General features: G+C 72.4%; 51 protein-coding genes and 3 pseudogenes (1 of these 54 cut by a window edge). 24 read left to right on the top strand and 30 right to left on the bottom strand.

Features of this window, described 5'->3' with window-relative positions; all coding sequences use genetic code 11:
• Nucleotides 1-215 precede the first annotated feature (215 nt).
• Complete coding sequence (locus ACIGW4_RS29565) at nt 216-1538, bottom strand: mannosyltransferase family protein (protein ID WP_399583935.1); 1323 nt, start codon at nt 1536-1538, stop codon at nt 216-218.
• 513 nt (nt 1539-2051) lie between these two features.
• A pseudogene (locus ACIGW4_RS29560) lies at nt 2052-2540 on the bottom strand (SigE family RNA polymerase sigma factor); the annotation flags it as partial.
• A gap of 277 nt (nt 2541-2817) precedes the next feature.
• Here ACIGW4_RS29560 and ACIGW4_RS29555 point away from each other — a divergent pair.
• Nucleotides 2818-3750, top strand: a complete 933-nt coding sequence (locus tag ACIGW4_RS29555) for a hypothetical protein (RefSeq protein WP_399583933.1) — start codon at nt 2818-2820, stop codon at nt 3748-3750.
• 199 nt (nt 3751-3949) lie between these two features.
• On the opposite strand, the gene ACIGW4_RS29550 is transcribed toward ACIGW4_RS29555, so the two are convergent.
• Nucleotides 3950-6028: a M4 family metallopeptidase gene (locus tag ACIGW4_RS29550; RefSeq protein WP_359587296.1), complete on the bottom strand. Its 2079-nt coding sequence runs from the start codon at nt 6026-6028 to the stop codon at nt 3950-3952.
• A gap of 387 nt (nt 6029-6415) precedes the next feature.
• Here ACIGW4_RS29550 and ACIGW4_RS29545 point away from each other — a divergent pair, with 387 nt between their 5' ends.
• The gene (locus ACIGW4_RS29545) at nt 6416-7312 is read left to right on the top strand and encodes a hypothetical protein (RefSeq protein WP_123457865.1); all 897 of its coding nucleotides are present in this window, start codon (nt 6416-6418) and stop codon (nt 7310-7312) included.
• Nucleotides 7313-7424: 112 nt separating this feature from the next.
• Complete coding sequence (locus ACIGW4_RS29540; protein ID WP_399583928.1) at nt 7425-7868, top strand: hypothetical protein; 444 nt, start codon at nt 7425-7427, stop codon at nt 7866-7868.
• Nucleotides 7869-8036: 168 nt separating this feature from the next.
• Here the strand turns inward: ACIGW4_RS29540 and ACIGW4_RS29535 are convergent, their stop codons facing one another.
• Nucleotides 8037-8864 (bottom strand): hypothetical protein, encoded by an 828-nt coding sequence (locus tag ACIGW4_RS29535; protein WP_399583926.1) that lies wholly within the window; start codon nt 8862-8864, stop codon nt 8037-8039.
• A gap of 413 nt (nt 8865-9277) precedes the next feature.
• On the opposite strand from ACIGW4_RS29535, the gene ACIGW4_RS29530 reads away from it, so the two are divergent.
• Nucleotides 9278-9463: a hypothetical protein gene (locus ACIGW4_RS29530; RefSeq protein WP_123457861.1), complete on the top strand. Its 186-nt coding sequence runs from the start codon at nt 9278-9280 to the stop codon at nt 9461-9463.
• Between the two features lie 243 nt (nt 9464-9706).
• Here ACIGW4_RS29530 and ACIGW4_RS29525 read toward each other — a convergent pair whose 3' ends face one another.
• Complete coding sequence (locus ACIGW4_RS29525) at nt 9707-10810, bottom strand: glutamate--cysteine ligase (RefSeq protein WP_123458848.1); 1104 nt, start codon at nt 10808-10810, stop codon at nt 9707-9709.
• A 228-nt stretch (nt 10811-11038) separates the two neighbouring features.
• Nucleotides 11039-11917, bottom strand: a complete 879-nt coding sequence (locus ACIGW4_RS29520; protein ID WP_399583923.1) for an EamA family transporter — start codon at nt 11915-11917, stop codon at nt 11039-11041.
• Between the two features lie 51 nt (nt 11918-11968).
• Between ACIGW4_RS29520 and ACIGW4_RS29515 the strand changes: the two genes are divergently transcribed.
• Nucleotides 11969-12817: a MurR/RpiR family transcriptional regulator gene (locus ACIGW4_RS29515; RefSeq protein ID WP_123457860.1), complete on the top strand. Its 849-nt coding sequence runs from the start codon at nt 11969-11971 to the stop codon at nt 12815-12817.
• 124 nt (nt 12818-12941) lie between these two features.
• Here ACIGW4_RS29515 and ACIGW4_RS29510 read toward each other — a convergent pair whose 3' ends face one another.
• A complete protein-coding gene (locus tag ACIGW4_RS29510) occupies nt 12942-13175 on the bottom strand; it encodes a hypothetical protein (protein WP_399583920.1) in 234 nt (77 codons plus the stop codon).
• Between the two features lie 201 nt (nt 13176-13376).
• Here ACIGW4_RS29510 and ACIGW4_RS29505 point away from each other — a divergent pair, with 201 nt between their 5' ends.
• Nucleotides 13377-14072: a TetR/AcrR family transcriptional regulator gene (locus ACIGW4_RS29505; protein ID WP_399583918.1), complete on the top strand. Its 696-nt coding sequence runs from the start codon at nt 13377-13379 to the stop codon at nt 14070-14072.
• 214 nt (nt 14073-14286) lie between these two features.
• Nucleotides 14287-15423, top strand: a complete 1137-nt coding sequence (locus tag ACIGW4_RS29500; protein WP_399583915.1) for an FAD-dependent oxidoreductase — start codon at nt 14287-14289, stop codon at nt 15421-15423.
• Between the two features lie 89 nt (nt 15424-15512).
• On the opposite strand, the gene ACIGW4_RS29495 is transcribed toward ACIGW4_RS29500, so the two are convergent.
• Nucleotides 15513-16172 carry a rhomboid family intramembrane serine protease gene (locus ACIGW4_RS29495; protein WP_123457857.1) on the bottom strand — a complete coding sequence of 220 codons (660 nt, stop codon included), beginning with the start codon at nt 16170-16172 and terminating at the stop codon, nt 15513-15515.
• Between the two features lie 164 nt (nt 16173-16336).
• Nucleotides 16337-17464 (bottom strand): NADH:flavin oxidoreductase, encoded by a 1128-nt coding sequence (locus ACIGW4_RS29490; RefSeq protein WP_399583912.1) that lies wholly within the window; start codon nt 17462-17464, stop codon nt 16337-16339.
• A 118-nt stretch (nt 17465-17582) separates the two neighbouring features.
• On the opposite strand from ACIGW4_RS29490, the gene ACIGW4_RS29485 reads away from it, so the two are divergent.
• Complete coding sequence (locus tag ACIGW4_RS29485; RefSeq protein WP_260174734.1) at nt 17583-18017, top strand: MarR family winged helix-turn-helix transcriptional regulator; 435 nt, start codon at nt 17583-17585, stop codon at nt 18015-18017.
• Between the two features lie 100 nt (nt 18018-18117).
• Here ACIGW4_RS29485 and ACIGW4_RS29480 read toward each other — a convergent pair whose 3' ends face one another.
• Entirely contained in the window at nt 18118-19029 is a 912-nt protein-coding gene (locus ACIGW4_RS29480) for an ADP-ribosylglycohydrolase family protein (protein ID WP_398712020.1), read from the bottom strand.
• Nucleotides 19030-19352: 323 nt separating this feature from the next.
• On the opposite strand from ACIGW4_RS29480, the gene ACIGW4_RS29475 reads away from it, so the two are divergent.
• The 6 genes from ACIGW4_RS29475 (at nt 19353) to ACIGW4_RS29450 (ending at nt 24686) form a co-directional block, all read left to right on the top strand.
• Nucleotides 19353-20804, top strand: a complete 1452-nt coding sequence (locus ACIGW4_RS29475) for an RNB domain-containing ribonuclease (protein ID WP_399583908.1) — start codon at nt 19353-19355, stop codon at nt 20802-20804.
• A 130-nt stretch (nt 20805-20934) separates the two neighbouring features.
• Nucleotides 20935-21417: a hypothetical protein gene (locus tag ACIGW4_RS29470; protein ID WP_399583905.1), complete on the top strand. Its 483-nt coding sequence runs from the start codon at nt 20935-20937 to the stop codon at nt 21415-21417.
• Between the two features lie 209 nt (nt 21418-21626).
• The gene (locus tag ACIGW4_RS29465; RefSeq protein WP_399583902.1) at nt 21627-22613 is read left to right on the top strand and encodes a glutathione S-transferase family protein; all 987 of its coding nucleotides are present in this window, start codon (nt 21627-21629) and stop codon (nt 22611-22613) included.
• Nucleotides 22614-22821: 208 nt separating this feature from the next.
• Nucleotides 22822-23109 carry a WhiB family transcriptional regulator gene (locus tag ACIGW4_RS29460; protein WP_123457850.1) on the top strand — a complete coding sequence of 96 codons (288 nt, stop codon included), beginning with the start codon at nt 22822-22824 and terminating at the stop codon, nt 23107-23109.
• A 165-nt stretch (nt 23110-23274) separates the two neighbouring features.
• Nucleotides 23275-23898: a hypothetical protein gene (locus ACIGW4_RS29455; RefSeq protein WP_398712014.1), complete on the top strand. Its 624-nt coding sequence runs from the start codon at nt 23275-23277 to the stop codon at nt 23896-23898.
• Between the two features lie 500 nt (nt 23899-24398).
• Nucleotides 24399-24686 (top strand): hypothetical protein, encoded by a 288-nt coding sequence (locus ACIGW4_RS29450; RefSeq protein WP_398712012.1) that lies wholly within the window; start codon nt 24399-24401, stop codon nt 24684-24686.
• A gap of 438 nt (nt 24687-25124) precedes the next feature.
• Here the strand turns inward: ACIGW4_RS29450 and ACIGW4_RS29445 are convergent, their stop codons facing one another.
• Complete coding sequence (locus tag ACIGW4_RS29445) at nt 25125-25748, bottom strand: LysE/ArgO family amino acid transporter (protein ID WP_123457847.1); 624 nt, start codon at nt 25746-25748, stop codon at nt 25125-25127.
• Nucleotides 25749-25817: 69 nt separating this feature from the next.
• On the opposite strand from ACIGW4_RS29445, the gene ACIGW4_RS29440 reads away from it, so the two are divergent.
• The 3 genes and pseudogenes from ACIGW4_RS29440 to ACIGW4_RS29430 all read left to right on the top strand — a co-directional run.
• Entirely contained in the window at nt 25818-26756 is a 939-nt protein-coding gene (locus ACIGW4_RS29440) for a LysR family transcriptional regulator ArgP (protein WP_359587313.1), read from the top strand.
• Nucleotides 26729-27013, top strand: a complete 285-nt coding sequence (locus ACIGW4_RS29435) for a DUF5990 family protein (protein ID WP_399583896.1) — start codon at nt 26729-26731, stop codon at nt 27011-27013. The genes ACIGW4_RS29440 and ACIGW4_RS29435 overlap by 28 nt, the downstream gene beginning before the upstream one ends.
• 39 nt (nt 27014-27052) lie before the next feature.
• Nucleotides 27053-27367 (top strand): annotated as a pseudogene (locus tag ACIGW4_RS29430) (transposase); the annotation flags it as partial.
• A 14-nt stretch (nt 27368-27381) separates the two neighbouring features.
• Here ACIGW4_RS29430 and ACIGW4_RS29425 read toward each other — a convergent pair.
• A complete protein-coding gene (locus ACIGW4_RS29425; protein WP_359587315.1) occupies nt 27382-27675 on the bottom strand; it encodes a hypothetical protein in 294 nt (97 codons plus the stop codon).
• An 18-nt stretch (nt 27676-27693) separates the two neighbouring features.
• Nucleotides 27694-28287: a hypothetical protein gene (locus tag ACIGW4_RS29420; RefSeq protein WP_399583894.1), complete on the bottom strand. Its 594-nt coding sequence runs from the start codon at nt 28285-28287 to the stop codon at nt 27694-27696.
• 144 nt (nt 28288-28431) lie between these two features.
• On the opposite strand from ACIGW4_RS29420, the gene ACIGW4_RS29415 reads away from it, so the two are divergent.
• Nucleotides 28432-29097: a class I SAM-dependent methyltransferase gene (locus ACIGW4_RS29415; protein WP_399583891.1), complete on the top strand. Its 666-nt coding sequence runs from the start codon at nt 28432-28434 to the stop codon at nt 29095-29097.
• Between the two features lie 195 nt (nt 29098-29292).
• Here the strand turns inward: ACIGW4_RS29415 and ACIGW4_RS29410 are convergent.
• A pseudogene (locus ACIGW4_RS29410) lies at nt 29293-29712 on the bottom strand (putative RNA methyltransferase); the annotation flags it as partial.
• A gap of 434 nt (nt 29713-30146) precedes the next feature.
• Between ACIGW4_RS29410 and ACIGW4_RS29405 the strand changes: the two are divergent.
• Nucleotides 30147-31091, top strand: coding sequence for a MurR/RpiR family transcriptional regulator (locus tag ACIGW4_RS29405; protein ID WP_123457843.1), 945 nt, complete (start codon nt 30147-30149; stop codon nt 31089-31091).
• A gap of 519 nt (nt 31092-31610) precedes the next feature.
• Here ACIGW4_RS29405 and ACIGW4_RS29400 read toward each other — a convergent pair.
• The 3 genes from ACIGW4_RS29400 to ACIGW4_RS29390 all read right to left on the bottom strand — a co-directional run bounded on the left by ACIGW4_RS29400 (nt 31611) and on the right by ACIGW4_RS29390 (nt 34246).
• Nucleotides 31611-31733 carry a hypothetical protein gene (locus tag ACIGW4_RS29400; protein ID WP_399583888.1) on the bottom strand — a complete coding sequence of 41 codons (123 nt, stop codon included), beginning with the start codon at nt 31731-31733 and terminating at the stop codon, nt 31611-31613.
• Nucleotides 31734-32405: 672 nt separating this feature from the next.
• A complete protein-coding gene (locus ACIGW4_RS29395) occupies nt 32406-32801 on the bottom strand; it encodes a cupin domain-containing protein (RefSeq protein WP_359587321.1) in 396 nt (131 codons plus the stop codon).
• A complete protein-coding gene (locus tag ACIGW4_RS29390; RefSeq protein WP_399583883.1) occupies nt 32798-34246 on the bottom strand; it encodes an MFS transporter in 1449 nt (482 codons plus the stop codon). Before ACIGW4_RS29390 ends, ACIGW4_RS29395 begins: the two co-directional genes overlap by 4 nt.
• 72 nt (nt 34247-34318) lie before the next feature.
• Between ACIGW4_RS29390 and ACIGW4_RS29385 the strand changes: the two genes are divergently transcribed.
• Together ACIGW4_RS29385 and ACIGW4_RS29380 are read left to right on the top strand one after the other, a co-directional pair.
• Entirely contained in the window at nt 34319-34987 is a 669-nt protein-coding gene (locus ACIGW4_RS29385; RefSeq protein WP_399583881.1) for a TetR/AcrR family transcriptional regulator, read from the top strand.
• A 441-nt stretch (nt 34988-35428) separates the two neighbouring features.
• Nucleotides 35429-35782: a hypothetical protein gene (locus tag ACIGW4_RS29380; protein WP_399583878.1), complete on the top strand. Its 354-nt coding sequence runs from the start codon at nt 35429-35431 to the stop codon at nt 35780-35782.
• Nucleotides 35783-35949: 167 nt separating this feature from the next.
• Here ACIGW4_RS29380 and ACIGW4_RS29375 read toward each other — a convergent pair whose 3' ends face one another.
• Both ACIGW4_RS29375 and ACIGW4_RS29370 read right to left on the bottom strand, forming a co-directional pair.
• The gene (locus tag ACIGW4_RS29375) at nt 35950-36795 is read right to left on the bottom strand and encodes a methyltransferase domain-containing protein (RefSeq protein ID WP_399583959.1); all 846 of its coding nucleotides are present in this window, start codon (nt 36793-36795) and stop codon (nt 35950-35952) included.
• 193 nt (nt 36796-36988) lie between these two features.
• Nucleotides 36989-37864, bottom strand: a complete 876-nt coding sequence (locus ACIGW4_RS29370) for a LysR family transcriptional regulator (RefSeq protein ID WP_399583876.1) — start codon at nt 37862-37864, stop codon at nt 36989-36991.
• 57 nt (nt 37865-37921) lie between these two features.
• Here ACIGW4_RS29370 and ACIGW4_RS29365 point away from each other — a divergent pair, with 57 nt between their 5' ends.
• The gene (locus ACIGW4_RS29365; RefSeq protein ID WP_359587327.1) at nt 37922-38416 is read left to right on the top strand and encodes a cupin domain-containing protein; all 495 of its coding nucleotides are present in this window, start codon (nt 37922-37924) and stop codon (nt 38414-38416) included.
• 250 nt (nt 38417-38666) lie between these two features.
• On the opposite strand, the gene ACIGW4_RS29360 is transcribed toward ACIGW4_RS29365, so the two are convergent.
• The 11 genes from ACIGW4_RS29360 to ACIGW4_RS29310 all read right to left on the bottom strand — a co-directional run bounded on the left by ACIGW4_RS29360 (nt 38667) and on the right by ACIGW4_RS29310 (nt 52916).
• Nucleotides 38667-39485, bottom strand: a complete 819-nt coding sequence (locus ACIGW4_RS29360; protein ID WP_399583872.1) for a lipase family protein — start codon at nt 39483-39485, stop codon at nt 38667-38669.
• Between the two features lie 1118 nt (nt 39486-40603).
• Nucleotides 40604-41812: a cytochrome P450 gene (locus ACIGW4_RS29355; RefSeq protein ID WP_399583869.1), complete on the bottom strand. Its 1209-nt coding sequence runs from the start codon at nt 41810-41812 to the stop codon at nt 40604-40606.
• Between the two features lie 89 nt (nt 41813-41901).
• Nucleotides 41902-43305: a pitrilysin family protein gene (locus ACIGW4_RS29350; RefSeq protein ID WP_148086956.1), complete on the bottom strand. Its 1404-nt coding sequence runs from the start codon at nt 43303-43305 to the stop codon at nt 41902-41904.
• A gap of 165 nt (nt 43306-43470) precedes the next feature.
• Nucleotides 43471-44769 (bottom strand): pitrilysin family protein, encoded by a 1299-nt coding sequence (locus tag ACIGW4_RS29345; protein ID WP_123457834.1) that lies wholly within the window; start codon nt 44767-44769, stop codon nt 43471-43473.
• Nucleotides 44770-44776: 7 nt separating this feature from the next.
• On the bottom strand, nt 44777-46294 hold the full coding sequence (locus ACIGW4_RS29340; RefSeq protein ID WP_399583865.1) for an MFS transporter: 1518 nt from the start codon (nt 46292-46294) through the stop codon (nt 44777-44779).
• Nucleotides 46276-47067, bottom strand: a complete 792-nt coding sequence (locus ACIGW4_RS29335) for a HesA/MoeB/ThiF family protein (RefSeq protein ID WP_399583862.1) — start codon at nt 47065-47067, stop codon at nt 46276-46278. The genes ACIGW4_RS29340 and ACIGW4_RS29335 overlap by 19 nt, the downstream gene beginning before the upstream one ends.
• Nucleotides 47068-47303: 236 nt before the next feature.
• Nucleotides 47304-48062 (bottom strand): 2OG-Fe(II) oxygenase, encoded by a 759-nt coding sequence (locus ACIGW4_RS29330; protein WP_398711978.1) that lies wholly within the window; start codon nt 48060-48062, stop codon nt 47304-47306.
• A 106-nt stretch (nt 48063-48168) separates the two neighbouring features.
• Entirely contained in the window at nt 48169-50160 is a 1992-nt protein-coding gene (locus ACIGW4_RS29325) for a B12-binding domain-containing radical SAM protein (protein ID WP_399583859.1), read from the bottom strand.
• A 1-nt stretch (nt 50161) separates the two neighbouring features.
• Complete coding sequence (locus ACIGW4_RS29320) at nt 50162-50983, bottom strand: hypothetical protein (RefSeq protein ID WP_399583856.1); 822 nt, start codon at nt 50981-50983, stop codon at nt 50162-50164.
• A gap of 13 nt (nt 50984-50996) precedes the next feature.
• Complete coding sequence (locus tag ACIGW4_RS29315) at nt 50997-52487, bottom strand: ABC transporter substrate-binding protein (protein WP_399583853.1); 1491 nt, start codon at nt 52485-52487, stop codon at nt 50997-50999.
• 279 nt (nt 52488-52766) lie between these two features.
• The gene (locus tag ACIGW4_RS29310) at nt 52767-52916 is read right to left on the bottom strand and encodes a hypothetical protein (RefSeq protein WP_398711970.1); all 150 of its coding nucleotides are present in this window, start codon (nt 52914-52916) and stop codon (nt 52767-52769) included.
• Nucleotides 52917-53126: 210 nt separating this feature from the next.
• On the opposite strand from ACIGW4_RS29310, the gene ACIGW4_RS29305 reads away from it, so the two are divergent.
• Together ACIGW4_RS29305 and ACIGW4_RS29300 are read left to right on the top strand one after the other, a co-directional pair.
• Entirely contained in the window at nt 53127-54779 is a 1653-nt protein-coding gene (locus tag ACIGW4_RS29305; protein WP_399583851.1) for an ABC-F family ATP-binding cassette domain-containing protein, read from the top strand.
• A 609-nt stretch (nt 54780-55388) separates the two neighbouring features.
• Nucleotides 55389-55405: the 5' end (the start) of a winged helix-turn-helix domain-containing protein gene (locus tag ACIGW4_RS29300; RefSeq protein ID WP_399583847.1), read on the top strand. The gene runs 451 nt beyond the window's last position; the window shows 17 of its 468 coding nt (coding positions 1-17); the start codon lies at nt 55389-55391; its stop codon lies off the right edge, out of view.

The raw sequence follows: 55405 nt of genomic DNA, 5'->3' as shown, positions 1-55405 counted from the left end.
CTCCGAAGCCGGTAGCCCGGGAAGCGGGCGCACGGAGGCGTTCCGGGCGCGTCGCCGCGTGGGGCGCCGCACACTCCGGCGCACGCACTGAACGTGCCTCCGAGCGCTTTCCCCTGTCCGGGTGACTTCCTCCGAGGAGAGGGTTCAGCCGGGTGGACACCTGCGGCCGGCCGGAGACCCGGAGGCCGGCGTCCAGGAGCGGGCGGGACGAACGGTCAGCCCGCCCAGCGCCCCGAGAAGTAGGTGACGGCGAGGACGGCGGAGAGGGGTGCCGAGAGACAGAGCCAGGCGGCGAGCCGGCGGGGCCCGCGCAGCGTCCAGGAAGCCAGGCCGATCCACAGCGGCCACCACAGGAGGGTGGCGCGGGGTATGGACATGTACCAGTACGAGGTGCCCAGGGCCCACAGACTGAGGGCGATGTAGACGGCCTCGGGTCGGCGGCGGGCGCGCACGAGCAGCACCGTCGTGACGAGTCCGACGACCATGGCGACGAGTTCGGCCTGCCACACGAGGGCGTACGGGGTGGTGTAGCCGTGTCCGAAGGCGGCCTGCCAGGTGGTGCTCCAGGAATCCCAGGGAGAGTGGAACCGGCGGTACCAGCCGCGTTCCTGGGCGTGTTTCCAGGCCATCCAGTCGCCGGTGTGCGCGTGCAGGTACCAGGAGTAGAGCAGCGGCGGGAGCACGGGCAGGGCCAGCCAGGGCAGCCGGCGGAGCATTCCGTGGCGGCGGGCCGTCAGGGCGAAGTGGACGACGAGCGCGGCGACGAGGAAGAGACCGGTGACGCGCACGGTGGTGGCGCAGACCGCCAGCAGCGCGGCGGGCCGCCACTCGTGGTGCCGGGCGGCGAGCCAGGCCGGGAGGGCGAAGGCGAGGAAGAGGGACTCGCTGTAGCCGACGGCGAGGAAGACGGCGCACGGCGAGACCAGCAGCAGGAGGACGGCACGGCGGGCGCCGGCCGCCCCGGACAGGTGGAGCCGGGCGATGCGGCCGAGCGAGAGGACGGCGACGGCTCCGGCGACGAGGGAGATGAGGAGACCGGCGGCGGTCCAGTCGCCGACGAGGAGGTGCAGCGCCCGCAGGGCGAGGGGGAAGCCGGGGAAGAACGCCTCCCGGTTGTCCCACTCGTCGGGCCGGGCGGCGGGATCGTCGGGGAAGTAGCCGTCGCGGGCGATGTGCAGGAAGTGGTTCCAGTCCCACCGTCCGACGACCGAGGCGAAGGGTTCCGGCCGGTGGGCCTCCGAGTCAGGGGGGAAGAGCCAGGCGGCGCAGTAGGCGGTGAGGAGCAGGGCGACGCGGGTGAACAGATAGAGCGTCAGGACGTCACGGTCGGCGGCGTCGAGACGGAGGATGCGGGGGCGACGCGGCCGCGCCCCCGGGCCGGGACCCGGAAGGCCGAGCCCGGGAAGGCCGGGGCCGGGAAGGCCGGGACGGGGGAGTGCGGGGTCAGGAAGGGCGGCCGGGCCCGGGGTGGCCGGCGCGCCGTCCCGTACGCCTCGTACCTCTTGCGCGTCCGGTGCGTCTTGCTCGATCGGGCTCATCAGGGGTTCTGCTCTCTCGCCGGGCACGGCGGGGCGCGGGACGGCCGGGGTGCGGTGGCGGTCCCTGGAGGGCGGGGCGGGGCAGCCCTAGTCGGTGCGGCCGGGCGGGGCGGTGGTGGCAGCGGTGCTGGGGGGCGTGGGCGGCGGTGGCGAGGTGGTGACCCCGGAGGAGGAGGTGCCGGACGGGGGCGGGAGGGTGGCGGTCGTGCTCGCCGGGGCCGGGCCGCTCACCGAGGGACTGGTCGCGGGCGCGACCGGCTGGGAGGGGCCCGGCAGCAGGGTGACGAGCGCGGCGCCTCCACCGCCCACGACGAGGCAGGCGCCCACGGCGAGCACCGCGAGACGGCGCCGGTGGACGCGCCGGCCACGGGCGCTGATCTCACCGGCCGACGCATAGGAGGCCCGGGCCCGGCCTGCCGCGGCGGCTTCCTCGAAGAGCGACTTCAGCGGGTCGCGGGACGGATCGCGGGACTCATTCACCGGGTGCCTCCTCGCCGGACGGATGGTCGATGCCGGGGCGCGCGCGCCCCGCGGATCCTCGAGCCGATGGGCGAGCGCCGCCCGGCCACGGGACAGATGGGTCTTGACGGTGCCGGCCGACAGACCGGTCTCCGTGGCGACCTGGTCGACGCTCAGATCGCACAGATAGTGGAGGGCGAGGGTGCGCCGCTGCTGCGGCGGAAGCCCGCGCAGCGCCTCGACGAGCACGAGGTGGTCAGGCCCGGGGCCCTCGACCACCGGCGGTGCGCCACCCCGCCGCCACGCTTCCGTCGTGCGCCGCCGGAACCGCCACCGGCTCACGGCGAGCCGCCACGCGACCGTACGGATCCACGCCTCCGGCTGTCCGTCGCGGTCGAGTTGCCGACGGCGGTTCCAGCCCCTGACGAAGGCCTCCTGCACGACGTCCTGCGCCTCGTGCAGGTCGCCGAGCATCACGTACAGCTGGCCCGTGAGCCGCGCCACCGTATGGGCGTAGAACTCTTCGAACTCCTCGACGGTCAACGAACACTCCCGGATCTCCGACTACACCCCGCATACGCCTGCCGTCGGCCTCCCGGTTGACACGGGAACCCACGGAAAACAGTGAGGGTGATCACACGACCGAACCGGGAGGACGCGCGTCGGGGCCGCGTGTGTGGTGGTGGGGGAGGGAGCGGCGAGGACCGGGGCGGAACGACGGCCTCCGGCGCAAGGCGGGCGGCGCTGCGGTCTGCGAGGCCGCCTCCCCGCCGCACCGGGTTCCGCGAGCGTCCCCGGAGCAGCCGTCTACCCTCTCGGTATGCGGCGCGGCGATGTCACACGGGACGACGGCACGTGGACGGGCCTGTCCCTGGACGTACGGGACCGCCACCGGCCGGGGCTGTGCGTGTTCAGCGCCGGGCCGCGGCTGCTGCTCTCCCAGCAGGCGCGACCCGTACTGCTCGCCCTCGTCGACGAGCACCTCGACGGCGTGGACTTCTGGCGCACCGACGAGTACCGCTCCTGTGTCCCTCCGCTGCGCGCCGATACGGCCCGTGCTCTGGCGGGCAGCCCGGAGCGGTGGGCCCACCGCTTCGCGCAGTACCTCGCCGACTCGCCGGACGGCCCGCTGCACGAGGGCCGGTGGCTGCTCACGTGCGAGAGTCCGCTCCGGCTCCGGCGTCACGCCGACACTCCGCACGCCGAGTACTGGGGCTCGATGCTCGTCGACGGCCATCCGGACGGATACATCGACTGGTTCTTCCACTCCCATGCGTGGGAGATCCTTCCGCTGCGGCCGATGCCCGGCGCCGACGACAGCCGGGTCAAGGCGTACCGCAAGCAGGCCCGCGAAGGCACGCTCCCACCCGTCCTGGTGTGGCGGGTCAGCGGCCTGGACTGCCATCTGATCCTGGACGGTCACGCGCGGCTGGCCGCGGCGATCGCCGAGTCCGTCGAGCCCCCGCTGCTGCAGTTGCACCGCACGGTCCCGCGTGACGACCTGGCCGCGCGCATCGACGAGGCGGTGGGGTCCTACGAGGACGAACTGGCGCGCTTCGCCGAACTCCGCGCCGTCCACGGCCCCACCGTCCCGGACGGCGCCGCCACCGCCGGCCCCCGGCTCGCCCGCCTCGTCCACGACCTGAACACCGGGGAACGGCCGACCTGGGCCTGGCCCCTGCCCGGCGGTGAGGACCGGTGGCACCGCGTCGCCCGCGAGGTGACGGCCGGCCAGGACTGGCCCCGTACCTGATCCCCGCCGGACCCCTCGGCCGTCCGTCCGTCACGTCCGGGCCCACCGCCGTACCGCCAGGGGCGACCGCGACGAGGGCCGCCTCGCCCAGGACCGAGCCGGGGCGCCCACGGAGACGAACGGAGACGGAAAACGGCAGGCCCGGCCGGTTCTCACCGGCCGGGCCCACCGTACGCACCCGCGGAGCCCGTGGGGAGGCTCAGCCGGTGGTGACCGCGGTGTCGTCGATCAGGAAGCCGGTGGCCAGGGACGAGTCCTCGGTGCCGGTGAACTTGATCGTGACCGTCTTGCCCTTGAACGCCGACAGGTCGAGGGTCCGCTGGGCGTAGCCGCCCGGCGTGGCGTTGGAGTACGTCGCCAGGGTGGTGGTGCTGGTGCCGGAGACGACCTGGGCCTTCAGCGTGTCGTACGGCGTGGTGCCCGACTCCTTGGTGTCGATCGCCAGGAAGAAGCTGAGCTTGGGCGCCGCGGCGGTGGCCGGGATGGTCACCGACTGGGACAGGGTGTCGGTGTGCGCGCTGCCGTACCCGTCCAGCCAGGCGTAGTACGAGCCGGAGTGCGGGGCGGCGCCGGAGTCGTTGGTGATCACGCCGGAGCTGGCGGTCCAGTTGACCGCACCCGACTCGAAGCCCGGGTTGGAGAGCAGGTTGGAGCCGCTCGGCGGGGGCGTGGTGCCGCCACCGCAGGTGGTGGAGGTCGGGACGACGGCCACGCCGCTCCACGCCTTCTCCACCGCGGCGCACTGGCTGCTGCTCGCGCCGTACAGGTCGATCGCGGCCTTGATGCTCGCGGTGCGGGCCTCGGGGTAGGTGGTGCCCGAGGTCATGTACGTGGTGAGCGCGCGGTACCAGATCTTGCCCGCGGCGTCGTTGCCGATGCCGGCGACCGTGCCACCGTCACAGGTCGGGCTGTTGCCCCACTGCGAGGAGCCGGAGCCGACCGCGAGCAGGTAGAAGAAGTGGTTGCCCACCCCGGAGGAGTAGTGCGGGTCGAGGTTCTTGGTGCCGGTGGTCCAGCAGCTCTGCGAGACGCCGTCCTTCTTCGGGTCGTCCATGTACCGCAGCGGCGTGGAGCTGATCTTCTCGCCGATGAGGTAGTCGGGGGCGTCCGCCGGGCTGTTGGCGTTGAACTCGACCAGGGTGCCGAAGATGTCGCTGGTCGCCTCGTTCAGGCCGCCCGCGTCGCCGAAGTAGTTCAGGTTGGCGGTGGCGGAGGTGACGCCGTGGCTCATCTCGTGGCCCGCGACGTCGAGCTCGGTGAACGGCTTGTCGCCGGGGGCGCCGTCGCCGTAGATCATGCTGAAGCTGGTGTCGTCCCAGCCGGCGTTGGCGTAGTTGTTGCCGTAGTGCACGAACGAGCGGGCGCCGACGCCGTCGTTCTTGATGCCGCTGCGGCCGTGCACGTTCTTGTAGTAGTCCCAGGTCGCCTGGATGCCGAAGTGGGCGTCGGCCGCGACGGTGGCGCGATCGCTGAGCGTGCCGTTGCCCCACACGTTGTCGGTGTCGGTGAACGCCTTGCCCCAGCCGGCCGGCGGGCTGTCGTTGGTGGCGGTCAGGTTCTGCGCGTCCCGGGTCTCGCCGTTGCCGCGGGTGGGGTCCTTCAGCTGGTAGCCGCCGGAGATCGCGGTGGTGGCCAGCGGGACGTCGCCCACCTGGTAGCCGTGGCCGGTGCCGTCGACGGTGTGGAAGGAGTTCCACGTCTGCCCGACCTGGCCGGTCAGGGCGTCCACCAGCACGTTGAAGTGGCTCGGCGACTGGTCGGGGGCCGTGCCGTCGACGGTGACCTGCCACGCCAGCCGCGGGGTGCCGGAGAGCGCGTCCACCACCAGCTTGCTGGTCGTGGCGGAGCGCTTGCCCCGGAACTTCTTCTGCGCCAGGGCCTCCGCGCGCGCGGCGCCGACCTTGGGCGTCACCGGCAGGGAGAGGCTGTCCTTGAGGGTCAGCGTGCTCTCGCGGAACGCCCCGCTGGGCGTGGAGTGCACGATGACGTCACCGCCCAGCACGGGCAGACCGCGGTACTCGCGTGTCATGTGCACATGCCGGGTGCCGTCCTTGTCGACCAGCACGGACGCGGACGTGAAGGTGTCGTCCGAGCTCGCCCGAACCGCCTGGGGGTGGGCGGCGATCGAGTCGCGGGCGTCCTGGACGGCTTGGCTCTTGTCGACACGGGGCGGGTGGGGCCGAGCGGTGCCGGCAGCGGCGGCGGGGGATCCCGCGCCGGTTATCAGCAGACCGCCGACGGCCAGCGAGATCGATGCGGTAAGAACAGTTCTCCTCATGGGCCGGGATCGTGGCCGTTGCCGGGAGCCCCGGTCAACGAGCGCCAACTCTGTTTAATTGCGGGCACTGTGAAGAAGCCGGTGACCGGCTCCTTCCTCGGCCACGGCTCCGCCCCACCCTGAGCTTTGGTCAAAACTGTTCACAGAGTGTCTAACGTCTCGTCGATATCCGGCCGGGCCGTGGCTAGCCTGTGGCCGCGTTCCATCCCCCCACGAGAACGCCGTCACGGGCGGCGCCCGCGTTTTCAGGCGTGCCATGACGGTGCAGGAGGCGAGAGACTGGTGGACACCGGTGGCACCACACGGTCCGGGCGGACCGCCCAGATCCCACCGCTACTGGAGCCGAAGACCGTGCAACCGCGAGAACGAGCGACGGATCTTCTCGACGTGCTCCGCACCGGCCCGTTCGAGGCCGCCCTGGACTCCGCCGTGCGGGCCAGCGGGCTCAGCCTCGAGCGCATCCAGCACCGGCTCGCCGAGCGCGGCGTCGAGATCAGCGTCACCACCCTCAGCTACTGGCGGCGCGGCCGCAGCCGCCCCGAGCGGCCGCAGTCCCGGCAGGCGGTCCGCCTCCTGGAGGAGCTGCTGGGCATCCCCACCGACGGGCTGGTCTCCCTGCTCGGGCCGCGCCGACCCCGGGGCCGCTGGGTCAACCGGGACTCCGACGTGCTGGAGACCGAGCACCTGTGGCGGGAGTTCGAGAGCCTCCCCGAGCTGCTGGCCGAGCTGGACAGCACGGACGACGGCCTGCTCCGCGTCGCCGCCCACGACAGCTACGAGCTCGACGCGCGCGGCGCCGGGGCACGGCTGACCACCCGCCTGGCGCTGAAGGCGACCCGGGACCGGGTGGACCGCTGTGTGGTGGTCCTCCGCGGAGAGGACCCGGACACGGCGTTGCCGGAGTTCACCGACGTGCGCAACGCCCGCCTCGGGAGGCTGCGCTCGGACCGCAGCGTGCCGTTGATGGTCGTCGAACTGTTCCTGGACCGCACGCTGTCCGAGGGCGGGACCACTCTGATCGAGTACACCCTGCGGTTCCCCGGGAACGGACGCCGCGCCGAGGAGTGCGGGCGGGGGTTCAACGCTCCCGCACTCCTCTACACCCTGGAGGTCTCCTTCCACCCGGACGCCGTGCCGGTACGCTGCCGCCGCGGCTTCAGCGCCGCGATCGCCTGGGAACCGGTCTCCGCGGAACCGGTGTGGATCAGCGCCGCCGGCCGGGCGCACGCGGTCTTCGAGAACCCGGGCCCCGGCTACCAGGCCCTCTCCTGGGAGTGGCACTGAACACCGCCGTCACCCGAAGCGGGGCGGCGGCGATTGTCAGTGGCCGCTGTTAGCGTCCGGCCGTTCTGGAAGAGCCGTGTTCGGGAAGAGCTGTGGGGAGAGAGGCCGGCATATGGGCGCGTCGGGATGGGACTACTCGGTGCCGTATCAGGAGGATCTCGTCGGGGCGTTCGACGCGCTGCGACGGAGGGTCTTCGAGGAGCGGGACTACTACTGGGTCTCGGGCGCTGACTGGAGGCCGGAGGAGGAGCGGTTGCCGTGGCCCGAGACCGAGGAGGAGCTGTGGGCCGACGAGATCGTCCAGGAAACCGGGACGCACTCGATCCTCGACATCTTCCGGATCATCGGACCGGACGAGGAGCCGGACTGCTCCACGATGAAGCAGGTGACCGAGGAGGAGGCGCTGCGCGTCCTCGGCACGCGGAAGCCCACCCGGGCGCACGTGCCGAGGTTCGAGGAGTTCGACCACTGGCGCTGGTACGGGCGGTGCGCTGTGCTCCATGACGACCGGGGGGAACCGCAGGAGATCTACTTCTGGGGCTTCTCCGGCGACTGAGGCGACCCGGGTGCCGACCCGGGCACTGCCCCGGATGCCGGTCCGGTTGCGGTTTCCGGGGCCGGGCGGTCACGCAGCCGCAGGGCGGGCAGCGACCGATCGGCTTTCTGCCGCTGCCCGTCCACCTGCGGCGTTCACCCCTGCGGTAGTTCCCTGCGGCCGCGCTGCTCAGGCTCCGGCCAAGGCCGCCTCGGCGGGTTCCTCGCGCTTCGACCGCTCCGCGACGGCGGCGGAGGTCTGCGCCGCGGGCCAGGTGTAGAGGACGATGCCCTGCCGGGTGTCCTTCTCCAGCCCGTCCCTCGCCACCAGCCTCTCCAGGGTGTTGCGGACGACCTGGTCCGACGTGGCGCGCTCGGGGTGACCCGCCTTCAGCTCGGCGCTGATCTCGCTGACCTTCTTCGGCTCGCCGGGCTGCCGGACGAGGAGTTCCCTGAGGAGCTCACCGAGCGTGGGACCCGTCGGCTTCACGGCCTTGTCCGCCGCCGTGGTCTTCCTGGCGACCGTCTTCTTGGCGATCGTCTTCTTGGCTGCCGGCGCCTTCCTGGTCACAGCCTTCTCTGCCGCCACAGCCTTCTCTGCCGCCGGGGTCTTCTCGGCGGTCGAAGTCCTTCGGGCGGGAGCCTTCTTGGCGGCAGGCTTGGCCCGGGTGGTCTTCTTCGCCGGCGCCTTCTTCACCGAAGCGGCGCCTCCGGTCTTCTCCGCCCTCGGCTGTGGCACGACCGCTTCCTCCGCACCGGTGGCAGCCGCAACGGTGCCGCTCGCCGGCTCGGCAGCGGCCGCAACGGTGGCGCCCACCGGCTCGGCGGCAGCCGTCGGTTCACCCTCGGCGGACGTCGGCAGGGACTCCAGCGTCACGGCGAGCCACTTCTCCTCCTCCTTCAGCCGGCTCAGCCGAACGGTGAGGGTGGCCTGCTCTGCCTGGTTGGCTGCGAGATCAGCGGCGAGCTGTTCCGCGTACTTGGCCTGGATCGAGGTGTTGTCAGGCTCATCGGCCATGCAATCCACACTCCTTGTGGAGGACGGGTATTGCTGCCGGATGGTACTTGCTGCAGACCGCGCACGAGCGGTATAGCCCGAAACACCCTTCGGACGATGTTCCTGCACCCCACCGATGAGAAGGCCCCACGGAAAAGCCTGAAGGCCGAACTCCTCGGCGCTCTGGGGGCCCGCCGCCTTCCGGGGAACCATGGACTCCCAAGGCGTAACACCAGGGAAGCGTGATTCCGCCGATGTGCCGGTGGACGGCACAGACCGTGCGCCCGACCCGGTACGACCCGGATTCCGGGGCGCGTGACCACTGAACCCGCGACGGACCGGGTGAAGTCGGCGGCCGGGCCCCGGTGGTCCCCGTCGGCTTGCGGCGACGACGCGAGGGCATACGGACAGCACCCTTCGAAAGGAGCTCGCTCATGCTCGGCATGGTCGCGGCGGTGCTGTTCTTCTTCGCGTTCCTGATCAACGCGGCGGACATCGCCACCAACGATGTGTTCACCTCGACGAACGTGATGCTGCTCGGACTGACCGCCCTCGCCCTCCACATGGCGGGCGTCGGCGCCGGCCACGGCGCCAGACGCCGTCCCTGGTCCCGCTCGTGAGGCTCCACCGCCTCCCCTCTTCGTGCCCCCACAGGTAGATGTACCGGACGGACCTGGAGTGGGACGCAGGATCGGGGGCAGGCGATGGTCGAGCGCATGGGACCGCTCTGGTTGCCCCCGCACCTGCCGTTCCCCCTTCCGGCAGGTGCGGGGGCAATTGAACGGCCCGCACCAGGCAGGGGTGCGGGCCGTTTCACCTGTGGAGCCCCTGTGGAGGAGGGAACCAAAGGGGCGCCTTCGGAACTACCCCTCCGTGGCGCCGTCCTCCGTGGTGATCCGGGCGCACGCGCGGACGACCTCGCCGAGTTCCATCCCGCCTTCGAAGAGGTCGCGCTGGCGCCGGGCCCCTCCGCCGCGTACCAGGAGGTCCTTGAGGGCGGCGCGCGCCCGGTCGAGGTCGCCGGTCTCCCGCAGGGCGTCCTCGGTGTGCGCGACGAAGGCGTCGAAGGCCGCCTCCGGCGGGATCGGTCGCAGCGTCCGGGGATCGAGCAGGGGGCCCTCCGGTCCCGAGCGGGCGGCCTGCCAGGCCGCGAGGCGGAGCAGCTCGACCGGAACGCGGGGCACGGGCTCTCCCGACCGCCAGGCCCGTGCCTCGGTCTCGACCAGGGCCCGGGCGAGGGCGGCCACCAGCACCGTGGTGTCGGGTTCGAGGCAGACGTCGGCGACGCGGATCTCGACGGTGGGGAAGTTGTGGGAGAGACGGGCGTCGAAGTAGATCATGCCCTGGTCGCGCAGGACCCCGGTGCTCAGCATGTCGCGCACGCGGGCGTGGTAACCGGCGGCGGTGCCGAACGGCTCGTACGGGCCTGCGGAAGGGAGGCGGTACCAGACCCGGCTGCGGTAGCTGGCGTATCCCGTGTCCTTCCCCTGCCAGTAGGGCGAGTTGGCGCTGATCGCGGTCAGGAGCGGCAGCCACGTACGGATCCGGTCGAGAACGGCGACGCCCTCCTCGTCCGACTCGACGGAGACGTGCACGTGGCATCCGCCGGTGAGCTGCTCCTCCGCGGTCAGGGCGAACTGGTCGGCCAGCCAGCGGTACCGCCGCCCGAGGTTCCGGGAGGGCTGCACGGCGAGCGGCGAGGTCGCCAGGGCGGCGATCTGGGCGCCCACGCCTTCGGCGTACCGCCCGGCCTCTCCGCGCCATCGGACGATCTCCTCGCGGAGGGCGCCCATGTCGCTGACGGGGCGGGTGGCGAACTCCAGCTGCTCCTGATGCAGCTCCTTCTCGAAGACGTCCCCCGCCTCGTCCCCGGCGGCCGCGGCGAGGACGGCGGACGACAGGGCGAGCGGCTCGCCGGTCCGGGCGCTGACGAGCAGCAGCTCCTCCTCCACACCTACCGTGCGGATCCTGTGCTGCGTCGGGTTCTGGGCCACGAGGTTCTTCCTTCCGGGTGGAACGTCGCTGATCTGCGGTGCGTCTCAGGCGCTTACCCCGGATCGGACGGATCAGCCGGGCCGACACGGGCCGAGTACGTACCCGCCGGAGGCGAGCGGTCACACCCGTGGCCCGGGCGGTGCACCGGTAAGGAGGAAGGCGCATACCGCCGGAAGCGGGCGGGCGGCTCCGTGCTGCCCTCAGGAGACGCCGGTGAACTGGAGCACCGCTATGCCCGCCAGGACGGCGACGCTGGCCGTGATGCGGCGGTGGCCGAGGCGTTCGCGGAAGACGATCGCGCCGATCAGGGCGCCGAAGACGATGCTGGTCTCCCGCAGGGCGGCGATGGTGGAGAGGTCGCCCCGGGACTGGGCCCACACGACGAGCCCGTACGCGAGGAGGGAGAGCACCCCGCCGGCCAGGCCGCGGCCGTACAGCGGGCGCAGCGCGGTGAGCAGGGCGGGGCCCCGGCGCGCCAGGGCGACGACGGGGAGGACGAGCCCCTGGCAGAGGAAGAGCCAGGCGATGTACCCGAAGACGCTGCCCGAGACGCGGACGCCGCTGCCGTCGACGAGGGTGTAGGACGCGATCATCACGCCGGTGCCGAGCGCGGCGGCCAGCGCGGGCAGTTGGGCGCGGCCGGGGATCCCGTCGGCGAGGGCGAGTCCGGCCAGGCCGCAGGCGACCACCGCGATGCCGAGGGCCTGCCCGGCGGGCAGGGAGTGACCGAGGAGGGTCGTGGAGACCAGGGCCACCACGACGGGTGAGGTGCCCCGGGCGGTGGGGTACATCTGCCCGAAGTCGCCGAGCTGGTAGGCGCGCAGGAGCAGGAGCTGGTACGCGGCCTGCAGGGCGGCGGAGGCGGCGATGTACGGCCAGGCCGCGGGGCCGGGCGGCGGGGCGAGGCAGACGAGGACGGCTCCGCACGCGGCGGAGGCGAGGCTGATGAGGGTGAAGCCGGCCAGTTTGTCGCGCAGGCCGTGGGTGAGGCCGTTCCAGACGGCGTGCAGCACCGCCGAGGCGAGGACGGCGGCGGGCACGGCGGCCGTGCCGGGCAGGGACGGCAGGTTTGCGGACACGGTCACTCCCACGGCCGGTTCTGGAATGGATTTCCTTGGTAGGGTAGATGCATGGAAATTCATTCCGCGACCGGGGGCGAGCTCGCCGCTCACATCCGAGCCCACCTGCCCGAGCTGCGCGACACCGAGGCGAGGGTGGCGCGGGTCGTGCTGGACAAGGGCGCACAGGTGGTACACCTCAGCGTCAGCGACGTCGCGGCGCTGGCCGGCACGGCGCCTTCCTCCGTCGTACGGGCCTGCCAGCGGCTGGGGTTCCGCGGCTACCAGGAGCTGAAGATCGCCGCCGCCCGGCAGGCACCCGCCCAGGAGCCCTCCCGGGATCAGGATCCGGCCGCCCGTGCGCTGGCCGACACGGTCCGCGCCGCCCGAGAGGCGCTGGACGGGGTGGCCGCGACGGTGCCCCCCGAGCGGCTGCGCACGGCCGCGGAACTGCTCGACGCGGCCCCCCGGGTGCTGGTGGTGGGGGCCGGGCTGTCCGGCGCGGTCGCGCTGGACACGGCCTACCGACTGCGCGCCCTGGGCTGCGCGGTCGACGCCCCGGCCGACCCGCTGACGGCCCAGTTGGCCGCCTCCCAGCTGGCCTCCGCGGACGTCTGCCTGGCCATCAGCCACACGGGGGCGACGCGGAGCACGGTGGACGCGGCCCGTGGCGCGCGGCGGGCCGGGGCCCGGGTCGTCGCCCTCACCAGTTACGCCCGCTCGCCGCTCAGCGAGTCCAGCGACTGCACGCTGGTCGCGGGCGGCCAGGACCTGGTCTTCGGGCTCGAGACCGTCGCCAGCCGACTGGCCCACCTGACCGTGATCGACGCCCTCGCCCTCACCCTGCTGGGACTGCGCGGGGCGCCGGCCGAAGCCGCACTGCGTCTTTCGGCCGACGTCACGGTCGACCACTCGTACTGACTCCGCTGCCACGGGGCGAAGGACGGAGCCGGAAGCAGTCGCCTCCCGAACCGGTGAACACCTGCTGTTCGTTCTCGGGTCCTGGCACCACTTCTGTGGAAGGGCGTGTGACAGGCCCGCCGGCTCATTGGGTCAGGTCGGTGTGCGGATGCCCGGGGGAGGCCGGGTAGGCGTGGATCTGCATGTTGTCCGTGCTGCCCACTTCCACCCCCGTCGGCTGCGAGGGGGCCTGGCCCGCGTGGTGGGAGGCGGCGAGGGCCGCGGCCCGGTCTTCCTGCGGTGCCCGGCTGTGACCTTCACCGCCGTCCCACTCCCAGGAAGCGATCGTCAGGAGCGGGACCATCTGCGCCTCGCACACGGCGCGGTACCGGAGGCTCGGGTCGGTGCGGCCCCAGGGGGGGCGACCGCCGGCCTTCCAGCCGGATGCGTTGCCCAGATGAACGCGCCCAGATGAACGGAAGGGAAGTCGCGCGGATACTCCGCGTGGGAGCCGTCCACGTCGGCGCCGGCCCGGCCCAGGGCGCCCATCGGGCGCGAACGTGTTCGTTACGATCGCGGTATGACTGCGAAGCGAGAACCGATCAGCCGCCGCGAGCGCCCCGCCAAACCCGCTCTGACCAGGCGTGGAATCGTCGACGCGGCGGTGCGGGTCATGCGGTCCGAAGGACTGGAGAAGGTGACCATGCGGCGCCTGGCGCAGGAACTGGACACCGGCCCGGCCTCGCTGTACGTGTACGTCGCCAACACCGCCGAACTGCACGCGGCGGTGCTGGACGCACTCCTGGGAGAAGTGGACCTGCCCGCCGAGAACGCCGTGAGCGGCTGGCGCGACCAGCTCGTCGCCGTGCTGACCTCGTACACGCACCTGCTCTTCGAGCACCCGCAGCTGGCCCGCTCCGCGCTGGTCGCGCGCCCCGGCGGCGCGAACTACCTGGACCTGGTCGAACGCCTCCTGCTGCTGCTCTCCCGCAGCGGCGCCCCGCGCGAGCAGGTCGCCTGGGGCGTGGACAACCTCCTGCAGTACGCGACCGCCACCGCGGCGGAGCACGGCACCCAGGAGCGCGACCCCCTGAGCCAGGACGACTGGGACGCCCTCGCCCATGCCGTGCACGGGGTGGACGACGCCGAGCACCCGATGATCAAGGCGCACCTGCCGGCGCTCCTGGCCGGGACGCAGGACGCCCGGCTGTCCTGGGGCTTCGACGTCGTGATCAACGGCATCATCCACACGCCCCTCCCGGAGCCGGCCGCCTGAGCCGCGCGGAGCCCTGAGGGCCGCGGATTCCCGCTCCGCGGACCGCACCCGTGCCGCGTCCCGCGCGGATGTCGTGCGGGACGGAGGCGCATCACACTTATGGACGAACTTGTTCGCTACGAACATGTTCGTTACGGTGGAAAAGCAGGCCGGCGGTGACGGGCGCGGCTTCCCGTACCCCCCCGCTTCACGTACCCCACCCCAGGGAGCACCCATGAGCGCTCATCACCCCGTCGCGATCGTCGGCGGAGGTCTCGGCGGCCTCACCGCCGCCCGCGTACTCCACGTCAACGGCATCGAGGCGACCGTCTTCGAACGGGAAGCCTCGCCGGAGGCCCGTACCCAGGGCGGCATGCTCGACATCCATGAGGAGAGCGGCCAGTGGGCCCTGCGCGCCGCAGACCTCCACGACGACTTCCTCGGGATCATCCACGAGGGAGGTCAGGCCCTGCGCCTGCTCGGGCCCGACGGCACCGTCCACGTCTCGGAAGAGGACGACGGTACCGGCGGCCGACCCGAGGTCGACCGAGGCGACCTGCGCGACCTGCTCCTCGGTTCGCTGTCGGACGGCACGATCCGCTGGGGCGAGAAGGTCATTGCCGCCCGCGCGCTGGACGGCGGACGCCACGAGGTGGTCTTCGCCGACGGAACGGCCGTCACCACCGACCTGCTGATCGGCGCCGACGGAGCCTGGTCCCGCGTGCGCCCCCTGGTCTCCGACGCCGTGCCCTCCTACACCGGGATCTCCTTCGTGGAGGCGGACCTGCTGGAGGCCGAGAGCCGTCACCCGCGCAGCGCGGCCGTCATCGGCGGCGGGTTCTTCCTCTGCCTGGGCGACGAACGAGGCTTCCTCGCCCACAGGGAGACCGACGGCAGCCTCCACGTCTACGCCGCTCTCAAGGCGGGCGAGGGCTGGCTGGACACGGTCGACTTCACCGATCCGGAAGAGGCCAAGAGGGTGGTACTGGCCCGCTTCGAGGGGTGGGACGAGACCTTGCGGGGGTTGATCGCGGACGCCGACACCATGACTCCGCGCCGCATCCACGCCCTGCCGGTGGGCCATCGCTGGGACCGTGTGCCGGGCGTGACGCTGCTCGGCGACGCCGCCCACGTCATGTCGCCCTTCGCCGGCGAAGGCGCGAACCTCGCCATGCTCGACGGGGCCGAACTCGCCTTGGCGATCGCCGCCCGCCCCGGTGACCGCGAGGGTGCCCTGGCCGCCTACGAGGAAGCGCTCTTCCCCCGCAGCCGGGCCTCTGCCGCCGACTCCGCCCAGAGCCTCGACACGATGTTCGGCCCGCAGGGGCTGGAACGGATGGTGGAGTTCTTCGCCGGTGGAACCGCGGCGTGACAGTGCCATCGGACCCGCGGCGTAGCGGCGCCACCGGACCCGCGGCGTAGCAGCGCCCGGTCGGCCTCGTGCGGTCGAGCCGATTTGTGTCAGGCCGTCAGGTGCCGGCGAGCGGGAATCGCCGGCCCGGCTCCGAGTGCGCAGCCGACGAGGAGTCCCACGCCGTGGTTGTTGGTGAGCAGGCACAGGACGAGGCCTGCGAGGGGGATGAGGAGAGCCGTCCGCCGCAGGGCGACGACGCTGCCGCGCGCCGCGTACCAGGTGCCGAGTGCGCCCACGAGACCGCAGATCGCCACCGAGTCGCCCCCTCCTTGGGGGCTCCAGCCGGCCATGCTCACCGCCTGCGCCGTCACGCCGCTCGTGACGAAGATCAGCACCGTCCGCCAGGCGCCGAAGTGCCGCTCGGCGACCGGGGCGACGACGGCCAGCGAGGCGAGGTTGAAGAGGAGTTGGAACCATCCCGAGGACTGCACCGTCAAGGCGGTCACGGCTCGCCACCACGCGCCATCGGGGTGGCGCTCCAGCGCGTCGATCATGGCGGGGGCGACTGTCTGGGCCACGCCGAGCACCACCATGACGCCCACCAGTGCCGCGGCGGCTCTCGGGACCGGTCGCCGCCACGACCGCAGCAGGGCCGGCGGAGGAGCGACCTCGTCGCCGTCCTCCACGGCGAGCGCCGCCAGGAGTTGGCTGCCCGACACGATGACAGCCGCAGCGCACCCGTAGAGCAACACACTATGCATGTTCATGACCGAAGCCTGTCAGACGGTGCGGTTGCTCCGGTACTTCCGGCCCGGCGGCGACGCGCCGGCGAACCGGCCGTCGCCCAGCCGGAACGCGAAACGGTTCGCCGACTTCATCGACTTCATCGACTTCATCGACGAAGTCGGAGAACCGTCACGGGAGTTCGGGGCTAGCTCAGCGTCTTGACCGCAGCCGCGTCGTACGGCTTCAGCTCGTCGGTCCGCCCCGCCAGGACCTTCGCCGCCCACTCCGGGTCCTGGAGCAGCGCGCGGCCGACGGCGACCATGTCGAACTCGTCGCGCTCCAGTCGGTCGAGGAGGTCGTCGATGCCCTGCACCGGGGCGCCCTCGCCCGCGAAGGCGTGGATGAAGTCGCCGTCGAGGCCGACCGAGCCGACGGTGATGGTGGGCCTGCCGGTGAGCTTCTTGGTCCAGCCCGCCAGGTTCAGGTCCGAGCCTTCGAACTCGGGGACCCAGTGGCGGCGGGTGGAGGCGTGGAACACGTCGACGCCGGCCGCGGTGAGCGGGGCCAGGATCGCCTTCAGCTCCTCCGGGGTCTCGGCGAGCCGCGCGTCGTAGGCGTCCTGCTTCCACTGCGAGAAGCGGAAGATCACCGGGAAGTCGGGCGAGACGGCCTCGCGGACCGCGGCCACGATCTCGGCCGCGAACTTCGTACGGGCCACGGGGTCGCCGCCGTAGGCGTCGGTACGGCGGTTCGTCCCCGCCCACAGGAACTGGTCGAGGAGGTAGCCGTGGGCACCGTGCAGCTCGACGCCGTCGAAGCCGATGCGCTCGGCGGCCGCGGCGGCCTCGGCGAAGGCGCCGATGACGTCGTCCAGGTCCTTCTGGGTCATCGCCTTGCCGGTGCCCTCCGTGCCGTCGGGGCGGATGCCGGAGGGGCCCATGGCCGGGGCGTCGGCGTAGGGCGCCTGGCCCTGCTTGCGCACCATGCCGATGTGCCACAGCTGCGGCACGATCGTGCCGCCCGCCGTGTGCACGGCCTCTGCGACCTTCGCCCATCCCGCCAGCTGCTCCTCGCCGTGGAACCGCGGTACGCGGTCGCTCTGCCCGGCCGACTCGTGGCCGACGTAGGTCCCCTCGGTGACGATCAGGCCCACGCCGGCGGCGGCGCGGCGGGCGTAGTACGACCGCACGTCCTCGCCGGGGACTCCGCCGGGGGAGAACATGCGCGTCATGGGCGCCATCGCGATGCGGTTCGGGACGGTCAGGCCGTTCAGGGTGACGGGCCGGGACAGGATCTCGGCCGCGCGGGAGGCGGGGGAAGCGGTGACGGTCACGGGGACGCTCCTCATGGCTACTACTTGACAACCTTGATGCTTGAGAACCTCATGCAATGAGGAGACGGTAGGGGCAAATGCTTGAGATGGTCAAGCATCTCCGGATAGAGTGACCCCCATGACACAAGGCCCCCGCGTCGACACGGCCCGGCTCATGGAGCTGCTCTCCGTGTCGCTCGGCGTCTACTACGGCGATTTCACCGTCGCGGCGGCGAGTGAGAACCTCACGGCGAGCCAGGGCAAGGCCCTGACCGTGCTGCGCAGGGGCCCCGCCGCGATGCGCGCCCTGGCCGAGACCATGGCCTGCGACGCCTCCAACATGACCGGGATCATCGACCGGCTGGAGCAGCGCGGCCTGGTGCGCCGCGAGGCCGACGCAGCCGACCGGCGCGTCAAGAACGTCATCCTCACGGCCGAGGGCGAACGCGTCACCGACGCGATCCGCGCGAAGATGCATACCACGCGGGAAGGCCTGGAGAGCCTCGACGACGAGGACAGGGACGCCCTGCACACCCTGCTGGAACGGGTCTTCGTCTCCCGCCCCGCCACCTGACCCCGGCCACCAGGCGTCCCCTCCGCGTGGGGGAGCCGCGGTTGCCGTCGTTCCGAGCCCCGCCGTCCGTTCGAACGGACCCCCGGCCCTTCACGCGTCTCTACTGCGACATGAGCGAGGGCAGGGGTTCGCGAGTGGTGTGCCAGAGGGGCGGGAGCGCGGTGGTGCCTGTGCGAGCGGCGATGACTCCGCCCACGACGGCGCAGGTGGTGTCGATGTCGCCGCGCCCGGCGACGGTGGTCCACAGGCCTTCGTGCAGGTCGTCGAGATGCCCTGCCGCGCACCACAGGGCGTAGGGGACGGTGTCGGGGCCGGACATCCGGTAGCCGGAGCCCAGGACCTTCGCGGCGTGCTGGACCGAGGTGCGCGCCGGCATCCGGGCCGCGATCCGCAGTCCTGACCGGACGTCGCTGTCGGGGAGACGCGCGGCGACGGCGTGGAGGAAGTCCGGCCGCGCCGGAGCGGGCCCGCCGCGGCTACGGGTCGCCAGCGCCGCGGCGAGGGCCACGGCCACCGCCCCGGCGACCGCTTCCGGATGGTGATGCGATACGGCGCTCTGGCGGGCGGCCTGCTCGGCGACGGCGTCGAGGTCGGCGGAGCGCCAGGCTCCGAGCGGAGCGACGCGCATGGCGGCGCCGTTGCCCCAGGATCCCTGGCCGCCGAACTGCCCGGCGACCACCTCCCGCCAGGACTCACCCGCACCGATCCGGCGGAGCACGTCGTGCATGGAGGCCCCGTAGCCGCGGTGCGTGTCGTCGGCGTAGGCCTCGGCGAGTCGCAGGGCGAGACGGTCCTGGTCGACCTCGCCACCGCCCTGGACGAGTTCCCGGACGAGGACGAGCGCCTGGGCGGTGTCGTCGCTCCACCGCCACACCGGCCCTGGGGGAGGGGTCCGCGCTTCCAGGGCCGCGGTGCCCTCACGACGCAGGATGCCGAACCAGCAGTCGCCGAAGGCGTCGCCGAAGGCGAGACCGGACAGCGAATCCAGGACGGCGGTCGGCAGTTTGATCATCGGACGAGTATCGCAAGACGACGACGCCCCCGGCGCTCCTATTCCTGTCGCGCCGCTGGGCAGGGCGACCCGCCGCGCAGCGCCCACATACGCGGCACCCTCGTCACACGCGGCACCCTCTTCAGGCCTGTCGTCCCGCTGGACGGACGGCGGTGGAAGGATCACGACCGCTGGCCGTCCCGGACGTCACCGCCCGGAGGCAGGCCGCCCCGAGGGCCCTGCTGCCCGTACCCGCGGAGGAGAGCTCCCTCGAACGGCCGCTCCTTCCCCTGCCCGGACCCGCTCGCTGCGCCGCTCCGTGACCGCCGCCCTACGCTCGGGACATGCGACGCCGCCAGACGCACATGTCCCCGGAGGCCCAGGACGCCCTGCTCCAAGCACTGCAGCGGCTTCGGGCGGAGCTGAAGGCCACTGCGGAATTCCCCGCGCACGTGCTCGAAGCGGCGGAGGACGCCAAAGCCGCGCTCCGGCTGCCCGACAAGGACGCCACCCACCTGCCGTTGTTCACGATCGACCCGCCGACCTCCAAGGACCTCGACCAGGCCATGCACCTGGAACGGCGCCCCGGCGGCAAGTACCGCGTGCACTACGCCATCGCCGACGTGGCGGCCTTCGTCAAGCCCGGCGGTCCGCTGGACGCCGAGGCCCACGACCGGATCGAGACGCTGTACTTCCCCGACCTCAAGGTGCCCCTGCACCCGCCCTCTCTCTCCGAGGGGCCGGCCAGTCTGCTTCCGAACCAGATCGTCCCCGCCCTGCTGTGGCAGCACGACCTCGACGCCGACGGCAACGTGACCGACTCGACCGTGAGCCGGGCCAGGGTCCGCAGCCAGGCCAAGCTCGACTATCGGCGAGTCCAACAGGACATCGAGGCGGGCACGGCCGAGGAGCCCGTCGCCCTGCTGCGCGAGATCGGCAAGCTGCGAGAAGCTCTCGAGGCCGCGCGCGGCGGGGTCTCGGTGAACCTGCCGGACCAGGAGGTCACCCTGGAGGACGGATCGTTCCGGCTGGGCTACGCGGCCGCGCTGCCCGTGGAGGGCTGGAACGAGCAGATCTCCCTCATGACCGGAATGGCAGCGGCCCGGATCATGCTGGACAGCGGCACCGGAATCCTGCGGACCCAGAAGGAGCAGGACGACCAGGAAGTGATCCGGCGCGTGCAGGACATCGCGAAGCTCCTGGGCATCGACTGGAAGCCCGGCGTCCCGTACGCCGCGCTGGCCAACTCCCTCGATCCGGCAGACCGCAAGCACATGGCCTTCCTCAGCGAGGCCACCGCCATGTTGCTGAAGGCGGAGTACACCACCTTCCGCGACCACCACATCCCGAAGTACACGCTCCACGCGGCGATCGCGGCCCCGTACACCTCCTGCACGGCCCCGCTGCGGCGCCTGATCGACCGGTACGCCGGCGAGCTGTGCGTGGCCGCGTGCGCCGGTCAGGCCCCGCCGAACTGGGTGCTCGACGCCCTGCACTGTCTGCCGTGCGACATGGCACGGGGGAAGGGGAAAGCGGCGGACCGCCGTGCGGTGGACCTGGTGGAGGCCGCGGTGCTCAAGGACCGGCTGAACGAGGTTTTCGACGGCACGGTCATCAACACCGACGCGGAGGACGGCAAACCGAAGGAGGGCACGGTGCACCTGGCGGACCCCGCGGTGATGGGCAGGATCACGTCCGGCACCGACCTCGTCCTGGGCGCGAGCGTCCACGCCAAGCTCACACGGGCCGACCCCCTCTTCTCCGGCAAGCACAAGATCCTCTTCAACACGGTGTGACGACCCCCCGCTTCCGGAGGACCCGCCGCGCGGCCCGCACCGCTCAAGGGAGGGCCATACGGCCGGGCCTCCATGCCAAGGGCAGTCTCCTGACCTGGGGTTATCGGGCTGGATATGACATCCTGCGGTCGTGCTTCTGAGTGATCACGCGAGCAGCGTCGAGCTTTGGCCCCTGCGCTACCAGTTCCCCGCCGCCCGGGGGGACTCGTACGACGACAACTGGCTGGTCATCGGTGGAAAGGTGACGACTCCCGAAGGCAGTTGGTCGTTCGCCGACCCGTGTCTGCTGACCCACGAGGCCCGTGAGGTGACCGCCTGGCTGCGCGGGGTGGCCGCTGAGACGGTGCCCGCGACCGGTCGGGACGCCGAAGGCGAGTTGTCTCCGGACACCTGGTTCGTCGAACCGGTCCTGGCCTTCAGCCTCGCGGATCGGAACGAAGGCGTGGCGATGATTCGCGTGCACCTGTCCTTGGAGGCTGCACCCCCATGGCAGCAGGGTGCTGAGAGCCCGGACGTTTACCAGTACGCCGTGGAGGTACGGGCGGATACGGGTGCTCTGCTCCACGCCGCTGAGCAGTGGGATCTTGCTCTGGCGTCCTTCCCGCCCCGCTGACCGGCGTCGTGTGACAGCGGGCATCACGACATGTCCGCCACAGCTTTGAATTCGGCCAGGGCTGCTGGTCGCCCTACTCGGTCGGCGTCCTGTGGTCGTCGGCCCGCCCCATGCCGTCGTCGACACGGACCCGCCCGGACATGCTCGACACGGCCCCGGCGCCCCACGCACGTTCCCCGTGGCGCCGCAGGCGCCGTTAGGCTCGGAGTATGGCTGGTGACGGGGAATTCCATCGGGACCAGAAGTACCTTGCGACACGGATCACGGCCGACGGCCGTGACGGCTGGCCCGTGGAGCCCGGGCGCTACCGACTGGTGATCGCCCGGGCCTGCCCGTGGGCGAACCGAGCGGCGATCGTCCGGCGGCTGATGGGGCTCGAAGGCGTGCTCTCCCTGGGCATCGCGGGGCCGATCCACGATGATCGGAGCTGGTCCTTCCACCTGGACCCCGGCGGCAAGGACCCGGTACTGGGGATCGAGCTGCTGCAGGAGGCGTTCTTCCGGCGTGACCCCGGCTACTCGCGCGGCATCACCGTGCCCGCCCTCGTCGACGTCCCCACCGGCCAGGTGGTGACCAACGACTTCGCCCGGATCACGCTCGACCTCGGCCAGGAGTGGGCGGCGCACCAACGGGACGGCGCGCCCGACCTCTATCCCGAGCGCCTGCGCGACGAGATCGACGACGTGGCCGAGAAGGTCTTCCAGGACGTGAACGACGGCGTCTACAAGTGCGGCTTCGCCAGTACGCAGGAGGCGTACGACAAGGCGTACCGGCGATTGTGGGAGCGGCTCGACTGGCTCGAGGACCGGCTCGGCCGCCGACGCTACCTGGTGGGCGACACCATCACCGAGGCCGACGTCAGGCTCTTCACGACGCTGGCACGGTTCGACGCCGTCTACCACGGCCACTTCAAGTGCAACCGGCAGAAGCTGACCGAGCTGCCCGCTCTCTGGGCCTACGCCCGAGACCTCTTCCAGACGCCCGGTTTCGGCGACACGATCGACTTCGCGCAGATCAAAGCGCACTACTACGTGGTCCACCACGCCATCAACCCGACCGGCATCGTTCCCCGGGGCCCGGACCCCCGCGGCTGGCTCACTCCGCACGCCCGCGAGGACCTCGGCGGACGGCCGTTCGGCGACGGCACCCCGCCCGGCCCGCCACCGGAGTCCGAGCGAGTGCCCCCGCCGGCCTGAGCCCGAGCAGCCCGTCACCGACGACCGGGAGCGCGCCCCTGTCGGCGGACGCCTCCCTCGCCCCCTCGGACGCACGTGCCCGGCGTTCCTTCCTCACGCTGACGTGCCGGGCTCTTCCGCATGTGAATCGGGGCGTTTCGTACGGGATTCAGCGGCCAGACGAATGAGAGGAGACGTACGGCCGACCGGAGTGAAGGAGAGGCCTGACATGTCGAAGGTGTCCCATCTGCCCGGACGGGCGGAGCATCAGTGGGCCTGGCAGAGGGCGGCCGCGTGCCGCGGTCTGGGTACCGAGGTGTTCTTCCATCCCGAGGGCGAGCGCGGCCAGGACCGGGTGGTGCGGGAGGAGGCCGCCAAGGCGGTGTGCGACCGATGCCCCGTGCAGGCCCGGTGCCTGCAACACGCCGTCAGCGTGGCCGAGCCGTACGGGGTCTGGGGCGGCCTGACGGTGAGCGAGCGCCAGCGGTCCGGGGGAGCCGACGCGGCAGCGGCGTAGCCGGGGTCCGGCGGTGGCCGACGCGAGGCCCGGGAAACCCGCCCGCTCGCCGCCCGCCCCCGATGCCGGTTCGACCGCCGGAAAAACGGCGGGGCGAACCCACGGGCGCCCGGCACACAGTGACGAACAGCCAACCAGGAGTCCTCACCGTCCAGGAAGGCAGCCATGTCGACCCAGAACGCAGTTCTCTTCCTCGCCGCCACGGTCGCCGTCCTCTTGGCGGCCGGTTTCCTGGTCCGGGCCCTCACGGGTACGGACAGGGGAGCGAGATCGCTCAAGCGACGCTTCGGCCCCGAGTACGACCGCACGCTCGAACGGCACCACGGCGACAGCGAGTCCGCGCACCGAGACCTGCGCGAGCGCCTCGACGGATACGGCGGCATCCGCCCCCTGCCACTGGAGCCGGCGGTCCGCGAGCACTACACCGCTCAGTGGACCACGCTCCAGGAGCGCTTCGTCGACGCACCGCGGCAGTCGCTCGTCGACGCGGACGAACTCCTCACACGGGCCGCGGAGACCGAGGGCTTCCCGGACGCGGGCCGGCGCGAGGAGCAGCTCGCCGCCCTGTCGGTGCACCATCCGCGCCACGTGGAGGGCATGCGCGCGATACGCCGTGCGATGCGCTCTCCATCGGCTTCGACGGAGGAGTTGAGGGAGGCACTGGTCCACGCGCGTGCGCTGTTCGAGGACCTGATGGCGACCGGTAGGTCGAACGGCACCGGCGCCGTCCGTCCCCGCTCGGGACGACACCGCAGGCACCTGCTCGACCCGAAGGGAAGTGGAGCGTGATGGCACCCGAGAAGCGGAACGACGAGACGACCGGCGGGAACGACCGAGCCGCGCGGCCCCGGCCCGCACCCCCGACGCCCTCGGGCGCGCCGGGCACTGCCGACGGCCGGGCGCCTGCCGCCAACAGCGGCGTGCCAGCGTCCGTGCCCGCCCAGCGAGCCGGCCGTCCCACAGGACCGTCCCCCACGGCGCCACCCCCCGCGCCGCCGTCGGGCGCGGCCCCACCGCCACCGCCACCGCTCGACCCGCCCCGGGCGGCGCCGCAGGCGCCGCTGCCCGCCGTCCCGCCCGACGACCCCAGCGCCACGGGCCGGAGCGGTGGGAGCCGCACGAAGGCTCCCGCCGTGCCCCCCGCCGCGCCGCGCGGACGGGACACGACGGACAGGCCGAACGACGGCCGAGGGCCGGGGCACGGCGACGACCGTGGGCGCGAAGTCCGCGCGAGCGGCAGCTCTGTCTCCGGCAGCGGCCGCGAGCCCGCGGTCGTCGACGGAGGGGGCGTGGCCGGACGGTTGCTGGACGATGCCGAGCGGGACCGTCTCGGGCAGCGCCTGCACCACGCGCTCGCAACGTTCGTCGACACACCGCGCGCCTCGGTCGCCGAGGCGGCCGAGGTCCTCACCGAGGTGGAGCAGCAGCTCATCGCCTCCCTGCGGGACCGCCGGGCCGCGTTGCGGGCGGGCTGGCAGGAGAACGGCGATCCGAACGGGCCGGGTCCCGACACCGAGCAGCTCCGACTCACCCTGCGGACCTACCGCGAGGTGACGGAACGACTGCTCAGGATGTGATCCGGTACCACGCGGCAGCGCACCGAAGCCCCCTGAATCCAGGGGGCTTCACCCTTGCTCGGCCGCCTCGGGCGGCCGAGCCGCGCGGACTGCGGGCGCCCGTCGACGGGCGTGGCGCGGAACTGTCGGCACGCCCGTCGGCAGCCGTTCGGAACCGTCGGCGCGGTGTCGGTGGGGCCTGACACCGTGAGGGAGTCCACTTCCCCGGCGACTCCGAGGAGCGCATACGACGATCACCCTCCGACCGGGAAGCACCGTCATGTTCACCGACGAGCGGAAGCAGTGGCGCACCGACCTGGACCCGAAGATCCAGGCCGTGCGCGACCTCGCACGCGGGTACGGCGCGCCTCTGATCGCCGCCGACGCCGTGTTCGCCGAGCTCGGTGCGGCGACCGGGCCGGAGTACTGGGCCGCGGACAGTGGTCCGGCAGAGGCGGTCTACGCCCCGGCGACCAGCATCGCGCCCATCGCCAGCATGGTCACCGCGACCAGGCCGTCCAGTACCCGCCAGGCCCTTGGACGGGAGAGCACGCCCGACAGCAGGCGGGCACCGAAGCCCAGGGCGAAGAACCAGCCCAGGCTGGCCAGGGCCGCGCCCGCGCCGAAGGCCCAGCGCAGGTCGCCGCGGTCGGAGGCGAGCGAGCCCAGCAGGAGAACGGTGTCCAGGTACACGTGCGGGTTCAGCCACGTCATGGCCAGGCAGGTCAGGACCGCCCGTCGGGCGGAACCCGCGTCCGGACCGCCGCCGGTGAGCGCGGCCGCCGGGTCCGGCCGCAGCACCCTCCGGGCGGCCAGGAACCCGTAGCAGAGCAGGAACGCCCCGCCCGCGAGACCGACCGCGGTCAGCATCGCCGGCCAGGCCGTGACCACCGCGCCCACCCCGGCGACTCCGAGCGCGATCAGCACCGCGTCAGAGACGGCGCAGATGGCCACCACCGCGAGGACGGCATGGCGACGGACGCCCTGGCGCAGGACGAAGGCGTTCTGGGCCCCGATGGCCACGATGAGGGAGAGGCCCGTACCGAACCCGGCGAGTACGGCGGCGGCGATGGTGCTGTTCATGACCTCGACCGTACGAACCGCCGAAGGATGAGTACAGCTAAGGATTCTTACGTACCCTTAGCATTACTTATGGACGAGCTTCCCCTGGACCAGGTCAGAACCCTGCTGGCGGTGGTCGACGAAGGCACCTTCGACGCCGCGGCCGCCGCCCTGCACGTGACTCCCTCCGCCGTCAGCCAGCGTGTCAAGGCCCTGGAGCAGCGCACCGGACGGGTCCTGCTGCTGCGCACCAAACCGGTGCGGGCCACCGAGTCCGGCGAGGTGGTGATCAGGTTCGCCCGGCAGCTGGCCCGGCTGGAGCGGGACGCCCGCGCCGAACTGGGGCTGGAGGCGGAGCAGGGCCCCGCCCGGATCCCGGTGGCGGTCAACGCGGACTCCCTCGCCACCTGGTTCCTGCCCGCGCTCACCCGGGTGCCGCAGGACCCCCCGGTCTGCTTCGAGCTCTACCGGGAGGACGAGTCCCACACCACCGCCCTGCTGCGCGAGGGGCAGGTGATGGCGGCCGTCACCTCCTCGCCCGACCCGGTGGCCGGCTGCACCGTACGCCTCCTGGGACTGGCCCGCTACCTGGCCGCGGCCACCCCGGAATTCGCGGCCCGGCACCTGACCGGCACCCTGGCCGAGGACCTGTGCGAGGCGCCCACCGTGGTGTTCGACCGGCGTGACGAACTGCAGGACACCTTCGTCCGGGCGCTGACCCGGGGACGGTCGGGGGCCGGGAAGATCCGGCACATGGTGCCGGCCTCGGACGGGTTCCGGGACGCGGTGGCCGCCGGCCTCGGCTGGGGCCTGGTACCCGAACCGCAGGCCGCGCCGCTCCTGCGGACCGGCCGACTGGTGGAGCTTGCCCCGGGCCGGCCCATGGACGTCCCGCTCTACTGGCAGCAGTGGAAGCTGGACTCGCCCGCCCTGTCCGCGGTCGCCGAGGCGGTCGCGGCGGTGGCCGCCGAGACGCTGCTGCCCCAAGGCGCCGGCCGACCATGGACAGCCCGGCCGGTACGGACGTGAAAGGCCCCTACATCCAGGGACGTCCCGGCAACCGATTCATCTATCCGTCGTGGGGCGCGGTCGGCCAGGAGGGCTCCTTCTCCGTGTTTCGACGGGCCAGGCCGATGCCCGACGCCGTCCCCGCCCCCGCACTGGAAGCCGCCGTCAGCGGCGGTCTTCTCGTCGGACGCCTGGGCCTGACGGACGCGTGCGGCGAACCCCTGTGCGCTCGGGTCGTGCCGCCGCGTGTCACATGGACCGCCGAGCCCCGCGACTGAGACAGCGCACAGTCCACGGCTATGCCTCGGTTCGAGCGGCGCACCCGGCCCGGCCACCTCGGCGGCGACAAGGCATACAGCTCACGCCGCAACCGCCGCTACCTGCGCAGACACCAGATCAAGCACACCATCCCCGAGCCGAAGGACCAGCGGGCCAACCGCAAACACCGCGGCAGTGACGGCGGCCGGCCCACCGGCTTCAACTCAGAGCTCCACAAGCGCCGCAACGAAGTCGAGCGGACGATCAACCGGCTCAAGAATCACCGGGCCGTCGCCACTCGCTACGGCAAACGCGCCTACGTCTTCCACGGCGCCGTCACCACCGCCGCGATCCGGCTCTGGCTCCGGGGCTGAGCAGACCCACTGTCTCAGTCCCCGAGGAACCACAGGTAGAGGTGCTGTCCGTCGAGAACTGTCCGGCCCAAGTCCAGAAGCTCACGCGCGAGCGCCTCGGTGACTACGCCTGGAGGCAGGCGCGGTACTTCCGCCAGCAGGGTGACCACCTGACGGCTGTTGAAAACAGTGTCCGCATACGGCAGCAGATGCCCCAGCATCGGAAACTCCGACTGGTCGAGAGCGGCCAGCTGCGGCCCCCACACCAGACCATGCTTGGCGCGAGCTTCGACCGTGCCGCTCTCGCCACGGACCTGCACGTTAATCATGGTCAGATCCTATGGACCTCATGATCCGCCGGACAGTGCCCAGCGCTGTTGCCTGCTCTCGAGCCAAACGCTGACTTCACGTCGGAACTCCCGGTCTTCGTCCTTCCTGGCGAGCCACTCCAACTCCCACTTCAACTCGCGCAGGACCCCTGGAGAGCCGGCGGGATCGCGTACCGCGTACACGGCCGCACCCCTTTCGTACGTGTCGGCCAGGAGCCAGACGCTGTTGTCCAGGGCCAGCATGGCGAAACCGGGGCGGCCAGGCCGGATGCCGAGGAACGTCGCCGCGCCGGCCCCCATGAGGTCCCACCGTTCCAGCAGGCGGACCCGGTGCCAGACGCGCATCGTGCGTCGTCGGCGGTCTTCCGCGGCGGTCCAGGTCCCCCTGGGCAGCATGAGGAGGAACTCGCGGTTCCCGTCGATCAGGCCGGAGGACGTGGCGAGATCGTACCAGGCCTCGTTGAGCCGCTCCACGCATCGCGGATCGTCGTACTCGACCAGGTGGAAACCGAAAACCCGCTCTCGTTCGTACCCCAGGACATGCGGTATCGCCGAGCTCGGGACCGCGTCGGGTATCACCTCGAGCCCGGCCCGCAGCAGCGGCCTGATCACCTTGCGGTACCTCTCCTGCCGACCCAACCCGTCCCCCTGCCCCACGACCTGCTTGGCTTGATCCTGGCGCACTCAGCCTATGGCCGAGATCGCCCGGGCAAGTCCTGGGCTTTCCGACAGTTCCGCCGAAGGAAACGAGCAGACATGAGCGACGACGCCGAGGATCTGGCCGAAAAGCAGCGGCAGCACTGGCAGAGCACCTACACCGCCCACCCGGGCATGTACGGCGCGAAGCCCTCCGCACCCGCCGTTCACGCCGCGCAGGCCTTCCGCGCAGCCGGAGTGACCGACGTACTGGAACTGGGTGCCGGACACGGCCGCGACGCGCTCCACTTCGCCCGTGAGGGCTTCACGGTCCACGCCACCGACTTCAGCCCCACCGGCCTGGACCAGCTCAGGCGGGCCGCCCGGGACCAGGGCGTCGCCGGACGGGTGACCACCACGGTCCACGACGTGCGCGAGCCGCTGCCCCTGCCGGACTCCTCCGTCGGCGCCGTCTTCGCGCACATGCTCCTGTGCATGGCCCTGTCGTCCCAGGAGATCCACGCCCTCGTGGGCGAGATCCGCCGCGTCCTGCGCCCCGGCGGAGTCCTCGTCTACACCGTCCGCCACACGGGTGACGCCCACTACGGCGCCGGAACCCCCCACGGCGACGACATCTACGAACACGGCGGCTTCGCCGTGCACTTCTTCCCCCGTCACCTCGTCGACTCCCTCGCCGACGGCTGGGCCCTCGACGAGGTCCACGCCTTCGAGGAGGGCGACCTGCCCCGCCGTCTGTGGCGAGTCACCCAGACCCTGCCCCGATGACCACCGACCCGACGCCCGCTCCCGACCGCCGGGACGAGCGCGGTCTCGCCACAGGAAGCAGGAACAAGCCCCGTCAGCTCCTCCCGGGCTTGCGGGCCGGCGGGCGCGTGAGCCCGCCCGTGGTCACCGGCGTCGAAGAAGGGGGCCGGCGTCCGGTGCGGGCGCTGTTCCTTGGCCGGGCCGATCGTGACCGTCCCGGGTGTGGCTACGGGCTGCCGAGCGCAGCGCGCACCGAGGTGGCCGGCCCCGGACCGCGGGCGCCGGGCAACCGGTCGAGTACGCCGGCCAGGTAGGAGCCGGTTCCGCACCCCACGTCCACGACCGTGGTCCGCTCGGACCCGGCGTCGGCGGCCAGACGGGCCCGACTTCGCGGACGGGCGCGTAGGTGCCGGTGGACAAGAACCGGCCCCGGGCCTGGGGCATGACCGCGTCGTCGCCGCTGGTGGCGCGGGTGCCCGTCAACAGGCCGGCATAGCCGTGGCGGGCGATGTCGAAGGTGTGACCTGCCGGGCGGCGCAAAGCGCCATGGTCGGGATGCAGGCGGCGCGTGCGGCACGTCGGGCAGCGCAGCAGGCCGAGGGACGGATCGAGGGCAGGGGGAAGCGACACGGGCACGAAGCACTCCTGGCAAGGACGAAGGGAGGAGACCGTGCCCGCAAGCGCGCTCAGAGCGTCACTGCCCCAGGAAGAGACGGGCAGGGCCGGAACCGTGGTCACACGGCAGGCACACCGAGAAGGGCGATGCCGTCCAGCCTCGCCCTCAGCGCCTTCCGATCACAGGAAGCAGCAGCGCGGGGTACTCGTGAACGCCACACCATGAGGCCACGGGCATCGGAGAAGTCCTTCATCTCTCCGTGACGTCACAGGAGTTGGGAGGACACGACCCGGTGTCCTGAGCCGACGTCGAACGCGACGGAAACGGCGTTCGGCATGCGGTTCAGCGGCGGTGATGAAAAGAGGGAACCCCCTGGTGCCGGCGGTTCGGGCTGGTGGGGGGCCGGACGCGGGTGAACTATCTTGGGCGGCAGTGACGTGAGAAGGAGACAACCGTGGCATCCGGGCAGCAGGCGCGTGCACAGGCGGCCGCGATCACGCCGGGCAGGCGTGCGTCCGAGACGGAGGCGGAGGCCGGGGCGGTGGCGGCCTCTCCCGCCGAGCGGGTGCGGGCGCTGTTCGGCGGGCACCGGCTGTCTCCCGCGCAGCGGCGGATCGCCCAGTTCCTGACCGATCACCTCACCGAGGCGGCGTTTCTGTCCATCACCGAGCTCGCGGAGCGCGTGGGAGTCAGCCAGCCGTCCGTGACCCGGTTCGCCTCCTCGCTGGGATTCAGCGGGTACCCCGCGCTCCGGGAGGCGCTCCAGCCCATCGCGCTCAGCGCGGTCGCCGGTGCGCCCGGCGAGGGGCAGGAGCGGCACCGCAACGAGCTCCAGTCGGCGATCGACGCCGAGATCGAGAACCTGACGTCCCTACGGCGTGCCCTGGCCGACCCCGACCGGATCGTCGGCATCGGCCGCGAGCTGGCCCGGTCCGTCCCCCTGACGGTCGTGGGCCTGCGCATCTCGGTCTCCCTCGCCGAGTACTTCGCGTACGCCGCGCGACGCATCCACCCCGATGTCCGGGTGGTCACGCGGGGCGGCAGCGTCGCCTACGACGGACTGCTCCAGGCGCGCGAGGCGGGCGGCACGTGGGCGCTGGCCTTCGCGATGCCCCGCCACGCCAAGGAGACCCTCGCCGTCGTGCGTGCCGCCCGCGGTGTCGGGCTGCGCGTCGCGCTGATCACGGACCTCGCCCTCGGGCCGCTGGCCGACGAGGCCGACGAGGTGTTCACCGCGGGCACGGGCTCGCGGCTCGTCTTCGACTCGTACGCGGCGCCGGGGGTGCTGTCCGCGGGCATCCTCCAGGCCATGGCGGACGCGGACCCGGAACGTACGCAGACTCGGCTCGAGAAGTACGAGCACGCGGCGGAGCAGCACGATTTCTTCCTGGACGACTGAGACCGGCTGAGACCTCCTGGAACCGACCGGGACGGCCGGGCCGGCCAGGCCCGCTCGTGGTCTCCGCAAGATCGTTTGACATGAAAATTTTCATGCTCTTGATTACTTGGCGGTATATATATTTACTTAAAGAGCCCCACGGGCCCGAACGGAACATCGAAGGTCACCCCCTCCTCCTCGGATGGCCTCGATGTTCTCGGCGGCCCGCACCGCGTCATCGCGGGTGCTCTACGCGGCGGCTCCGATCAACCCCTGGGTCGGGGCCGCCGCACAGAGCCGCACCGGACGGCCCGGCTCTCGTGGCGGGCGCTGGATCCCTGCCAGAGGGCCGCGACGGCCGGAGGGGGATCTGCTTGCTGGTTGCACCGGGCCCGCGCACGCGGAACCGCGAACCCGAGAGGAAACCGGACGACCCCGGCGACGTACGGGCCAAGGGGCCCTGGGCTCCGGTGAGTCCCTCCCGTCGAGGGCGGCGGCCCTCGACGGGAGGGCTCTGCGGACGGGACGAGGACTGCGCGACTACGCCTCGAACTCCTGCGAGTCGCCCGACTCGTCCGGCCGACTCGGCACGTCCACGGGGCCGACGCCGGTCTCGCTCTCGTCGATCGGCGCGACACGGTCTCCCGGGCGGGCTCCGTCCATGCCGTCCTCCTGTTGTGACCGCGCGTGAGTACGCTCGGTGGTCGCCGCTGGAACCGGAGGGTTCCCGGCGGTCTCATGAGGGGCGGCGCAGCTGCTCAGCCGACATCCTGAACAGCAGGACGCCGGCGTGGGCGCCACGCCGCTTCAGGTACTGCTTCTCCCGCCTCCGTTGTGCGAAGCCCACTCGCCGGAGGAGCTTCGCGGATGTCCTCAAGACCGGAGCCGCAGCCGCGGGCCGTCAGAAACAGCCCATAGGACTGGCACCACAGGCCTTGGGAGCCACCAGACCGACCGCCTCCACCCCGGTGGGGCCTCCGTGGACCGGAGTGACCGCGACGCCGAGCATCAAAGCCGCCACACCCACCACCACTCGAACTGCCCGCCTGAACACGATGGTCCTCCAAGGCCGTGAACTGAACACCGACTTGTAGGAGGCCGGCCGCCGATGGACGGTTGATCGACAACCGGTCAACGACCCTTGCTCGTAGCCCCCTCGGTTCGAGCGGCTGTGACGGAGGCCGGAAGGGGGGGCATCCACTCCCCGTCCGCCGTCACGCTTACTGCCCGGACGCGGAGCCGGTCCCTTACCGGAGCTGCTCCCTGCTCGCGGGATGGTCTCGGCCTCGGGAAACATCGATATGCCGGAGGCGCGGCCGAGACGCGGCCGTCCGCTCAGTGGGTCTCGGTGCGCTTCTCGAGGCGGGTGCCGTCGCGCCGGGTGATCGACATCAGGTCGCTGGGGGCGTCCAGTTCCAGGCGGTGCCAGCGACCGCGGGGGACGACCACGGCGGAGCCCGCTTGCAAGCGCACCATGTCCTCGGCGCCGCCGGGCCTGTCGGGACGGAAGTAGAGGCGGGCGCCGCCGGTCAGGCAGCACACCGCTTCCTCGGCCGCCGGGTGCATCTCCCAGTGGTCGGCGTGCACGTCGGCGTCGGTCTCCACGTGGAACACGGCGATCTGCCAGGCGCCGGAGCCGCTGCTCGTCATCTGTCGTGCGACGGCTCGGACGTCACCGTCGGGGTGGAAGTGCAGCGCCGAGGCGAACAGGTCGACGGTGGTGGTCGTCATGACGGGGTTCCTTCCAGCTGGTTCTCTGCGGGGGCGGTGGACCGGGGCACAGGCGTGACGGCCCGGCGGCGCGGCAGTACGACGATTGCCACGACCGCCGCGAGCACGAAAACGGCGGCGGCGATGGTCAGGCCCAGCGCGTAGCCGGCGCTCAGCGCGGCGGGGTCGGTGGCCGTGCCGGTGTGGTGCGCGGCGGCGGTGGCCAGTGCGGCCAGGCCGATGGAGCCGCCGAGTTGGCGGGAGCTGTTCATCAGGCCGGACGCCGTACCGGCCTCGCGCGGGGCGACGCCGGTGGTCGCGGCGGCGGTGACCGGAGCCAGGACCAGTCCGGCGCCGACACTGGTGACGAGGGACGGCCCGAGGACGTCGGTGAGGAAGCTGCCTTCGGGGCTGATGAGGGCGAACCAGGCCAGGCCCGCGGCGGCCAGCAGGGCGCCGGGCACCAGGGACGCGCGGGGTGTGCGTGCCGCGGTGACGCGGGTCGCGACGACGGTTCCCGCGACCAGGCCCAGGGAGAAGGGCAGGAATGCGGTGCCGGTCGCTGCCGCGCCCAGGCCCAGGACCTGCTGCATGTACAGGGACACGAAGTAGAACGCGGTGAACTGCCCGGCCGCGGCCAGGAACACGAGCACGTTCGCGTCGGCGACCCAACGGCTGCGCAGCAGGCCGAGGCGCAGCAGAGGTGCGGTGGCCCTCGACTCGGCGACGACGAAGCCGGCCAGCAGCACGGCCGCGGCGGCGAGGGTCGTCCACGTGACCGGAGAGCCCCAGCCGAGGGCCTCGGTACGGACGACGCCGAGCACCAGCAGCCCGACTCCGCCGGTCGCCAGGACGGCGCCCAGCGCGTCCAGCCTCTCGCGCCGGGCGGGTGACGCTTCGGCGGGAACCCCCGCCGGGACGAGCACGAGGGCCGTCGCCACGAGGGGCAGGTTGATCAGCATGATCCAGCGCCAGCCCGCGTACTCGGTCAGCAGCCCACCCGCCAGCACGCCCAGGGCGCCGCCCGCGGCGTTCACCGCGCTCCACACCCCCAGCGCGCGGACACGCCGGGGGCCCTCGGCGAAGGTGGTGGTGAGCAGCGCCAGCGCGGCCGGCGCGGCCGCGGCGGCGCCCAGACCCTGCCCTGCGCGGGCGGCGATCAGGTGCCAGGGGGTCTGGGCCAGCCCGCCCGCCAGCGAACACAGCCCGAAGACGGTCAGTCCCAGCACGAACATCCGACGTCGGCCGTACAGGTCACAGGCACGGCCCCCCAGGAGCAGGAATCCGCCGAAAGCGAGCGCGTACACGTGCACGACCCATGACAGGTCGAGCGGTGCGAACCCCAGTGCCGTACGGATCGCGGGTAACGCGACGTTGACCACGGACATGTCCAGGGCGAACACGAACTGGGCGACGGCGGCTGCCGCCAGCACCGTGCCAGGTCTCCCTCGAGAGTTTCTATACATGTAAGAAAAGTTAGCGCCCGGGGATCGTCCCTGTCGACACCGGGGAGGTGACACCTGGGGGAAGATGGGGCCATGCCGCAACCGTCCGCACCCCGCAAGGCCCTGGGCCGACCTTCCCGTATCTCACGTGAGGAGATCATCGAGACAGCCCGCCGGATCGTGGACGAGGGAGGCGTGGACCGGCTGACCATGCGGCGGCTGGCCACAGAGGTCGGCAGTACGCCGATGGCGCTCTACCACCACGTCCGCGACAAGGAAGAACTGCTCGTCCTCCTGCTGGACGACTACGCCGCCCGGACCCTGCGCCGACCCGAACTGCCCGCCGACCCCCGCGAGCGGGTCGTCGTCGCTGCCGCCGCCATCCACGAGGCGCTCGTCGCCTGCCCCTGGATCGTGGAGGTACTGACCGCCGACAACCTGATGTCCACGACCGCGCTGTGGTTCGTCGAGCAGATCGTCGACGGCCTGGCCGCCTGCGGTCTCTCCCCCGACCGGGCCGTGCACGGGTATCGCGCGATCTGGTACTACACCGCCGGGGAGATCGTGGTCAGGGCGACAGCGGCCCGGCGACGCGCGGGCGACGACCGTACGACGTACCGGGAGCGGGCCTTCGCCGAGCTCGACCCGCACGAGCTGCCCCGCTTGGCACAGGTGGCGGACCGGTGGGCGCCGCTGACCGCCGAGGACACCTACCTGGACGGGCTCCGGTCCCTGGTGGACGGCCTTCTCCTGAGCCGCTGACGCCTCGGCCGCCGACGATGTACGCCCGGCCGCCGACCGGGCACCGCAGTGCTCAGGTGCCGGCAACCGACGGCGACAGACCGGGCGGGTGCCCGATGAAGCCGGGTTTCCAGGGGCCTGACGGAAGCACAGCTTTCATGAGAACCGATGACGGACGCCCCGGCCGCCTCCGCCGTGCATGGTGACGCGCGACGGCGCGCACACCGAACAGGACCCGACGCCCTCCGACGAACCCCCCGTCATCGGCCGGTTCACGGTCTGACGCGATGCGAGTCGGTCCCGCGCACGTGCGGGGACGCGGGACCGACTCCGGGGGATCCCGTCCTGTGGGGTCCGTGTCGACCGTACGGGCGGCCAAGGGGGCACGCACGTTCTGGTGCGCCGCCAGGGGTCGGTGGAGGGGCAGCCGGACCCGGACTTCTTCAGGACCGCTGCCAGTTCGTGGAGGACCGCGTCGAGGAACACGGCCGGGGGACGTCGTTCATGGTGAACGTCGTCGTACAGGGCGGTGTTGTTGGTGACGATCTCGCAGGTCTTCTCGACGCAGTCCTCGACCGTCTCGACATGGCGAGTGCCTCGGCCAGGATCCGGGAGTCTGCGGAGTGGGGGAGGCAGCCCCCGTCCGTGTCCGTCACCGGTATCGAGCGCGCCATGAAGGACGGGCGTCCGCTCGTCGTCGACGGGTACCGTCGGCAGCGCCGGTTCGAGCAGTTCCAGGGGCCCGAACAGCCCCTTCGGCTCTACCGCTCCTTCTCGCGCTCCTTCTCGGACAACGCCGCCGACTTCTCGGCCTGATCAAGCCGGAGACCGCACCCGGAGCGATCCGGGCCAGTGGGGCTTCGCCGTCCACGCCCGCGCGGGCCGGCCCGGCTCCGGTGACGCGCGGCGCGCACCCGCGCGAGCCGCCCGGCTTCCCCGACGAACAGTGCTGTGGACAGGTCGGACGAAGCCTGGATCCCTACCTAACCGAGTGCCGGAGGGTGCTCGGCCGGACGGCGTCCCCAGGCCGAGATCAGCGGCGCGAGCGTCAGGTCGAGTTCGCCCGCCTGGACGGCGGCCAGGTGCGCGTCGATCTCGGCGTCGTCGGCCAGACCGGCCGCGAGCAACTCGCCACGTACGTGCCGGATGGTCGCCGCCTCAAGCCGGTCGCAGGCCAGGCCGCCGACCGGGAAAGAGCCCGCCGCGGCGACGTCCACCAGGCCGGCCTCGCGCAGTGCCCGCGGCAGTGTCCGCCCGTAGCGCAGGTCCGCGCCGCGGCGTGACAGCAGTTCCCGGACCGCGTCGCGCAGCCGGTTGGCCCGCCGCTGCGCAGGGCCGCTGTCGTCCAGGCACGCCAGTGGCTGCAGAGCGGTATCGGCGTCCTCGACCAGCAGTCGGCCGCCGGGCCGCAGCGCTGCCACCATCGTGGCCAGCGCACGGGCCCGGTCGGGTACGTGGACCAGTACGAGCCGGGCGTGCACCAGGTCGAACGTCCCCGGTTCCGGGGGCGGATCAGCGGCGATGTCGTGCCGGCGCACCTCGTACCCGTCGCCTGCCTCCAGCCACGACGGGTCGATGTCCGTGGCCAGCACGTGTCCGGTCGGACCGACGGCCGCCGCGAGCGCCTCCGGGATGCCGGGGCCACCGGCCCCCACTTCCCAGCAGCGCGAGCCGGCCCCGACCCCCAGCCGATCGAAGTGCCCGCGCGTCACACCGTCGAACAGCTCGGCCAGCCAGACGAATCGCTCGCCCGCCTCGGCGCGCGCGTTGTCCAGCAGGTACCCGCGGGCGGGAGCGGACTCCCCACCGGGCGCGGCGGTCCCGTCCATCGGATCCGGTCGGCCGCCGACGTGCGGCGGGCGGGGCGAGGAGGTCATGACTCCATGGTCGACCTCCCGGGCCGTCAGCGCCATGACGACGGGAGAGGGATGTCTCACACAGCCGACGAACCCGCGCGTCCTGCAGCCGACGAACCCGCGTCCTACAGCCGACCCCCCTCGCCGCCCTCATGGCCGCCGGTCCTCAGTGACGGTACGCGGCTGTCGCGATCTCGATGAAGGAGCGGACCAACGGGTTGGTGTCGCCCTCGTTCCACACCGCCACCACTCGACTCGGCGGCATGTCGGTCAAGGGAACCCCGGCCAGCTGCGCGGGCAGGTCGTGCCCGAGCGGGGCCAGGCCGACCGTGCCGTTCCACAGCACGGCCTGCAGGCATTCATGGACGGCGCGCACCACTGGGCCCTCGCGTGGCCTGCCGCCGTTCCAGTACGACTGCCAGAGGGGGTCGGTGCCCTGGGGGAACTGGAACCAGCGGCGGTCGCTCAGCTCGGCCAGCCGTAGGCCGTCGCGGCCGGCCAGCGGATCGTCGGCGCGCAGGACCACGCCGACCGGATCGGTACGCAGGGTACGCACCGTCAGAGCGGTCTCGTCGAACGGCGCCCGAGTCAGCGCGACGTCGACCAGCCCGGCGCGCAGCCCGCAGGTCGGGTCGGTCAGATCGGTGTCGCGGACGCGGATGTCGACGCCGGGTCGGCTTCGGCGGTGGGCGGCGGCGAGTCTGGCCACTCCGGGGTCGGTGCCGTCGCCCAGGATGCCGATGGTGAGGGTCGCGGCACCGGCCGCCGCGCTCACGCGTCCCCGGACGCGATCGGCATGGTCGAGCAGGGCCCGCGCCTCGTCGAGCAGCACCGAGCCCACCGGAGTGAGCGTGACCCCCGTGGGCGAGCGGACGAACAGCAGGGCGCCGACCTCGGCCTCCAACTGCTTGATCGCCCGGCTCAGCGGTGGCTGGCTCATGTGCAGTCGGGTGGCGGCCCGGCCGAAGTGGAGTTCCTCGGCGACCGCCACGAAGTAGCGCAAGGTCCGTAGCTCCACGCCGCAACGATACCCACGAGGCATCGGCGCCGCGGAAGGGGTCTTGGACACCGGCGAAGCCCCGGCGGTGCACTGGTGGACATGACCGAAGAAGCGAAGACCAGCGAGCCGCAGACCGGCCCCGCCGTATCGGTGGTGGGTCCCGGCGACGGCGAGACGATCGTCCTGGGCACCACCCGCATGCGCGTTCTGGAGGACGGCAGCCACACCGGGCACCGTCTCGCGATCGCCGAGTCCGTCCTCGCCCCGCACACCCAGGGACCGCCGCAGCACCGCCACGCCCGACACGACGAGGGTTTCTACATCCTCTCCGGCACCGTGCGGTTCACCGTCGGGGACCAGGATCACGACGCCGCCGCGGGCACGCTCGTGATGGTTCCGCCCGGCACCCCGCACACCTTCGCCAACCCGACCGGTGAACCCGCCGTCATGCTCAGCACCTTCACCCCCGACCTGTACGTGCAGTACTTCCGAGAACTCCAGGAGGTACTGGCCGACGGCCGGCCACTGACGCCCCAGGCCAACACCGACGCGATGAGCCGCTACGCGACCGAGCCCGCCACCGACCTCACCTGAAGCCGCCGGCACAGCACGGCACAGTACGACTTGGCGGCACGCGCTGTACGACCCGCGCCCCGGCACACCACGGAAGCGGGGCCCGGCAGAGCGTGCCGCCTCTGCTGCTACTGCAGGGACACGCCCTGTCCCTGGCCCTGTTCCTGTGCCCGGTCCGGCGGCCCCTCGGATTCGAGGTCCTGGTGGAACGCGGCCGCTCGTCCGGCAAAGCGATCCGGACGATCGTCCCAGAGGTTCAAGGAGCCGGCCCTCATACGAGGTTCTTCTCCAGGGCGGCGATGTAGTTCTTGACGGGGTGGTCGCGCAGGCCGTCGCTCGCGGGAGCGAGGAGGTCGGCGGTGGCGCCCTTGACGTGGTCGGTCAGCATTCCGAGCAGCGGCGTGGAGGAGCGGACGCGGCCGTTCGAGTCGATGTAGTGAAGCGTGTCGACGTGGGTGTAGGCGGGCTCCGGGGGCAGCTGCGGGACGACGTCGTTGTTGTTGACGTAGCGGTGAAGACGGTCCTTGAAGCCCTTGTTGCACGAGGCGGCCAGGAGTCGGTCGCAGGTGCGGGGCTGGCCGTAGGTGTAGATGCCGTCGGCCTGCAGGCGGGGTGCCTCCAGATACATGCGGCAGCCGGCGAGCATGGCGAGCGCGCCGCCGAGGCTGTGGCCGGTGAACCACACGGTCTGGTCGTTGTCGCGGAAGTCGGCGAGCGTGGCCTTGACCGTGGGGAAGATCGAGTCGAGGGCCCGGCCGAAGCCGTGGTGGATGTAGCCGGTGTTCGCCGGGCCGGGCCAGGGCGGGGTGGTGGCGTCGGAGAGCCAGTCGCGGATCTGAGCGGGCTCGGTGCCCCGGAACCCGGTGATGATCATCCTGTCGCTGGCGATCGTGTACGCCTGGGTGTCCTCCAGCGGGAACGGCGGCGTGAAACGCGTCCGGTGGTGCCGCACGCGCTCGAAGCCCCACTCGTGGGCCTTCGCCTCGATGGTGGTCTCGTCCTTGTAGGCGAGGTCGGCGGCCTGGACCATCCAGTACGCGACGTGGGGACTGTGCTCCTTGACGGTGTGGTCGATCATCGGCGTGGACACGACGCTCTCCTGTTCGGGGCGGGTGGTCGAGAACGGCCGTAGCGCCGCCGCGGACCGCGGTCTGACGGACGGGAAGGCAGACGCTAGCCGTGGGCCGCGCCGGATTCCCGCCGCTCAGGGCCCCGACCGGGCGCAGGAACGATCCCCCCTCACCCGGTCGGCCCCGGCCAGAGCGCAGCTCGCCTCGTGCGCCGGACCGTCTTCGGTCCGGCGCACGAGGCGGGAAGTGGTCCGCACCCTCCGCGTACCCGGGTGAGGGAGGCCGCCCCCGGGATCGGACAACGGTATGCGGAAGGTGCCGTGCCGGTGGTCCGACGGGCTCAGCAGCGGACGAGCAGGCGCGGGCAGGCCCTCCAGACGGAAGACTGGAGGCAGTTGTAGTCGAGGGCCGCGCCGGACCTCACGTAGAAGAGCCCGTGGACGTGGCCGGCGCGGAGTGGGCGGCGCCGTCCCTCGCCCGTGGTGCGGACCTGCCCACCCGGAAGCAGCTTCTGTCGCTGCCCGGGACCACGCTCCCGAGCGCTGTCGCCGTGAGTCGTGACGGCACCCTGTTCGCCCGGTGCGGGCCGGCGGGCCGGATCGAGCTCCGGAACCTGCCCGACGGGAAAGTACGGCCTCTGAAGGGCTCCGGCATCCCGAACGAGGTGCCCCGGTCCTCCTGCCGTTCCGGCACCCTGCAGTTCAGCCCGGACGGCAGGACCCTGGCCGTGCTGAGGGAGAGGGAAGTGGAGCGGATCGACACCGTCACCGGGGCCCCTGGAGCCGCTCCACCAGAACGGGCTCACCGAGCTGTCCTTCGAACTCCGAGAGACCCGGGACGGCCGATCGCCGGGCACCACACCGGGGGTGCGGTTCCGGCCCGGTACCGGTGCCCGGGCCGTGGCGTCGTTCAGTTCCGACGGAAGGTTCTTCGCCTTCACCGCTGTCGCGGCCCGTCCACCGGAGGACGGGAGGGACGTCGCTCCGGCGCACGTCCGGGTCTGGGACGTACGAGCCGGCCGGCCCGCGGCGGACATCCCGCTGAACGCCGACCAGGATCCACCCGACTCCCTCGGCGTGACGACCGTCCGCGGCGCACCGGTCGTGTACGGCCTGAGCTCCGGACTCGGCAGGCGGGTTCAGGAACGGGCTTCCAGGGTGACGGGGAGCTGCTTGAGCGCGTGTGACCGGAAGGACCGCCGCCAAGGGAGCTCCTCCGCGGGCAGGGAAAGGGCGAGCCCGGGGAAGGTGCGTGTGATCACGTCCAGTGCGACACGGATCTGCAGGCGGGCCAGGGGAGCGCCGAGGCAGTAGTGCAGTCCGTGGCCGAGGGCGAGGTGCGCCTTGTCCTGTCGACCGATGTCGAACCGGTCGGGGTCGGGATAGCGCGTGGGGTCGCGATGGGCGGACGCCAGACACAGCAGCACCGTGTCCCCGGCCGGCACCACCGTGCCTCCGATCTCGACGTCCGTGGTCGGGAAGCGCCGGATGGCGGTGTGGTTGGGGGTGGCGTGGCGCAGGAGCTCTTCGACGGCCTCGGGCAGCAGGTGCGGGTCGGCGCGCAGGGCGTCGAGCTGCTCGGGATGCTGCAGGAGCGTCAGGACTCCGCCGCTGATCACGTGCTGGGTGTTGTCGATGCCGGCCATGAGGATGAGGAACGCGAGGGACAGCAGCTCGTTCTCGCTGAGCCGGTCCTGTTCGTCCCGGACCGAGATCAGTCCGGAGATCAGGTTGCCGTCGGGGGCGCGTCGGCGCAGTGCGATGAGGTGGAGCAGGTAGTCGTGGATGTGGGCGACGGCGGCCGCGACGTCCCCGGGGCTCTTGGGTTCCAGCATGGCGCCGACCCAGGAGGCGAAGGGGCCGCGGTCCTGTTCGGGAACGCCGAGCAGGTCGCCGACGACGGCGAGGGGAAAGGGGGCGGCCAGGTCCGCGACCAGGTCGGCCGCGCCGTTCGTCGTGATGTCGTCGTGGAGGCGCCGGGCCAGCGCCTCGCAGGTCTGCCGCACCTTGGCGCCGAGGTTCTCGACGCGTCGTGGGGTGAACTCCTTCGACACCAGCCTGCGCAGGCGCAGGTGGTCCGGGGCGTCGAGGTTGAGGAGGTTGGCGTCCAGCGCGGGTGGCAGGGAGAAGCCCTTGAACCCGGGGCCGGCGTGGTCCTTGTTCACCGAGAGCAGGGGGTTCGTGAGGCCCGCGCGCACCTCGGCCTCCGTGGTGACGAGCCAGACCGGGGACCCGTCGGGGAGGGCCACGGGATGCACGCCGCCCTCGGCGCGCAGGCGTGCGTAGGTGGGGTACGGATCGCGGTGGTACGCGTCGTCGAAGATCTGCTGAAGGATCGGCACAGTCATTTCGGGGTGATTCCTCGTGGGACAGGACGGTCGCCGCGCCGGCGCGGCACACCGGACGCCGGGCGGGTCGCCCGTCCGTCCGTCGGTTCTCAGACGATGTGGGGCGGTGACCCCGCCGCTTCCTGGACGGCTGCGCCGATCCGAGAGGCGTCGCCGACCGCCACCGTCACCAGCCGGTCCGGGACGAACGCCTCCCGCAGGGCTGCCGAGGCCTCCTCCGCGGTGACGGCCGCGGCCCGCCGGAACGCGCCCGGCAGCGTGGCCGGCGGGCGCCCGTCGAGGACCAGTACGGCGATCTCGTCCGCGACCGCGGAGGCCGTGAGATAGCGCAGCGGCGCGGCGTCCACGATCTGCGCGACCGCGGCCGACCGCTCCTGCGCGCTGATCCCGTGCTCGGCGACCTCCCGCAGGATGCGCCGGACGTCGGCGAGCGCCTCACCCGTCACCGACGTCTCCACCGCACCGGTCACCACAGCGAGCGAATGCTGGACGACCGCGAGCAGCCGGCTGTGGAACCCGTACGTGTACCCCTTGGCCTCCCGCAGCTCCCGGTCGAGACGGGCGTTGACCGAGCCGCCCAGACTGTGGTTCCCGATGAGCAGCGCGTCCCAGCCCGGCGCCGTGCGCGCGGTCGCGGCCCGGCCGAGGACCAGCCTGGTCTGGACGGCCCCGGGCCGGTCGACCACGATCACGGCCGGGTCGTCCCGTACGGGCGGGGCGGGCGGCACCGGCAGCGCACCGGGCTCGCCCTCCCACGAGGACAGGACCCTGCGCAGCGCCGCCTCGGTGCCGTTGCCGGACAGGTCGCCGGCGACCACCACGGTGGTGACGGCGGGGCGCAGGAAGCGACGGTGACAGGCGACGACCGCGTCCCGGTCGATCCGGCCGACGGTTTCCCGCGTGCCGCGCGCGGGACGGCTGCGCCGGTCCGAGGCGTCGAAGACGGCACCGTGCAGTTCCAGGGCGGCCCGGCGCTCCGGGTCCGCCTGGTGACGGACCAGGGCGTGGACGCGCGAGCGGACCAGCCGGTCCACCGAGGCGGCCGGCAACAGCGGCTCGCGCATGGCGCGGACCAGCAGGGACAGGGCGCGGGCCAGATGGGGGACCGGAACGTCCAGGGTGATCCGCAAGCCCGCGTGCTCGGCGCCGACGCCGAGGGTCGCACCGCAGTTCTCCAGTTCACGGATGAAGTCGAGCGAGCTCAGCTCCGGCACACCCTCGACGAGGGCGCTGGTGGTGATGCCGAGGACGCCCTCCAGCTCCCGGGGTTCGAGGGCGAGCGGCGCCGCCACGACGATCTCGACGCTCAGCACCTCCTGGCCGGGGCGGTCACAGGTCAGCAGGGTCAGACCGTTCGCCAGCACGTCCTCGTGCAACGCGGGGAAGAGCCACGGCTCGACGGGAACCGGCACGGGCCGCTTCGGCCGCGGAGCGGCGGCTCGGCGGCCCGCGGCGGCCAGGTGGGGCGGGGAGGCGGAGGCGGGCGCAGTCATGCGGAACCCTTCACGACGAGCCGGTGGGGAACGGGGAGTCGACGACGGCGGTGGGTACGGGGCACACCGCTCGGGAACGGGCATCGCGGCGCCGTGACCGTCCGGGGCTCCGGCTCGGTCGAGAGGCGGTGCGCGACGGCCGTGCGAGACCTTCCGGACGCGGCCTCAAGAGGCCGTGGCCCGCGCGGGCTCGTAGGTGAGGACCGCGCGGCGCGCAGGGGCGAGGAGATCGCCGGCCGCCGCGCCGACGTCCGCCGCGCCGACGTCGAGGACGCCCTCCAGGTGCCGGTCGCAGCGGGTGGCGTCGCCGAAGTGCGCTTCCTGGGCGCAGAGTTCCTCCGCACGGCCGACCGGATGCGCGAGCCGGTCGTGCCAGTCCCGGCGGATCTGGGCCCGGGCCCCCCGCAGGGCGTCTTCGGTGACCCCGCCGTCGGCGAGCCGTTCGACCTCCTCGTCCACCGCGCGCTCCACGTCCGCGAGAGCGGCCCCGGTCAGGGCCCGTACGTTGAGCTGGCCGAGGGACGGGGCCTTGCGCAGCGGCATCAGCGACGCGCGAGCCGTGTGGGCGAGCTGGTCGCGCCGCACCAGCCGGTCGTGCAGGCCCCGGCTGCTCATGCCACCGAGGAGGGTCAGGGCCAGGTCGGCGGCCGCACACCCCGGTTCGCCGTACGCGGGGAGCTGGTACGCGGCCATGAAGGCGGGCCCCGGCACCGGCTCCACCACGTGCCGCCGCGCCTCGGCCGGGTCCGAGGGCTCGCCCGGCGTGACGGCGGCCGCCGGGAGGGCGCCGGGAGACGGCTCCGTGCGGGACGGCGGGATGTGCCCGAAGTGACGCTCGGCCAGGTCCACGACCGCCTCGGGGGACACGTCGCCCACCACGGAGAGGACCGCCCGGTCGGGGCCGTAGTGGCGGCCGAAGAAGGCGCGGCAGTCGTCGAGGGTGACCGCCCGCAGGTCCTCGGGGCTGCCGGCCGGCATGGCGTGGAAGGGGTGGCCGGCCGGGAAGGACATGGCGACCAGCTGTTCCCAGCCGGTCCCGTAGGGGACGTTGTCATAGCGCTCGCGGCGTTCGTTCAGCACCACGTCCCGCTGGGTGGCCAGTCCCTCGGCGGTCAGCGCGTCGAGCAGACCTCCCATGCGGTCGGCCTCCAGCCACAGGACGAGCTCCAGCCGGCCGACCGGGACGACGCTGTGGAAGACGGTGCGCTCGAAGCCGGTGGCGGCGTTGGTGTGCCCGCCGGCGTCCTCGACGGCCGCGGTGTGCCCACCGGCGGGCACATGCGTCGAGCCCTGGAACATCAGGTGCTCGAAGAGGTGGGCGAGACCGGTCCGGCCGCGCGGCTCGTCACAGGAACCCACCCGGTACCAGAGGCAGATCGCGGCCACCGGCACGGTCGGGTCCTTCGAGACGACCACCCGCAGACCGTTGGAGAGCGTGTGGCGGACGGGGTTGAGGACGGGCACGGTGCTCCTACGGCTCGGTGGGCGGCGCGGTCTCGGAATGCGGCTCGTCGCCGGAAGGGCCCGCTCCGGCGGGCGGGACGCCCTCGTCGCCCTCCTCGTCCTCGGTGCCCCGCAGTGCGCGGACCGGGCTGAGCAGCGGCCACAGCGCCGACGTGAGGAGACCGGCTGCCGACACGTACATGACCTCGGCGAGACCGAGGCGTCCGCCGAGCCAGCCGCCGAGCAGCGCGCCCACCGGCTGACAGCCCCAGCTGACGAAGCGGGTGGTGGCGGTGACCCGGCCGAGCAGGTGGTCGGGGACCAGGCTCTGCTTGACGGTCTCGCTGATGACCAGGTTGACCACGACCGCGAAGGTCCAGGTGAAGGTGGAGGCCGACACCAGGACGATGGAGAGCGGACGGTTGTCCCACTGCTGGGCGAGCGGGACGAGGACCGCCGAGACACCGGGGGCGGCGTACGCCAGGACGAGGGCCCGCCCCTGGCCGAGCAGCCGGGTGAGGAAGGGGGTGGAGGAGGCGCCGAGCAGCCCGGCGACACCGCCCGCCATGCTGGTGGCGCCGAGCAGACCGGGACTGAAACCGAGGACGCGCAGCACGAAGAGGGTGTGCACCGCGAAGAACATCGCGTGGAAGATGTTGAAGTGGGTGGCGGCGAGGATCATGGGGCGCTGGATGCGGTCGTCGCGCAGCAGACGCAGTCCCTTGAGCACGGCCTCGCGGTGCGACTCCTTCTTCTCCGGTGCCTTCGCCCCGCTCCCGCCGCCTTCGTCTCCCGCCACACCGCCCGTGGCGTCCGCGCCGTCCGCCGGACCGGCGGACGGCGCGGCCTTGGGCAGGCCGGCCAGCGTGAAGCAGCTGATCAGGTACGAGAAGGTGTCCACGACCAGGGCGACCGGCGCGCTCATGACCTGGATGAGCAGACCGGCGATTCCCGGCCCGGCGACGGTGCCGACGGAGGTGCTGGCCTCCATCCACGAGTTGGCGCGCTCCAGTTGCCCGCGCGGCAGCAGCCGGGGCAGGTAGGCCGACATGGCGCTGTCGAAGAGCAGGGTGAACGCGCCGACCAGGAAGACGACCCCGTACAGGACCGGCATGGTGAGCGCGTCGAGCCAGAAGAGCAGCGGGATCGCGAAGAGCAGCAGCCCCCGGGCCACGTTGGACACGAGCATGAGGGCGCGCCGCTCGTACCGGTCCGCCCAGACGCCCGCCGACAGTCCGAGCAGAAGCACCGCGGCGGATTCGGCGGCCTCCAGGACGCCCATCTGCCACGGGGTGGCCGCGAGGGTGGTCACGGCGGTGATGCCGATCGCCATGAAGGTGATCTCGGTGCCCGCGAGGGACAGGGTCTCACCGGTCCACAGCCGCAGGAAACCGGTGCCCCGGAACGAGGCCTTCTTCGGCTTCCTGTTCTTGCCGCCCCGTTCCCCCCCGCTCCGTTTCTCCCCGGCCTGTCCCTCCGAGGCCGGCGTCCCACCGGCCTGCTGTTCCGGTACCTGCTGCTGATCGGTCATGAGGTCGTCGGACACGTGCACATGCTCTCTTCGCTGTGGGTGATCTGCTGCCGTGTGAAGTCCAGCGCCGCCCGCCGGCCGAGAGTGGGGCACGTTCCGCTGCAGAGGAACTCCACGATGTCGTGCGCGAGCATGGCGGCGACCACTGTATTGGCGGGGCCGAAGGAGAAGGGGGCGGGTTCGGAGGAACGGTCCTCGATCTCCCGTTCGCGGTCGGTGAGTCCGGCGCGGCGGGCGCGTTCGAAACAGCTCCAGCAGCCGCCCCGGGACGGGTCGAGCACCGGCCCCCACAGGCCGACGCCGACGCCGACCGCGCCGATCGCCGTCGGCGTGCCCGTACCGGCCGCCCAGTCCGAGACCACGGCGGGCAGCCCGGGCGGGGTGTCGGCAGCCACGACCACCAGATCCAGGTCCCCGGGCAACGACGCGGCGAGGTCGCCGGTCGTGGCGACGCGCCTGCGCACGCCGACGGTCTCGGCATCGGGACGGATCGCGCCCAGATAGTCGGCCAGGGCCTCGGTCTTGGGCCGCCCCAGGTCACGACGGGCATAGGTGAACTGCCGGTTGAGGTTGTGCAGGGCCACACGGTCGTCGTCGACGAGCCAGAACCTTCCCACACCGGCCGCCGCCAGGTGCTGGGCGACGATGCCCCCGATGCCCCCGATGCCGATCACCCCGATCCGGGCGGCGAGCAGCCGCTGCTGCGCCGCGCCGGTGTCCGGGGTGAACAGGCCGAGGTAGTCGACCTGCCGCGCGTACGACTCGTCGGCGAAAACCCGCCCGGTCACGGCCGGTTCGGTCGTGACCCAGCCCAGTTCCCGCAGCTCGGCCAGGAGCGCGGCGGCCGCGCCGGGGCGCCAGGCCGCCCCGAGCGCCTCCCGTGTGGTGCCTTCGCGCAGCCGTCGCAGCGCCTCGCCCAGCCCCGGCCGGGCCCCGCCGATGCGGAGCAGCCGGGGGCCGAGGGTCAGCAGCGTCTCGTCCGGAGTCTCGTGGACGGCGACGGCGGGCAGCAGGCGGACGGTGTTCAGCTTCCCTCCAGGTGCTGCCCCATGGCGATGGTGTAGCGGCCGACGGCGTCCCGGGTGAAGGGCTCGACCCAGTGCCAGCAGTCCTCACGGATGGGCATCAGGGAGACGCTGTTGAAGACGGGCTCGACGAAGAACTCCTCGTCTTCGCCGTTGCGGAAGGCGAGCCGTCCGCCGGCCTCCGGGGTGTACTCCTCGTCGAGGTAGAAGTTGACCGCGAGGACCCGGCCGGGCACCAGGTCCTGATGGGCGCCCAGGGCGTCGGACCGGCGGTAGGCGGCCAGTTCCATCGTGGTGTGCTTGCGCAGGACGAGACCGGTGCCGGAGGAGATCCAGTCGCGCAGCGCGTCGGAGAGCACGGAGAAGACGAAGAACTCCTGCAGGGTGCGCTGGTGCGCGACGTCCATCGCGCCCTCGTCGAGCAGGGCGTGGATGTCCTTGACGACGAACTGGGCGATGGTGACCTCGTCCTGCTCGTCGACCTCCTCGTCCCAGAACTCGGTTTTGCCCAGGCGCCCTTCGTACGTGGCGGCGTGCCGCGACCACGTGGGAATGGCGCGCATCGCGGCGGCGAGGTCCGTGACGAACTCGGGACGCAGGAAGTCCCGCAGATGCAGGGGACGGACCGGCTCCCCGTGGTACCAGTCGCGCAGCAGCTCGACCGTGGACCCGGTCAGGTACTGCGGCGCGACGTAGGGCGCGGCACCGGAGAGGGACGGCGGAACCGGCGACGACGGCCGTGTCGTGGTGCTGGACATGGTTCTCCTCGCGGACGGGGGTGGACGGGCGGGACGGACGCCGGGCCGCGGCGCGGCGGTACGGACCGGACGGGCGGGGTGCGGACCGGCCGGAAGGGGCGCGGGGTCAGGTCAGGGCCGGCTCCGGGCGCCCGGTGGCGGCGACGGCGGTCAGCAACCGGGCCTCGACGAGCTGCCGCAGGACCGCGGTGCCGCCGGCCGTGCCGTAGACCCGCGTCAGGTCGCGGCGGGTCAGGGGCGTCCCGTCCAGCCACGGGGCGAGCCCCGAGGCCACGGCGGCGGGCAGGACGGTGCGCTCGCGGCGCAGGACGTGGGTGACGACCAGCTCGTCACCGCGCGGAAGGACGTCCAGGGACGCGACCCCCAACCGGAACGCCTCGTCCTCACCGGGCAGCCGGTCGAGGAACTCGTCGCCGGTGCGCCGCATGTGCGCGGAGCCGTGACCGATCGCGAAGTCCTGGTAGGCGCGGTGGACGCCGGTGCGTTCCTCGCGGGTCATGGCCGGGTCGATGTTGCCGAGGTGGTTGAGCGCGTACTGCGCCTGGTTGGCGAGCCCGCTGTCGCCGCCCCCGACGACCAGGCCGAAGCGCTCGGGACGGCGGCCCACCTCGGAGGAGCGGGTCGCCTCGAACGGGAAGACCGTGAAGGACTCGACGCAGTCGGCGAGCTCGGCCACGTCCCGCAGCGAGTCCATGGCCTCCTCCAGGGTGGTGGAGGGCAGATCGGGGATCAGGTTGATCCGCAGTTTCATGCCGGCCTGGTGGGCCTCGCGGATGAAGCGGAGGTTCTCCTCGCGGTCGGCGGACTTGTGGACCAGCTTCAGGACACGGGTGTTGGTGGTCTCCATGCCGATCACGAGGTACTCGCAGCCGGCCCGGACCATCAGCTGGAGCAGTTCGGCGTCGAAACGCCGGTCCACCATGGCGAAGGAGTTCCAGGTGATGTCCAGACCGCGGTCGAGGACCGCCTGGGAGAACCGGCGGGCGAACGCGGGCGGAATGGACTCGGTGATCAGCTCGAACCGGCGCACACCGTGCGTGCCGACCTGGTGCTCCAGCTCGGCCATGAAGCTCTGCACGGAGCGCCCCCGGTAGGGCGGGGAACCGTCGTACAGCTCGACGAAATCGCAGTAGTCGCACTTGCCCCAGTAGCATCCGCGCGCCTGGACGATGCCCATCTCGAGGCCGACGAGCCGGGCGACCAGCGCGGGGTCGTACGAGGCGGGCGGCAGCGTGTTGGGGTGCATCCCCGGGGCGGGCGGGGTGTGGACGGGCCCCCCGCCGGCGACGGCGGAGACTCCCGCGACCTCGGTCGGCCGCCAGTCGCCGGCGTCGGCCTGTCGGTACAGGGCGAGCAGCGGGGCTTCGCCGTCGAAGCGGACGACCGCGTCGACCTGACGGTGGACGTCCAGCAGACGGGCGAGGTCGTCCTCGTTCATCAGGGAGAGCGTCGGACCGCCGAGCACGGTCCGCACCTCGGGCCGGACCCGCTTGACGGCCTCGGCGAGCAGCAGCGCGGGCACCAACTGCGGACCCATCGGAACGGAGACGCCCAGGAGCCGGGCGTCCGCGGGCAGCCGGGCGGCCAGGTCGAGCGAGGCGTAGTACGCGCGGTAGACCAGCGTCCGGTCCGAGCGCAGCAGCGCCGGATCGGTCAGCCACTCGGCCTCCGGGTCGATCAGGTACGGCTGCGCCAGCGCGGCCAGCAGGAACGCCGGGCCGGACTCGGCGGCGAAGACGTGCCGGCCGTCCTCGTCGAAGAGGGCGTCGTGGTGACGGGCGAGCCAGCGGCCCGCGACGGCGCTCATCTCCTCGGGGTGGCACCCTTCCAGGCCGACGAGCCGGCCCGCGCCCGCCTCGGCGAGATGGCCGGGGTCGAGCAGGTGCAGGGCGAAATCCTCGTTGAGGTCCCACTGGTGGGTGCGGATCCTGCGGCTCTGGAGGAAGCCGGCGAGGACGGCGGTCGACGGGAAGTAGCGCCCGAAACTGGACTCGACCAGCGGAGGGAAGGCCAGGACGACGGAGCCGCCCCCCGGGGCGGCCGCGTCCGACTCGGCCTCCGCGGGCACGGCCTGGCCGGTCTCGATGCCGGGTGTCATGTCACTTCACCTCACCGGAGGTCGCGGGAACGGCGGCGATGCTGACCGTGTGGCGCCCGACCCGATCGGCCCGCCAGGGAGTGACCCAGTGCACGCAGCCGGGCCGGATCGGCATCACGGAAAGGCTGTTGAAGCGGGGCGGCATCAGGTGCTCGCGGCCCTCCTCGTCCCGGAAACCGAGAACGCCCCCGTCATCCGCCCCGTAGGCGGGGTCCAGATAGAGGTTGAGGACGAACAGGGTGTCCGACTCCGCGTCGGAGTGCTCCCCGAGCGTGTCGCCGTGCCGGTAGCGCGCGAACTCGACGTTGGTGGTCAGCGGGCTGCCCGACGCCGTCCACCGATGCAGCAGATCGCGCAGGACCGTGCCCATGCCGGCGAAGACGAAGAAGTCGGAGAGCCGGGCGCGGTGCTCGGCCGGATAGCGCGAGCCGTCGTCGAACAGGGCCGGGATGCCCCGGGCCACGTCACGGACTGCGGCCCGCTCCTCGGGGGCGGCGGCGCGCCACTCCTCCGGGGTCGCCGGCCGGGTGGCGAGCCGGTCGGGGTTCCACAGGACGGCCGACGCCTCCCACGTGGGCAGGGCCCGTACCGTCTCGCCGAGGGCCCGCGCCTGCTCGTGCGGCAGGAAGCCGTCGAGGTGGACGGGACGGGCGGGGACGGCGCGCAGCAGCGCGGCCAGCGCGGCGAGCTCGGCGGGGGAGCGGTCGGCCGGACGGAAGAGGGTACGGGCACGGGACGAGGCCGACGCGGCCGGGACGGCGCGGTCGGCGGTCGCCGCGGAGGCGTCGGCACTGTGCGGGGTGGTGGCCGGGCTGTGCGTCATGCGGTACGGCCCTTCAGTGGTCGCGGTCGGGCACGGTGGTACGGGTCAGGTCGTCCAGGTGCGTGGTGCCGGTGGCGGCGACGGCGGGCGCGGGGCAGCCCGGCCCGGTCAGGGTGACGCTGTTGACCTGGAACAGCGGCACGACCGGCGCGTGGTCGAGCACCACCGCCTCCGCCTCCCGCCAGGCCCGCTCCGCGTCCGGCCCCCCGGCCGCGCGCAGCGCCCGGTCGAGCGCCGCGTCCACGGCCGGCTCGGCGAACCCGAAGGCGCGGGCCTGCCCGGAGGTGCTGTGGAAGCCGGTGAGGAAGCCCGCCACATGGGCCAGCGGAGCCGGATTGATGCCGTACAGCAGCTCGTAGTCGAGCGTGGCGGCAGCCCGCGCGAAGCGCTCGTACGACAGCGGACGCAGCCGTACGGGATGGCCGAAGCGCTCGTGGAGGTCCGCCGCGACGAGGGCGGAGGCCTCACCGTTCGGCGCGAAGTCGGCGTAACTCAAGGTGAGTTCGGCTCGTCGGCTCCGTGGCGGAAGGCGCCCGGGAAGCAGTGGCCCGGTGGGCCGGGCGCCGGCATCGGCGCCCGGCTCCCGGGACTCCCAGAGGTCCGCGTAGCGGGACAGCGGAAGAACCGCCTTGTGGAGGAGGGCGCTCGCCGCCTCACGGTCGAAGCCGACGGAGAAGGCGCGGCGCCCGGCCGGAGTGGCGAGGGGGCTGTCGAGGCCGGGGTGCACCCACAGCTGGCAGGCCATGGACAGGCCCCGTACGGTCGCTCCGGGACGAGAGGCCGTCGAGGCGAACTCGCCCGGGGACAGACCGGTGTTGAGCGAGAGGTCGAGCCGGCCGTCGGCCAGGGCTGCGAACGCGTCGGCACGGTCCGCGTACACCTGGAAGACGAGCCGGTCGGGGGTGCCGGGCCCGGTGCGGCGGGACGGCTTGCGGCACAGCTCGATCCGGCCCTCGGCGCGCTCGGCCCGCACGGGCCGGAAGGGGCCGCTTCCGGTCCAGCCCCCGTCGGGACGTTCCCGGACGGGCGCGGCACCGGGGAAGGCGAGCAGCTGCGGCAGGTAGGGCAGCGGCAGCCGGGAGCGCAGCTCGACGACGGGAGCGCCGTCCGCCGGGTCGGGGACGACCCGGGTGACGACAGGGGATCCGGTGCCCTCGGGATCGTAGGCGGCGGGCAGCGGCAGGCAGGTGGGCCCCCAGGCCCGGTGGACACCGGCGGCGATCTCCTCCGGCCGCACCGGGCTGCCGTCGTCCCAGCACTGCCCGGGGGCCGGCCGCAGCAGCCAGGCCCGGTCCCCGTCGAGAGGCGTGAGCGAAGCGAGCGCGGACGGCGCCGTACCGGGACCGTCGGCGAGGTCGCGGGTGAGCGGATCGACCAGGGCGTCCAGGACGAGGGCCTGGTTGAAGTCCACGACGTGGAACGGGTCCAGGCTGAGCGGCCAGGCGTCGAGGTCCACGACGAGGGCGGTGGCGCGTCCGTCGCCCCGGGCGTGCTCGGTACCCACTTCGGCCACAACTCCCCCCGGTCGGTCGGCTGCCGGCGGTCCGCCGGACGTTTCGGCTGGGCCGTGGGGGGGGGGGGGCGCCGCCCGGGGGGGCGCCCCCCCCCGCGGGGGGGGGGGCGCGCCCCCCGGGGGCCCCCGACAGAAGGCGCGAACTACACCGCCCCAGGTCCCCCAGCGNNNNCGTACGGGGGGGGGGGGGGCGGGGGGGCGGCGGGGGGGGGGGGGGGGGCGGGGGGGGCCCGGCCCCCCCCCCCCCCCCCCCCCCCCCACGGCGGGTGATCAGCTGCGCACGCGGTTGCCGAGGAACTCGTTGAGCAGCTCACGCTTGAAGACGAGACCGTCGGTCTCGAGCTCCGGCGTACCGGCCGCGTCCTGCTGGCGGAGCTCGGCGGTCTCCTCGGTCTCCGGACGCTGGGCGTTGGACTCCATGGTGTTTCCCCTCTCTTCGAGTGGACGGGCGGCCAACGGCACGGGGATCACCCGTGCCCGACCACCCAGTGGTCGGCGACCCGGACGGGAAGTTCCCCGGACGGGTGGCCGGTTGTGACGGTGCCACGGCAATTTCTCTCGCTCAAGACCGCCATGAGAGATTGATCGGATTCAGGAGCATCACACCGGCCGGCAGAAGGTGGGAGATCGATGGGGTTTCTGGAGGTTTCCGGTCTTGAATACTGGTTGGCCGACGGGCGGATGCTTTTTCACGATGCGTCCTTCCGAGTGGGAGACGGCGACAAGGTAGCTCTGATCGGCGCCAACGGAATGGGTAAGACAACGCTGTTGCGCCTGATCACAGGCGAATTGAAGCCGGAATCCGGAACGGTACGGGTGGTCGGCGGACTGGGGGTGATGCCCCAGTTCATCGGTTCGGTGCGGGATTCGACCACGGTGCACGAATTCCTGGTCTCCCTCGCCCGCCCGGAACTGCGCCATGCATTTTCGGCCATGGAGCGTGCTGAACTGGCCATGATGGAATCGGACAGCGAGACCGTCCAGCTCCGATACGCCGAGGCGCTTTCCGCATGGGGCGATGCCGGCGGTTACGACGCCGAGGTCGAATGGGACCTGGTCACCCAGGCCGCGCTCCGACTGCCCTTCGGACAGGCCCGGTTCCGTGAGCTGCGCACCCTCTCCGGCGGGGAGCAGAAACGGCTCGCCCTGGAGGCCCTCTTCCGCGGCAGCGCCCAGGTGCTGCTCCTGGACGAGCCGGACAACTACCTCGACGTACCGGGCAAACGGCAGCTGGAGGAGACCATGGCGGCCTCCCAGAAGACCGTGCTCTACGTCAGCCACGACCGCGAGCTGCTCGCCGCGACCGCCACCCGGGTCCTCACCCTGGAAGCCGGGGGCGTGTGGGTGCACGGCGGCGGTTTCCGCGACTACCGCGAGGCCCGCGAGGCCCGCCTGGAACGCCTCGACGAACTGCACCGCCGCTGGTCCGAGGAACACCAACGGCTCAAGGACCTGGTCCGCACCCTCCAGCAGCAGGCGAAGGCCTCGGCGTCGATGGCGGGCAAGTACCGGGCGACGCAGACCCGGCTGGCCCGCTTCGAGGAGGCCGGCCCGCCGCCGGAACGCCCGGTCGAGCAGAACGTCCGCATGCGACTGCGCGGCGACCGCACGGCGGTCCGCGCGGTCCGCTGCGAGGGACTCGAACTGAAGCGCCTCACCCGGCCGTTCGACCTGGAGGTGTACTTCGGCGAACGGGTCGCCGTGCTGGGCGCCAACGGCACCGGCAAGTCCCATCTGCTGCGGCTGCTCGCGGCCGGCGGCAGCGACCAGGAGCTCCACGACCCGGACCGGCACGGCGAGCCGGTCGCCCACGCGGGCACCGCCCGCCTCGGCGGGCGGGTCAGGCCCGGCTGGTTCGCCCAGACCCAGCAGCGGCCCGACCTGACCGGACGCACGCTGGTGGAGATCCTGGGCCGCGGCGACGGGGACCGGGACGGCCGGGAGCGCGGCGCGGCCGTGTCCGCGCTGCGCCGCTACGAGCTCCAGACCCAGGCCGACCAGACCTTCGAGTCGCTCTCCGGCGGCCAGCAGGCCCGCTTCCAGATCCTGCTGCTCGAACTGCAGGGCGCCACGCTGCTGTTGCTGGACGAGCCCACGGACAACCTCGACCTGCACAGCGCCGAGGCCCTGGAAGCAGCCCTCGAACGCTTCGAGGGCACCGTCCTCGCAGTCACTCACGACCGCTGGTTCGCCCGGACCTTCGACCGCTTCGTCGTCCTCGACGACGACGGCGAGGTCCGCGAGCACGACGGCCCCTACTGGGGCCCGGGCATCCCGGCCTGAACCGGTCGGCAGGGCGGCCCGCCACCCGCCCTGCCTCGAAAACGGCGTCCCGATGTGCGAAGGAGACTCGGTGCCGGCCGACCGACGGCATGCGGTCCCGGATCGGGACCGGAGCGCCATGAGGGGACGCGCCCGTCGAGCAGCGCCAGAAGCCCGTGCCGACCAAGGTCACGCCGGCCCGCGCGGCCGCCCCGAGTGGCGACCAGCGCGGTGGCGGTCAGGTTCGTGGGCAGCTCGGTGATCAGTGCCACAAGGGCGTGTTGCTGCTGTCGCAGTTAGAGCAATCGCCGGATGCCGCGGTCAAGATCAGCCCGAAGACGATGAGAGCCAGGACGATCCAAGCTACATGGGCGAAATCGCCAATGCCCAGTGGAGTTTTCGGAGTGCTGTTCTGAGGGACCTGATTGTGGCTCTCGGGCTCGCCACTGGGTCCGTCATGTCCCTCTGCCGCCATCGTGTCATCCCCCCGTCGCGGTGTGTCCTCTCATGGCACGACGTCAGATCTCGTCCGTCAAGGCCTGCGGCGGGTTGCTGTCGAGAAGAGCCGCGCCGGCTTGACGGAGCGTCGCGGACGAGGCGGGAGCGGACGCTGCGCTTGTTGTTCCTCCTTTGACCCGGCCGCAGTC

This window comes from Streptomyces sp. NPDC053513 (assembly GCF_044544765.1).
Taxonomy (GTDB): domain Bacteria; phylum Actinomycetota; class Actinomycetes; order Streptomycetales; family Streptomycetaceae; genus Streptomyces; species Streptomyces litmocidini.
The sequence above is the reverse complement of the archived record's forward strand: the minus strand, read 5'-3'. Positions and strand labels throughout refer to the sequence as shown.

What these genes read in the sequence shown, in the direction of transcription:
- ACIGW4_RS29565 (WP_399583935.1), bottom strand. Translation starts at nt 1,538, where the DNA reads ATGAGCCCGATCGAGCAAGACGCACCGGACGCGCAAGAGGTACGAGGC.
- ACIGW4_RS29555 (WP_399583933.1), top strand. Translation starts at nt 2,818, where the DNA reads ATGCGGCGCGGCGATGTCACACGGGACGACGGCACGTGGACGGGCCTG.
- ACIGW4_RS29550 (WP_359587296.1), bottom strand. Translation starts at nt 6,028, where the DNA reads ATGAGGAGAACTGTTCTTACCGCATCGATCTCGCTGGCCGTCGGCGGT.
- ACIGW4_RS29540 (WP_399583928.1), top strand. Translation starts at nt 7,425, where the DNA reads ATGGGCGCGTCGGGATGGGACTACTCGGTGCCGTATCAGGAGGATCTC.
- ACIGW4_RS29535 (WP_399583926.1), bottom strand. Translation starts at nt 8,864, where the DNA reads ATGGCCGATGAGCCTGACAACACCTCGATCCAGGCCAAGTACGCGGAA.
- ACIGW4_RS29530 (WP_123457861.1), top strand. Translation starts at nt 9,278, where the DNA reads ATGCTCGGCATGGTCGCGGCGGTGCTGTTCTTCTTCGCGTTCCTGATC.
- ACIGW4_RS29515 (WP_123457860.1), top strand. Translation starts at nt 11,969, where the DNA reads ATGGAAATTCATTCCGCGACCGGGGGCGAGCTCGCCGCTCACATCCGA.
- ACIGW4_RS29505 (WP_399583918.1), top strand. Translation starts at nt 13,377, where the DNA reads ATGACTGCGAAGCGAGAACCGATCAGCCGCCGCGAGCGCCCCGCCAAA.
- ACIGW4_RS29500 (WP_399583915.1), top strand. Translation starts at nt 14,287, where the DNA reads ATGAGCGCTCATCACCCCGTCGCGATCGTCGGCGGAGGTCTCGGCGGC.
- ACIGW4_RS29495 (WP_123457857.1), bottom strand. Translation starts at nt 16,172, where the DNA reads ATGAACATGCATAGTGTGTTGCTCTACGGGTGCGCTGCGGCTGTCATC.
- ACIGW4_RS29485 (WP_260174734.1), top strand. Translation starts at nt 17,583, where the DNA reads ATGACACAAGGCCCCCGCGTCGACACGGCCCGGCTCATGGAGCTGCTC.
- ACIGW4_RS29480 (WP_398712020.1), bottom strand. Translation starts at nt 19,029, where the DNA reads ATGATCAAACTGCCGACCGCCGTCCTGGATTCGCTGTCCGGTCTCGCC.
- ACIGW4_RS29475 (WP_399583908.1), top strand. Translation starts at nt 19,353, where the DNA reads ATGCGACGCCGCCAGACGCACATGTCCCCGGAGGCCCAGGACGCCCTG.
- ACIGW4_RS29465 (WP_399583902.1), top strand. Translation starts at nt 21,627, where the DNA reads ATGGCTGGTGACGGGGAATTCCATCGGGACCAGAAGTACCTTGCGACA.
- ACIGW4_RS29460 (WP_123457850.1), top strand. Translation starts at nt 22,822, where the DNA reads ATGTCGAAGGTGTCCCATCTGCCCGGACGGGCGGAGCATCAGTGGGCC.
- ACIGW4_RS29455 (WP_398712014.1), top strand. Translation starts at nt 23,275, where the DNA reads ATGTCGACCCAGAACGCAGTTCTCTTCCTCGCCGCCACGGTCGCCGTC.
- ACIGW4_RS29445 (WP_123457847.1), bottom strand. Translation starts at nt 25,748, where the DNA reads ATGAACAGCACCATCGCCGCCGCCGTACTCGCCGGGTTCGGTACGGGC.
- ACIGW4_RS29440 (WP_359587313.1), top strand. Translation starts at nt 25,818, where the DNA reads ATGGACGAGCTTCCCCTGGACCAGGTCAGAACCCTGCTGGCGGTGGTC.
- ACIGW4_RS29435 (WP_399583896.1), top strand. Translation starts at nt 26,729, where the DNA reads ATGGACAGCCCGGCCGGTACGGACGTGAAAGGCCCCTACATCCAGGGA.
- ACIGW4_RS29425 (WP_359587315.1), bottom strand. Translation starts at nt 27,675, where the DNA reads ATGATTAACGTGCAGGTCCGTGGCGAGAGCGGCACGGTCGAAGCTCGC.
- ACIGW4_RS29415 (WP_399583891.1), top strand. Translation starts at nt 28,432, where the DNA reads ATGAGCGACGACGCCGAGGATCTGGCCGAAAAGCAGCGGCAGCACTGG.
- ACIGW4_RS29400 (WP_399583888.1), bottom strand. Translation starts at nt 31,733, where the DNA reads ATGGACGGAGCCCGCCCGGGAGACCGTGTCGCGCCGATCGACGAGAGC.
- ACIGW4_RS29395 (WP_359587321.1), bottom strand. Translation starts at nt 32,801, where the DNA reads ATGACGACCACCACCGTCGACCTGTTCGCCTCGGCGCTGCACTTCCAC.
- ACIGW4_RS29390 (WP_399583883.1), bottom strand. Translation starts at nt 34,246, where the DNA reads ATGTATAGAAACTCTCGAGGGAGACCTGGCACGGTGCTGGCGGCAGCC.
- ACIGW4_RS29385 (WP_399583881.1), top strand. Translation starts at nt 34,319, where the DNA reads ATGCCGCAACCGTCCGCACCCCGCAAGGCCCTGGGCCGACCTTCCCGT.
- ACIGW4_RS29375 (WP_399583959.1), bottom strand. Translation starts at nt 36,795, where the DNA reads ATGGACGGGACCGCCGCGCCCGGTGGGGAGTCCGCTCCCGCCCGCGGG.
- ACIGW4_RS29370 (WP_399583876.1), bottom strand. Translation starts at nt 37,864, where the DNA reads ATGCCTCGTGGGTATCGTTGCGGCGTGGAGCTACGGACCTTGCGCTAC.
- ACIGW4_RS29365 (WP_359587327.1), top strand. Translation starts at nt 37,922, where the DNA reads ATGACCGAAGAAGCGAAGACCAGCGAGCCGCAGACCGGCCCCGCCGTA.
- ACIGW4_RS29355 (WP_399583869.1), bottom strand. Translation starts at nt 41,812, where the DNA reads ATGACTGTGCCGATCCTTCAGCAGATCTTCGACGACGCGTACCACCGC.
- ACIGW4_RS29350 (WP_148086956.1), bottom strand. Translation starts at nt 43,305, where the DNA reads ATGACTGCGCCCGCCTCCGCCTCCCCGCCCCACCTGGCCGCCGCGGGC.
- ACIGW4_RS29330 (WP_398711978.1), bottom strand. Translation starts at nt 48,062, where the DNA reads ATGTCCAGCACCACGACACGGCCGTCGTCGCCGGTTCCGCCGTCCCTC.
- ACIGW4_RS29325 (WP_399583859.1), bottom strand. Translation starts at nt 50,160, where the DNA reads ATGACACCCGGCATCGAGACCGGCCAGGCCGTGCCCGCGGAGGCCGAG.
- ACIGW4_RS29320 (WP_399583856.1), bottom strand. Translation starts at nt 50,983, where the DNA reads ATGACGCACAGCCCGGCCACCACCCCGCACAGTGCCGACGCCTCCGCG.
- ACIGW4_RS29310 (WP_398711970.1), bottom strand. Translation starts at nt 52,916, where the DNA reads ATGGAGTCCAACGCCCAGCGTCCGGAGACCGAGGAGACCGCCGAGCTC.
- ACIGW4_RS29305 (WP_399583851.1), top strand. Translation starts at nt 53,127, where the DNA reads ATGGGGTTTCTGGAGGTTTCCGGTCTTGAATACTGGTTGGCCGACGGG.